General features: G+C 42.3%; 50 protein-coding genes, 1 rRNA gene and 2 pseudogenes (1 of these 53 running past the window's edge). 13 read left to right on the top strand and 40 right to left on the bottom strand.

Annotated elements, in window-relative coordinates:
- Nucleotides 1-23: 23 nt before the first annotated feature.
- From OGM16_09380 to OGM16_09370, 3 genes are read left to right on the top strand one after another with little or no spacing between them, the layout of a single operon-like run.
- The gene (locus tag OGM16_09380) at nt 24-872 is read left to right on the top strand and encodes a DUF3100 domain-containing protein (protein ID UYJ45056.1); all 849 of its coding nucleotides are present in this window, start codon (nt 24-26) and stop codon (nt 870-872) included.
- On the top strand, nt 862-1,326 hold the full coding sequence (locus OGM16_09375; protein UYJ45055.1) for a hypothetical protein: 465 nt from the start codon (nt 862-864) through the stop codon (nt 1,324-1,326). The genes OGM16_09380 and OGM16_09375 overlap by 11 nt, the downstream gene beginning before the upstream one ends.
- A 10-nt stretch (nt 1,327-1,336) precedes the next feature.
- On the top strand, nt 1,337-2,662 hold the full coding sequence (locus OGM16_09370; GenBank protein ID UYJ45054.1) for an amidohydrolase: 1,326 nt from the start codon (nt 1,337-1,339) through the stop codon (nt 2,660-2,662).
- Between the two features lie 116 nt (nt 2,663-2,778).
- Here OGM16_09370 and gltA read toward each other — a convergent pair whose 3' ends face one another.
- From gltA to OGM16_09345, 5 genes are all read right to left on the bottom strand, one after another.
- Complete coding sequence (gene gltA, locus OGM16_09365) at nt 2,779-4,167, bottom strand: NADPH-dependent glutamate synthase (GenBank protein ID UYJ45053.1); 1,389 nt, start codon at nt 4,165-4,167, stop codon at nt 2,779-2,781.
- Entirely contained in the window at nt 4,167-5,057 is an 891-nt protein-coding gene (locus OGM16_09360; GenBank protein UYJ45052.1) for a sulfide/dihydroorotate dehydrogenase-like FAD/NAD-binding protein, read from the bottom strand. The genes gltA and OGM16_09360 overlap by 1 nt, the downstream gene beginning before the upstream one ends.
- Before the next feature lie 70 nt (nt 5,058-5,127).
- Nucleotides 5,128-6,039 carry an aldose 1-epimerase family protein gene (locus OGM16_09355; protein ID UYJ45051.1) on the bottom strand — a complete coding sequence of 304 codons (912 nt, stop codon included), beginning with the start codon at nt 6,037-6,039 and terminating at the stop codon, nt 5,128-5,130.
- Between the two features lie 63 nt (nt 6,040-6,102).
- Nucleotides 6,103-6,603, bottom strand: a complete 501-nt coding sequence (locus OGM16_09350) for a dihydrofolate reductase (GenBank protein UYJ45050.1) — start codon at nt 6,601-6,603, stop codon at nt 6,103-6,105.
- Nucleotides 6,600-7,112, bottom strand: coding sequence for a dihydrofolate reductase (locus OGM16_09345; GenBank protein ID UYJ45049.1), 513 nt, complete (start codon nt 7,110-7,112; stop codon nt 6,600-6,602). The genes OGM16_09350 and OGM16_09345 overlap by 4 nt, the downstream gene beginning before the upstream one ends.
- 236 nt (nt 7,113-7,348) lie before the next feature.
- Between OGM16_09345 and thyA the strand changes: the two genes are divergently transcribed.
- Nucleotides 7,349-8,179, top strand: a complete 831-nt coding sequence (gene thyA / locus OGM16_09340) for a thymidylate synthase (GenBank protein UYJ45048.1) — start codon at nt 7,349-7,351, stop codon at nt 8,177-8,179.
- Nucleotides 8,180-8,347: 168 nt separating this feature from the next.
- A complete protein-coding gene (locus OGM16_09335; protein ID UYJ45047.1) occupies nt 8,348-9,682 on the top strand; it encodes a transposase in 1,335 nt (444 codons plus the stop codon).
- Nucleotides 9,683-9,757: 75 nt separating this feature from the next.
- On the opposite strand, the pseudogene OGM16_09330 reads toward OGM16_09335, so the two are convergent.
- The 11 genes and pseudogenes from OGM16_09330 to OGM16_09280 all read right to left on the bottom strand — a co-directional run bounded on the left by OGM16_09330 (nt 9,758) and on the right by OGM16_09280 (nt 16,382).
- A pseudogene (locus tag OGM16_09330) lies at nt 9,758-10,099 on the bottom strand (hypothetical protein).
- Between the two features lie 279 nt (nt 10,100-10,378).
- Complete coding sequence (locus OGM16_09325) at nt 10,379-11,611, bottom strand: HD domain-containing protein (GenBank protein ID UYJ45046.1); 1,233 nt, start codon at nt 11,609-11,611, stop codon at nt 10,379-10,381.
- A gap of 24 nt (nt 11,612-11,635) precedes the next feature.
- Nucleotides 11,636-11,791, bottom strand: coding sequence for a rubredoxin (locus tag OGM16_09320; protein UYJ45045.1), 156 nt, complete (start codon nt 11,789-11,791; stop codon nt 11,636-11,638).
- Between the two features lie 90 nt (nt 11,792-11,881).
- Nucleotides 11,882-12,256: a desulfoferrodoxin family protein gene (locus tag OGM16_09315; protein UYJ45044.1), complete on the bottom strand. Its 375-nt coding sequence runs from the start codon at nt 12,254-12,256 to the stop codon at nt 11,882-11,884.
- Nucleotides 12,257-12,283: 27 nt separating this feature from the next.
- Complete coding sequence (locus OGM16_09310; GenBank protein ID UYJ48427.1) at nt 12,284-13,204, bottom strand: L-lactate dehydrogenase; 921 nt, start codon at nt 13,202-13,204, stop codon at nt 12,284-12,286.
- Nucleotides 13,205-13,255: 51 nt separating this feature from the next.
- Nucleotides 13,256-13,798, bottom strand: coding sequence for a rubrerythrin family protein (locus OGM16_09305; protein ID UYJ48426.1), 543 nt, complete (start codon nt 13,796-13,798; stop codon nt 13,256-13,258).
- A gap of 264 nt (nt 13,799-14,062) precedes the next feature.
- Nucleotides 14,063-14,422: pseudogene (locus OGM16_09300) on the bottom strand (flavin reductase family protein).
- Between the two features lie 7 nt (nt 14,423-14,429).
- On the bottom strand, nt 14,430-14,837 hold the full coding sequence (locus tag OGM16_09295; protein ID UYJ45043.1) for a transcriptional repressor: 408 nt from the start codon (nt 14,835-14,837) through the stop codon (nt 14,430-14,432).
- Nucleotides 14,838-14,964: 127 nt separating this feature from the next.
- Nucleotides 14,965-15,714 (bottom strand): peroxide stress protein YaaA, encoded by a 750-nt coding sequence (yaaA, locus tag OGM16_09290; protein ID UYJ45042.1) that lies wholly within the window; start codon nt 15,712-15,714, stop codon nt 14,965-14,967.
- On the bottom strand, nt 15,714-16,169 hold the full coding sequence (gene bcp / locus OGM16_09285; protein ID UYJ45041.1) for a thioredoxin-dependent thiol peroxidase: 456 nt from the start codon (nt 16,167-16,169) through the stop codon (nt 15,714-15,716). The genes yaaA and bcp overlap by 1 nt, the downstream gene beginning before the upstream one ends.
- Nucleotides 16,170-16,172: 3 nt before the next feature.
- The gene (locus OGM16_09280; GenBank protein ID UYJ45040.1) at nt 16,173-16,382 is read right to left on the bottom strand and encodes a DUF6219 family protein; all 210 of its coding nucleotides are present in this window, start codon (nt 16,380-16,382) and stop codon (nt 16,173-16,175) included.
- 435 nt (nt 16,383-16,817) lie between these two features.
- On the opposite strand from OGM16_09280, the gene OGM16_09275 reads away from it, so the two are divergent.
- Entirely contained in the window at nt 16,818-17,921 is a 1,104-nt protein-coding gene (locus OGM16_09275; GenBank protein ID UYJ45039.1) for a transposase, read from the top strand.
- 167 nt (nt 17,922-18,088) lie between these two features.
- Here OGM16_09275 and addA read toward each other — a convergent pair whose 3' ends face one another.
- Nucleotides 18,089-21,997 (bottom strand): helicase-exonuclease AddAB subunit AddA, encoded by a 3,909-nt coding sequence (addA, locus tag OGM16_09270; GenBank protein ID UYJ45038.1) that lies wholly within the window; start codon nt 21,995-21,997, stop codon nt 18,089-18,091.
- A gap of 3 nt (nt 21,998-22,000) precedes the next feature.
- Nucleotides 22,001-25,477 carry a helicase-exonuclease AddAB subunit AddB gene (gene addB, locus OGM16_09265; GenBank protein UYJ45037.1) on the bottom strand — a complete coding sequence of 1,159 codons (3,477 nt, stop codon included), beginning with the start codon at nt 25,475-25,477 and terminating at the stop codon, nt 22,001-22,003.
- A gap of 53 nt (nt 25,478-25,530) precedes the next feature.
- Between addB and OGM16_09260 the strand changes: the two genes are divergently transcribed.
- Nucleotides 25,531-25,959 (top strand): hypothetical protein, encoded by a 429-nt coding sequence (locus OGM16_09260; GenBank protein ID UYJ45036.1) that lies wholly within the window; start codon nt 25,531-25,533, stop codon nt 25,957-25,959.
- Between the two features lie 102 nt (nt 25,960-26,061).
- On the opposite strand, the gene hflX is transcribed toward OGM16_09260, so the two are convergent.
- From hflX to mscL, 5 genes are all read right to left on the bottom strand, one after another.
- Nucleotides 26,062-27,324: a GTPase HflX gene (gene hflX, locus OGM16_09255; GenBank protein UYJ45035.1), complete on the bottom strand. Its 1,263-nt coding sequence runs from the start codon at nt 27,322-27,324 to the stop codon at nt 26,062-26,064.
- 4 nt (nt 27,325-27,328) lie between these two features.
- Nucleotides 27,329-28,336 carry a tetratricopeptide repeat protein gene (locus OGM16_09250; GenBank protein ID UYJ45034.1) on the bottom strand — a complete coding sequence of 336 codons (1,008 nt, stop codon included), beginning with the start codon at nt 28,334-28,336 and terminating at the stop codon, nt 27,329-27,331.
- Nucleotides 28,337-28,383: 47 nt separating this feature from the next.
- Entirely contained in the window at nt 28,384-28,905 is a 522-nt protein-coding gene (locus tag OGM16_09245; GenBank protein UYJ45033.1) for a dUTP diphosphatase, read from the bottom strand.
- Nucleotides 28,906-28,980: 75 nt separating this feature from the next.
- Nucleotides 28,981-29,475 carry an anaerobic ribonucleoside-triphosphate reductase activating protein gene (gene nrdG / locus OGM16_09240; protein ID UYJ45032.1) on the bottom strand — a complete coding sequence of 165 codons (495 nt, stop codon included), beginning with the start codon at nt 29,473-29,475 and terminating at the stop codon, nt 28,981-28,983.
- 3 nt (nt 29,476-29,478) lie between these two features.
- Nucleotides 29,479-29,931, bottom strand: a complete 453-nt coding sequence (gene mscL / locus OGM16_09235) for a large conductance mechanosensitive channel protein MscL (protein ID UYJ45031.1) — start codon at nt 29,929-29,931, stop codon at nt 29,479-29,481.
- A gap of 271 nt (nt 29,932-30,202) precedes the next feature.
- Between mscL and OGM16_09230 the strand changes: the two genes are divergently transcribed.
- Nucleotides 30,203-30,586 carry a helix-turn-helix domain-containing protein gene (locus tag OGM16_09230; GenBank protein UYJ45030.1) on the top strand — a complete coding sequence of 128 codons (384 nt, stop codon included), beginning with the start codon at nt 30,203-30,205 and terminating at the stop codon, nt 30,584-30,586.
- A 200-nt stretch (nt 30,587-30,786) separates the two neighbouring features.
- Here the strand turns inward: OGM16_09230 and nrdD are convergent, their stop codons facing one another.
- A complete protein-coding gene (gene nrdD, locus OGM16_09225) occupies nt 30,787-32,919 on the bottom strand; it encodes an anaerobic ribonucleoside-triphosphate reductase (protein UYJ45029.1) in 2,133 nt (710 codons plus the stop codon).
- 276 nt (nt 32,920-33,195) lie between these two features.
- On the opposite strand from nrdD, the gene OGM16_09220 reads away from it, so the two are divergent.
- The 4 genes from OGM16_09220 to OGM16_09205 all read left to right on the top strand — a co-directional run bounded on the left by OGM16_09220 (nt 33,196) and on the right by OGM16_09205 (nt 36,241).
- Nucleotides 33,196-34,116: a metallophosphoesterase gene (locus tag OGM16_09220; protein UYJ45028.1), complete on the top strand. Its 921-nt coding sequence runs from the start codon at nt 33,196-33,198 to the stop codon at nt 34,114-34,116.
- Nucleotides 34,117-34,126: 10 nt separating this feature from the next.
- Nucleotides 34,127-34,933, top strand: coding sequence for a segregation/condensation protein A (locus OGM16_09215; protein UYJ45027.1), 807 nt, complete (start codon nt 34,127-34,129; stop codon nt 34,931-34,933).
- A gap of 91 nt (nt 34,934-35,024) precedes the next feature.
- Nucleotides 35,025-35,714: an SMC-Scp complex subunit ScpB gene (scpB, locus tag OGM16_09210; GenBank protein ID UYJ45026.1), complete on the top strand. Its 690-nt coding sequence runs from the start codon at nt 35,025-35,027 to the stop codon at nt 35,712-35,714.
- Between the two features lie 74 nt (nt 35,715-35,788).
- Nucleotides 35,789-36,241, top strand: coding sequence for a helix-turn-helix transcriptional regulator (locus OGM16_09205; GenBank protein ID UYJ45025.1), 453 nt, complete (start codon nt 35,789-35,791; stop codon nt 36,239-36,241).
- 8 nt (nt 36,242-36,249) lie between these two features.
- Here the strand turns inward: OGM16_09205 and OGM16_09200 are convergent, their stop codons facing one another.
- The 12 genes from OGM16_09200 to argC form a co-directional block, all read right to left on the bottom strand.
- On the bottom strand, nt 36,250-37,026 hold the full coding sequence (locus OGM16_09200) for a response regulator (protein UYJ45024.1): 777 nt from the start codon (nt 37,024-37,026) through the stop codon (nt 36,250-36,252).
- A complete protein-coding gene (locus OGM16_09195; GenBank protein UYJ48361.1) occupies nt 36,998-38,734 on the bottom strand; it encodes a sensor histidine kinase in 1,737 nt (578 codons plus the stop codon). The genes OGM16_09200 and OGM16_09195 overlap by 29 nt, the downstream gene beginning before the upstream one ends.
- Nucleotides 38,731-39,777, bottom strand: a complete 1,047-nt coding sequence (locus tag OGM16_09190) for an extracellular solute-binding protein (GenBank protein ID UYJ48425.1) — start codon at nt 39,775-39,777, stop codon at nt 38,731-38,733. The genes OGM16_09195 and OGM16_09190 overlap by 4 nt, the downstream gene beginning before the upstream one ends.
- A gap of 189 nt (nt 39,778-39,966) precedes the next feature.
- The gene (locus OGM16_09185; protein ID UYJ48360.1) at nt 39,967-40,977 is read right to left on the bottom strand and encodes an aldo/keto reductase; all 1,011 of its coding nucleotides are present in this window, start codon (nt 40,975-40,977) and stop codon (nt 39,967-39,969) included.
- A gap of 291 nt (nt 40,978-41,268) precedes the next feature.
- On the bottom strand, nt 41,269-42,345 hold the full coding sequence (locus OGM16_09180) for an ABC transporter ATP-binding protein (protein UYJ48359.1): 1,077 nt from the start codon (nt 42,343-42,345) through the stop codon (nt 41,269-41,271).
- Nucleotides 42,346-42,348: 3 nt separating this feature from the next.
- Entirely contained in the window at nt 42,349-44,058 is a 1,710-nt protein-coding gene (locus tag OGM16_09175) for an iron ABC transporter permease (protein UYJ48358.1), read from the bottom strand.
- 152 nt (nt 44,059-44,210) lie between these two features.
- Nucleotides 44,211-45,395 carry an ABC transporter substrate-binding protein gene (locus OGM16_09170; protein ID UYJ48357.1) on the bottom strand — a complete coding sequence of 395 codons (1,185 nt, stop codon included), beginning with the start codon at nt 45,393-45,395 and terminating at the stop codon, nt 44,211-44,213.
- A gap of 200 nt (nt 45,396-45,595) precedes the next feature.
- Nucleotides 45,596-46,831, bottom strand: coding sequence for an aspartate aminotransferase family protein (locus OGM16_09165; protein UYJ48356.1), 1,236 nt, complete (start codon nt 46,829-46,831; stop codon nt 45,596-45,598).
- Nucleotides 46,824-47,714: an acetylglutamate kinase gene (gene argB / locus OGM16_09160; GenBank protein ID UYJ48355.1), complete on the bottom strand. Its 891-nt coding sequence runs from the start codon at nt 47,712-47,714 to the stop codon at nt 46,824-46,826. Before argB ends, OGM16_09165 begins: the two co-directional genes overlap by 8 nt.
- Before the next feature lie 149 nt (nt 47,715-47,863).
- Complete coding sequence (argJ, locus tag OGM16_09155) at nt 47,864-49,099, bottom strand: bifunctional glutamate N-acetyltransferase/amino-acid acetyltransferase ArgJ (GenBank protein UYJ48354.1); 1,236 nt, start codon at nt 49,097-49,099, stop codon at nt 47,864-47,866.
- A 137-nt stretch (nt 49,100-49,236) separates the two neighbouring features.
- A complete protein-coding gene (locus OGM16_09150) occupies nt 49,237-49,701 on the bottom strand; it encodes a GNAT family N-acetyltransferase (protein ID UYJ48353.1) in 465 nt (154 codons plus the stop codon).
- Nucleotides 49,702-49,750: 49 nt separating this feature from the next.
- Nucleotides 49,751-50,791 carry an N-acetyl-gamma-glutamyl-phosphate reductase gene (argC, locus tag OGM16_09145; GenBank protein ID UYJ48352.1) on the bottom strand — a complete coding sequence of 347 codons (1,041 nt, stop codon included), beginning with the start codon at nt 50,789-50,791 and terminating at the stop codon, nt 49,751-49,753.
- Nucleotides 50,792-51,118: 327 nt separating this feature from the next.
- Here argC and OGM16_09140 point away from each other — a divergent pair, with 327 nt between their 5' ends.
- Nucleotides 51,119-52,351, top strand: coding sequence for an argininosuccinate synthase (locus OGM16_09140; GenBank protein UYJ48351.1), 1,233 nt, complete (start codon nt 51,119-51,121; stop codon nt 52,349-52,351).
- Nucleotides 52,352-52,463: 112 nt separating this feature from the next.
- Here the strand turns inward: OGM16_09140 and OGM16_09135 are convergent, their stop codons facing one another.
- From OGM16_09135 to OGM16_09120, 4 genes are all read right to left on the bottom strand, one after another.
- Nucleotides 52,464-53,129, bottom strand: coding sequence for a Crp/Fnr family transcriptional regulator (locus OGM16_09135; protein UYJ48350.1), 666 nt, complete (start codon nt 53,127-53,129; stop codon nt 52,464-52,466).
- 266 nt (nt 53,130-53,395) lie between these two features.
- Complete coding sequence (locus tag OGM16_09130) at nt 53,396-53,716, bottom strand: cyclic-di-AMP receptor (protein ID UYJ48349.1); 321 nt, start codon at nt 53,714-53,716, stop codon at nt 53,396-53,398.
- Nucleotides 53,717-53,842: 126 nt separating this feature from the next.
- Nucleotides 53,843-55,354, bottom strand: a complete 1,512-nt coding sequence (gene yfcC, locus OGM16_09125) for a putative basic amino acid antiporter YfcC (protein UYJ48348.1) — start codon at nt 55,352-55,354, stop codon at nt 53,843-53,845.
- Between the two features lie 555 nt (nt 55,355-55,909).
- Nucleotides 55,910-57,671, bottom strand: a 23S ribosomal RNA gene (locus tag OGM16_09120); it runs 1,126 nt beyond the window's last position.

Raw genomic sequence — 57,671 nt, 5'->3', positions numbered from 1 at the left:
GTTATATACGAGGAGGCGAAAGTATGATTTCTAAATTGACAAGTGATTTAAAGAAAAACTGGAAGGTATTTTTAATTGCGGTTGGGTTGATGTTAATTGCGGACTCTATTGGACCGTTTTCAATTACGTTGCCCTTTGGAAAAGTTTCTATGTTTCCCCTTATTTTTGCAATTATTTTAGGGTGCTTATTCGGCCCTGATATTTTTAAAGTGGTCACAGAGGAACAGTGTAAATTTGCAGGAAGCATGGTTATGGTAGTAATGGCTCCCTATATGGTAAAGATGGGGGTGGGAGCAGGACATAATCTTAGTAAACTGATTGAATTGGGACCGGCGTTAATTTTACAGGAATTTGGAAATCTAGGGACAATTTTTCTTACACTTCCTGTTGCACTGCTTTTGGGATTGAAAAAAGAAGCCATTGGAGCCTGCTATTCAATCAACAGAGATGTGAATTTGGGATTGACTACGGATGTATTTGGTGCGGAAGCTTCAGAAACAAGAGGAACCTTTGCTGTTTATATAACGGGGGCGGTTGTGGGAACTATATTTGCAAGCCTTATGGTGAGTATTATTGCATCTCTTGATATTTTTCATCCGCTGGCTCTTGGAATGGCAGCCGGTGTAGGAAGTTCTAGCATGATGGCAGCAATGACAGGAACTCTTTCAACTTTTTATCCGGAATATGCGGAACAGATGGGAGTGCTGGCGGGAGCGAGTGATATGTTGACAGGAGCAGATGGTATTTTTATGGGAGTATTCATAGGAATCCCATTAACACGGTTTTTATATAAAAAGTGGGAGCCTTTTTTTGCAAAACTGAGACATGAAAAAAGTGAAGTACTGGCAGAGGAGGAGAAAAATGAAATATAAGGTTGACTTTTTGAGAGAAGCAGTTTTGCTGATAATAGCAATGTTTTTGATGTGTATAACAAATTCATATGGATATAAGATTCCTATTATTGATTCTATAAAAGGTATCGGCTTATTATGCGTAATCGCGTGGCTAGGTGTTTGTCTGGGAAAATTTATGAACAACTTTGTTAAACTCCCAATTTTCCTTTATCTTTCTGTGTTGGCAATGTTTTTGGCATCGCCGGTATCTCCGATTGCAGAAGACGTATACAGTATTGCATCTAAGGTTGAATTCTTAACTCCGACTACAGCGTTGGGGGCATTTGCCGGAATCTCTTTAGGGAAAGATATTAAGACCTTTTCGAAGACAGGGTGGAAATTGATTATTGTCGGATTGATCGTTATTGTGGGGACATATTTGGGCTCTGCGTTGATTGCGCAGGTGGTAATGTCATTAACTGGAAATATATAGGAGAAAAGCGATGTATGATTTAATTATAAAGAACTGTTCTGTGATGATGCCGGATTTTTCAATAAAGAAAGAGCAGGATATTTTAATTCAGGATTCTTTTATAGTGAAGATTACAGATACAGATGATGGATATGAATCAAAAGAAGTACTTAATGGAAAAAATAAATTAGTAATGCCAGGGCTCGTTGATGGGCATACGCATACATGTCAGCAGCTTTTGCGCGGAAGGACAGCTAATGAGTATCCTATGGTCTGGACAAGGATTCTTGTTCCTTATGAGAGCAGCCTGACACCGGAGGATTGTTACTGGAGTGCAAAGCTGGCGTGTCTTGAAATGATTAAATCAGGAACAACAGCGTTCGCTGAGTCCGGTTCAACTCATATGGGAGATGTGGCTAATGCAGTAATCGAGTCGGGGATGCGGGCAGCTCTTGCACGGTCAACAATGGATATAGGAGATGCAATCCCCGATTGCATGAAGGAAAGTTCAGAATTGAATATTCTTCATACAGAAGCGCTGTATGATAAATACCAGGGAACCGGTGATGGAAGAGTTGATATTTGGTTTGCAATCCGGCAGGTCATGACATGTTCGCCGGAATTGATTCGTGAAATAGGGAAAGAAGCCAGACGGTTAAAAACAGGTATTCATGCGCATCTGTGCGAACACAAGGATGAGGTGAGTTTTTGTCTTCAGCATTATCAAAAACGTCCGGCAGAATTCTTAGATGATATGGGAGTATTGGGGCCTAACCTGCTTACTGCCCATAATGTGGTGCTTTCTGAGCGGGATATTGATTTGCTTGGAGAAAGAAATGTAAAACTGATCCATTGCCCGAGAGCTAATTACGCAAATCATGGTTTTCCAAAGACACCGAGAATTTTGCAGAATAATATGTCTCTGGGATTGGGGTGTGATGGCGCGTCCAGACCGAATCTTAGTCTGTTTGCGGAAATGAAGCATTTGCTTTATGGTACAATGGCATTTTGGGGGATTCCTATTTTTGACCCGGATATTATTTGTGCAAAGGATTTGTTGAAAATGGTCACGGTCGGAGGCGCTAGGGCACTTCAGCACGAAGCTGAACTGGGAACAATTGAAGAGGGAAAGAAGGCAGACCTTATCACAATCAATTTGATGCAACCACATCTGACACCTACCCATAATCTGTTAAATACCCTTGTAGATTGTGCGGCAGAACATGATGTAACGGATTCTGTCATTAATGGTAAAATTGTTATGAGGGATCGGAATGTTCTCACGATGAATGAGGAAGAAATCATAAAAGAATGTTCAAAACGCATGAAGCAGATTGCGGAACGTTCGGGTATATAACGTAATAAACACATACAGAAAATTTCTTCAGTGCAGAGAAATATATTTAAGGGATATCTGCTCGAAAATTAGGCGCGCCAATTAGGCGCGCCCTTTGATTTCAAATCTCTCAAGATTTATTTATTACCTTTCAGGTATTCATCAATACCTCTTGCACCAGCTTTGCCAGCTTCCATTGCAAGGATAACAGTTGCTGCGCCTGTCACAGCGTCACCGCCTGCGTATACGCCTTCCTTGGTGGTCTTGCCGTTTGTTTCGTCAGCAATGATACATTTCCACTTGTTGGTCTCCAGACCTTCAGTTGTAGATGAGATCAGTGGGTTTGGAGAAGTACCAAGGGACATGATAACAGTATCTACATCGATGGTATAATCAGAACCTTCTACTTCTACAGGTCTGCGGCGTCCGGAAGCATCTGGCTCACCCAGTTCCATCTTACGTACTACCATACCGGTTACCCAGTCATTTTCATCTGTTAAAATTTCTACTGGATTGGTCAGAAGATCAAAGATAACCCCTTCTTCTTTTGCATGGTGAACTTCCTCAGCACGGGCCGGAAGTTCTGCTTCACTTCTTCTATATACAACATGTACTTCTGCACCCAGACGAAGAGCCGTTCTTGCAGCATCCATTGCTACGTTTCCACCACCTACGATAGCAACCTTCTTGCCTAAGTAAATAGGAGTGTCATAGTCATCACGGAATGCCTTCATCAGGTTGCTTCTGGTCAGATACTCGTTTGCGGATAATACGCCGTTTGCGTTCTCCCCTGGGATACCCATGAACTTAGGAAGTCCGGCACCAGAACCGATAAATACAGCCTTGAAACCTTCCTCTTCCATCAGTTCGTCAATAGTAACGGACTTGCCGATGATAACGTCTGTTTCAATCTTAACGCCTAATTTTTTAACATTCTCAACTTCCGGACGTACGACTCTGGTCTTTGGAAGACGGAACTCAGGAATACCATAAGTAAGAACGCCGCCTGGCTCATGAAGTGCCTCGAAAATGGTTACTTCGTAGCCCAACTTCGCAAGATCGCCTGCACAGGTCAGACCGGAAGGGCCTGAACCGATAACAGCTACCTTGATGCCGTTAGTAGTCTCTGGCTTAGCTGGTACAACACCATTCTCTCTGGACCAGTCTGCTACAAAACGCTCCAGCTTACCGATAGAAATAGGATCACCCTTAAAACCACGGATACATTTTCCTTCACACTGACTTTCCTGTGGGCAGACACGTCCGCAGACTGCGGGCAGTGCACTGGATTCAGCAATAGTTGCTGCTGCGTCTTTAAACTTACCTTCTTTTACTTCTGAAATAAATTTAGGAATGTTGATAGATACAGGACAACCCTTTACACACTGCGCGTTCTTGCAGTTTAAGCAGCGGGCTGCTTCTTCCTGTGCTTCTTCCTGGTTATATCCAAGACATACTTCCTCAAAATTAGTAGCTCTTACCTTTGGATCCTGTTCTCTTACAGGTACTCTCTTTAATACATCCATTATTCTTCACCTCCGCAGTTTCCGCATCCGCCGTGATGTGTCTTGCCTTCCTGGAATTTCAGGATAGCCCGGCCTTCTTCTGTCTTATACATCTGCTGACGTTTCATAGCCTGGTCGAAATCTACCAGATGTCCGTCAAACTCAGGTCCGTCTACACATGCAAACTTCACTTCACCGCCTACAGAAACACGGCATGCTCCGCACATACCAGTTCCATCTACCATGATCGGGTTCAGGCTGACGATCGTTGGGATTCCCAGTTCTTTGGTCAGCTTACATACGAATTTCATCATGATCATCGGTCCGATGGCAACACATACATCGTACTTTTTGCCCTGATTTTCAACCAGGTCTTTGATAACCTCTGTTACCATGCCTTTGCGCTCATAGGAACCATCATCTGTGGTTACATACAGATTTCCTGCAGCTGCCCTTAACTTATCTTCCAGGATCAGAAGGCTCTTGGTCTTGGATCCTTCAATTACATCTACATCAATGCCATGCTCACGCATCCACTTAACCTGTGGATAAACAGGAGCAGAACCAACGCCACCTGCTACGAACAGGTATTTTCTCTTCTTAACTTCTTCTAAATCTTCTTTAACAAACTCAGATGGCTGTCCTAAAGGACCTACGAAATCCTGGAAATAATCTCCTGCTTTCAGTTCTGCCATACGCATGGTAGAAGCGCCTACGATCTGGAATACGATTGTTACCAGGCCTTTCTCACGGTCAAAATCGCAGATAGTAAGCGGGATCCTCTCACCAACTTCATCCATCTTAACGATAACAAATTCTCCTGGCTGACAGGCTCTTGCTACACGGGGTGCTTCCACATCCATCAGATAGATCTTGTCTGCCAGACATTCTGCATTTACAATCTTGTACATGTTTTCCCTCCTAAAATGTTTTATGTCCAATGGACATTTTTCATAAAACTTCTATTATAGATCAGGCAGATCACTCTATCCTGATTCTGTAACCTTTTTCCCAGCTCTCCCAGGCTTTCAGCTTCTGGATTCCCTGTCTGTCTTTTAACTCTCCGTTGAAATCCTTTGAGTCACAAACACCATACCATGGCTCCAGACATACAAATGGATGTGTCTTTTCCATGGTCCAGACTCCTACAAACGGAAAACCATCACACAATACTGTAACATATGGTTTGCCATCTGTCAAAAGGCCTATGCTGCTGATCTGTTTGTTGTCAAACATATAGGTAAGTGCTGTATCAAAAAATCCCGGTGTTACAGGAACTTTTCCTTCTGTCAGCTTTAAATCGCCCTGAAGAGCATTGTCTTCATATCCTTCTGCATCCGGTGCCTGATAATGAAGGCTGTCCTGGTATTGACCTGCATTTACACCTTCTTTGTTAAATACAAGTGTGTAATCATAAATGGTCTTTCCTTCCGGAACCTGAAATGCCGGATGACCACCGATCATAAACAGCATTTCCTTTCCATTCAAATTGGTCACTTTCCAGGAAGTTTCAATGGCACGTCCTTTTAACCGGTGGGTGATCTCAAGTTCAAAATGAAATGGATATTTCTCCATTGTCCCAGGTGTATCTTTTAATACGTATGTACACTCATCCATATCACAGAGTACAGGTTCAAAATCCATATCTCGTGCAAATCCGTGGGAAGAAATATTGTATTCCTTTCCCTCATAACGGTATTTTCCATCTACTGATTTTCCAATAAATGGAAAAAGGATCGGTGAATGACGGTTCCAGACTGCCGGATCAGCACTCCAGAGTATCTCTCTGTCCGCTTTTTTATCATAGATCCTGGACAACTGGGCACCATGACGTTCTACTGTGATCAAAAGTTCTTCATTTTCCAATGTAAAAATGGATCCGTCACTTTTCATGTTCTATTCCCCCCAAAAAAATCTTCAGATTCTGCTATGTCCTGTTGTCATAATTTATCCTGATCATTTAATCTGTTTTCTTACGTAAACTTCCGGCGTGTAACACAGACTGAAATAGGTCTGTTCTTCGCCTTCTTCTGTCATTTCCCATTCCGTGGATCTGCAAAGATCTACCGGAAACTTTACATCTGCATCATATTCATAATCAATATGTGTCAGATAAACAGTGGTGCAATAAGGCAGGAGCTGACGGAAAATACTCTCTCCGCCGATCACATAAATATCATCTTCAGAAAACTGCTTTAAATATTCCATGGTTTCTGCAATGCTGTGACAAACAACGGCTCCTTTTATCTTATAGGACGGATTTTCAGAAAGTACCACATTGATGCGTTTTCCTAATGGCTGCCCCCCTGGAAGCCCTTCTAATGTTTTCCGCCCCATGACCACTACTTTTCCCTGGGTCTCTTTTAAAAAGCCCTGCTGTACTGCAGGAATAGTCACTAACGGCTGTTCGCCTCTGCCAATGGCCCCATTATTATCTGCTGTTACAAGAAATTTCATTGATACTGCCTTTCATAGATCCTGAATTCATAGTCCAGAGCCGGCTGATCACCTTCCGGTCCATTGGTAAAGCGTTCACCGGCAGATGCCATTTTCCAGTTCTCCTGTGCCTCCAGATCCGGCAGATAGGTATCTGCCTCAAATGTATGATAAACATGGGTAATATAAGCTTTTTCACACCATGGCAGAAATGCCTTGTAGATCATCCCTCCACCGATAATGAAAACATCCTCTTTGGGATACTGTTTAAGGGTTTCCAGGGTTTCTTCTATGCTATGGCAGACCGTTACTCCTTCCGGCGCAAAGTCCTGATTTTGTGTAAGGACAATATTAACACGGTTCTTCAATGGCTTTCCCCCTGGAAAGCTTTCCAGTGTTTTTCGCCCCATAACTACTACTTTTCCTTTCGTAGTCTCACGAAAATATTTCATATCACCGGAAATGTGTGCCAGTAATCCGCCATTTTTTCCGATTCCCCAGTTTTCGTCTGCTGCTGCGATCAGATTCATTTATAAAGCCCCTTGTCTGTTTGTTTATAATTTAACTACCAGAAGAATTATAACACGTAGTCTGTAAAATTGGAAGATATCTATAGATGTTTTAAACGAGATAACCGGCAGACCACACATTTAACCTGGTACAGTTATTTATGAAACGATGTACTGGCTTAAATTTTGCTGTACTGCATGGCTGAGATTTGATATACTTGAAGATATAAAGAAAAACTAAGGAGACACTAATCTACATGAGTTACGCAGATCAGCTTTTTATAAAAAATTGCAAAGACATTCTTGAAAATGGAGTATGGGATACAGACCATGAAGTCCGCCCTGTGTGGGAAGACGGCACTCCTGCTCATACCATCAAAAAATTTGGTATTGTAAACCGTTATGATCTGACAAAGGAATTTCCGGTGATCACATTGCGCCGTACTTATTTTAAATCTGCAGTAGATGAACTGCTGTGGATCTGGCAGAAAAAGTCCAACAACGTACACGACTTAAAAAGCCATATCTGGGATTCCTGGGCTGACGAAACTGGCAGTATCGGAAAAGCCTATGGTTATCAGCTGGGGGTAAAGCACCATTATAAAGAGGGCGATTTCGACCAGGTAGACCGTATCCTTTATGACTTAAAGCACAATCCTTTAAGCCGCCGCATCATGTCCAATATTTACAATCATCATGATTTAAGTGAAATGCACCTGTATCCATGTGCTTACAGCATGACTTTTAATGTATCCGGAGACACTTTAAACGGTATCTTAAACCAGCGCTCACAGGATATGCTCACTGCCAACAGCTGGAACGTATGCCAGTATGCAGTGCTGATGCACATGTTTGCCCAGGCAAGCGGCCTGAAAGTGGGCGAACTGGTCCATGTGATCGCAGATGCACATATTTATGACCGTCACATTCCTATGGTAGAAGAACTTTTAAAGAAAGAGCCTCTGCCAGGGCCAACTTTATGGGTTGATCCAGAAATAAAAGATTTCTACCAGTTTACAACTGACAGCTTCAAACTGGAAAATTATCAGTATCATCCATTTGATCACAAGGTTCCCGTAGCGATCTGATGATACCAGGATCACAAAGTTTAAAGGGGCTGTGAAAAAAGAATAGTCCCCCAAAAAAGAAAGACCAAGAGTTTATAATGAACTCAAGGTCTTTCTTTCTGTTATAATTAACTTGCAATGAAAATTAATAACATAATCTATTCTAACCCCAAATAGGCAGTTTTGCCAATGCTAATTCAAGATTATTTGGACATCTGTAATCCAGTGCTGACTTTTGACAGATTTATGGGAGAAATCGAACTGGAGAAATATCTGAAAAATATTCCTCAACATTATACAGGAAGACTCAGGTATGACCCGGTCAGCATGCTGAAAACAGTTTTGTTTGGATTTATGGCGAATGGCTATATATCATTGCGTGAACTGGAGGATCAGTGTAAAATCAATCTCCGCTTCATGTATCTTATGGATCATCAAGCACCTTCTTACCGTACTTTCGGCTACTTCATCAACGAAGTACTTGCTGATTCCATTGAAGAAATATTTCAAGATATAAACAAAAAAATCTTCGAGACAGAGCATGTGGATCTTCAACATCTATACATTGATGGATCCAAGTTTGAAGCAAATGCGAATAAATACTCCTGGGTATGGAAAAAAGCAACCGAAAAATCCAGATACCGTCTCTTTGGTAAGACCACCACACTCTTTGAGGAAATCAATGAGGAACTTTCATGTACAGGTATGAAACTTTGTATCAATAGTGAGTACGCACCAGAGTATCTGAAGGAAGCTGCTGAACAGTATGAAGAAGTCTGGCAGATTAATGAAGCAATGTTTGTTCATGGCAGGGGACATCGCAAAACTACACAACAACGTCATTATGAGAAACTCAAAGAGTATGCTGCTAAGTTGGAAGAATACGTGGAAAAAATCAAAATCTGTGGAGAAGATCGCAACAGCTACCCGAAAACAGATCATTCAGCCACTTTTATGCGAATCAAGACAGACTACATGGGAAATGACCAGTTGCTTCCAGCTTATAATGTACAGGTCGGTGTTGCAGATGAATACATTGCTGTTGTTGATGTAAATCAGTATCGCTCAGATATGGATTGTTTTATTCCATTAATAAACAAGTTTTATACTACATATGGCTTCTATCCGAAGTACCCAGTAGCAGATGCCGGATATGGTTCTTACAACAATTACATCTTCTGTGAGCAGCAAGGAATGGAAAAATATATGAAGTTTCCCATGTTCAAGAAAGAGACTACTGACAAGAAATACCATGAAGATCCATTTCGTGCAGTAAATTTTCCAATCGGGGAAGACGGAATCATGCGTTGCCCAAACGGGAAAGACTTTTATCTTCAGTATCGAAAAAACGTAAAAGGGAACAAGTATGGGCGTCAGGAAGAAGTGTACCAGTGTGAAGACTGCTCCGGCTGTCCATACGCAGAACAATGTAAAAAGACAGACAAAAACCGTACTGTTCAGATCAACCGCGAACTTACAGTGATGCATCAGGAAGTGATAGAAAATCTCGAAAGTATCCAGTGAGCGCTTCTAAGGATGAACAGATCCATTCAGGCAGAAGGTACCTTTGGTATCATGAAAAACGACCGGTGGTACAAAAGGTACGCAGAGCATGACACTCACAAAGCAGTGTCCATTCAGATAGTTGGAACCGTTGTGTGCGGCATGGTCAAACAGTTTTGAAACATTTTCAAATTTTGTGCCAAATTTAGATACCATCGTATCATCCACACACAGAAACACAGGCTGCGTCTGCAATGAATCCGGTATCAGCTTCAAAGCAATCCTGACAGTGGTATTCATAAATCTGGAATAATCAACCTTTGCATAGGAACATGCATAATAAAATACATTCAGTGATTTCTCCGTTATTCCGGATAAAAAATGCTGATACCGAAACCGGATGGAATGTGCGGATTCTGAGGTCAATATGGATAATATCAGCAGAAATAAGGTATCTGCTGTCGGAACAGAAAAAGTTTCAAAATAAATCAAAAAATATTGATGAAGTCTACCAATCAGTGTTTTTTCGTTATATAATGTTTTTGTCGTACAGGGTCACTTTCCTTTGTAATGTTTTGGGTCAAATTCATTATACATCAGAAAGTCCTGTACGATATTTTTTTATGAAAAAGTTGTAAAGTGGTGAACCTGTTCAACACTATTCATAATAGGCAAATGCATTTCTCATGAATTTCCTATATTTTCTCGTTTTTAATGTTAGATTCCACCAAAACATTCCCTAATTTTCTTGGAAATATCCGAATCAACAAAACCTTTCTGCGCCATGTCATCGAGCATCTCACACGTTTTTTCGTGCGATAAACCTTTCTTATATGGTCTGTCCTCGGTTAATGCCTGATAAATATCAATACATGCCATAATACGTTCCGGCTCATTTAATTCAGCTGCGGTTTTTCCAAAAGGATACCCTTTTCCATTTAATTTTTCATGATGGAAAGCTGCCCAATCTCGTATTTCTTCAAAATCATTAACCTCTGATAATATAAGGTATGTATAGCCAGCATGATTCTTCATTTTTGAAAATTCATCATCCGTAAGCTTATCCGGTTTTTCCAAAATTTCATTGCCTACTGCCATCTTCCCAATATCATGCAGTGCACCAGCCAAATAAATTTTTTGCACATTAATAGAATCATATCCGATATATTGAGCAAAAAAAGCTGCTTTTTCAGCCACTCCTATAGAATGTCTGCTTGTAAAAGAAGATTTATAATCTACAATCTTTGCAAAAAAATCTGCGACATTTTTACACGTTTTCCAATCAAAAACCTGTTTTTGTCTTGGGATAATCTCCCATAGCTTCATTTCAAAAGAATTATCACTTAAACATATAAATGATTCAGAATGTGGGAATGCATGAAAAAAGGCATTCACACATTCTGAATCGAATAATCCATCCCTATTTTTTAAAAGGTACTGACATATAAAATTCCAACTTTTATTTCCAGATCCCGTATTATTTCCTATAATATCAATGGTATCTGCAAGATGAATAATCCTTGCAAACAATGGAATTTCATTCCACTTTTTTTGAAAAGGACCAGTTCCATCGGCATGTTCATGATGATACAAAATCACATTTGACACATCTGTTTTAAATGGAATTTTAGTAATATTTTTTTCACCATAAATACAATGAAAATTTGTTTTTTTCTCGGATAAATCTTTTTTACAATTAATGACGGAATCCTTTTTCAGTTCTTCCGAAATATATTGTGTCAAAGCATTATCATGCAGTAAAGCACACATGGCTAAATCTTGTAATTCATCACCTTGAATTTTCCAATATTCAGCCATGCATATACTTATATAAGCCACTCTTTTTCCATGTTTGTTTTTGATATTTACCAACTCTGCTTCTATACAGTCCAAAGCATAAGAATAGGCTCCTGCAAGTCCGATGATATCTATACTTAGTTCTTCTTTCATTGGTATAATCCTATCATAATACATTTATTCTTCTGAGAACTGGTCTTTTCCTACAGAGCATAACGGACATTCAAAATCTTCTGGAATATCCTCCCACTTTGTACCAGGTGCAATACCACCTTCTGGATAGCCCTTCTCCTCATCGTATTCCCATCCGCAAACATCACATACGTATTTCATTCGTTGTTCCTCCTTGTAAATATATTAATACACAGCCTATATTACTGTTATATTTGTGTTGTTCTGTAACCTTAATATGTATAAATGCTTTTAGCATTTCCATAATCCATGCAGGTTACAATATCCATATACTTCTTCTACCTGTTCACCATCGCAAAGACAAAAATCTGCTACCGGCTCCTGCCCTGGATTTAACTGTTTTCTGTATATTCCCTGGTTTGTATTTAATGTAATCCACTCAATGAAATGCTCTTCAAGCATTGGATGTTTTGTCTCTCCGACCACGACATGAACATGACTGCCTTCTATCGTATATACAGGTACATGCTTCTCGACAGCAGCATCTGTCACTCCGGCTTTTAATTCCTGCATAGATTCTCCGCAACAAATTACAGGTACACCCTTATCTTTTACCTTTTCAACAATGTTTCCACAATGCTTACAAATATAATACCTTACTTCCATGCCTTTTTCTCCTTCCATGTGTAAAATTTATAATTCAATTGTCTCCATAATCTTTTTCAATGAATCTGCAGATTCCTTAAGCTTTAACGCTTCCTCGCCACTTAAATTAATAGGTATATCAGACTCAATACCATCTGCACCTACAATAGCTGGCATACTTAACGATACTCCGTCAATATCATATACTCCATGAATCATGTGTGATACAGGAAGTATTGATTTTTCATCTCTCATAATCACTTCGCAGATTCTTTTTACAGACATTGCAATTCCATAATATGTAGCGTGCTTTTTGTTTATAATCTCATAAGCACTGTTCTTGACTGCTGTAGCTATTTCTGCCGTGTTTTCCTTGTGCTTGTAATGTCCACGCATTTCACACATTTCACTTAATGGAACACCAGATACATTGGCTGATGACCATGCTACAACTTCGCTGTCTCCATGCTCACCTACTATAAATGCATGAACACTCCTGCTGTCCACAGATAAATGCTCACCAAGCTTATATCTTAATCTGGCACTATCTAACACAGTACCCGATCCAATAACCCTGTTTTCTGGAAGTCCTGATAACTTTATGGCTACCTGAGTCAGGATATCTACCGGATTCGCAACTACAAGCATGATACCTACAAAATTTCTCTTTGCTATTTCAGGAATGATTGACTTAAATATTGCTACATTTTTATTTACGAGATCAAGCCTTGTCTCTCCCGGTTTCTGTCCCGCTCCGGCAGATATGACAACAATTGCAGCATCAGCCACATCATCATAATCTCCGGCATATATTTTCATCGGACTCGCAAATGGAATACCATGACTGATATCCATCGCTTCTCCTTCTGCCTTGTTCTTATCTGCATCGATAAGGACAATCTCTGTAAACAAGCCACTCTGCATCAGAGCAAATACCGATGCAGAACCAACAAAGCCACAGCCTATCATTACTGCTTTTTTTGAATTAATCACTTTCTTCTTCGTAATAATCTCATCTCCTTAATAGTTTTCTTCATGTACTTCAAAATAGCTCTTTGGGTGGTTACATACCGGACATACCTCAGGCGCCTTAGTTCCTACCACAATATGTCCGCAGTTACGGCATTCCCATACCTTAACTTCGCTCTTTTCAAATACCTGTGCAGTTTCAATATTCTTAAGAAGTGCACGATATCTTTCCTCATGGTGCTTCTCAATCTCACCTACTGCCCTGAATTTTGCTGCAAGCTCAGGGAATCCTTCTTCCTCAGCTGTTTTAGCAAAGCCATCATACATATCTGTCCACTCATAATTTTCGCCTTCTGCCGCTGCCGCCAGGTTTTCCTTTGTATCACCAATTCCTGCTAATTCCTTGAACCACATCTTTGCATGTTCTTTCTCATTATCTGCAGTCTTTAAAAACAATGCTGACATCTGCTCGTAACCTTCCTTTTTCGCTACAGAAGCAAAATAGGTATACTTATTTCTTGCCTGTGATTCCCCTGCAAATGCCTCCTGTAAATTCTTCTCTGTCTGTGTTCCTGCATATTTGTTTTCTGCCATCTCTTTTACCTCCGTTTTCTTTACTACTTTTTCAAAATCTGATGCCGGGTGCTTGCACAAAGGACATATAAAGTCATCCGGTAATTCCTCGCCTACATATTCATATCCGCAAATTCTGCAACGCCATATTGTCTGACTGACCTCTGTTTTTCCAACCTCCTGTGGCTTAGGCTTAATATTATTCTGATAATAATCATATGTTACTGAAGGAACATTGCTTAAAACTTCCATATCGGTTATCTCACCGATAAACATCGTATGTGAACCCAAGTCCTCTGTTTTAGTAACTGTCACAGAAATGTATGCATTTGTACCTTCTGTAATATAATAAATACCATTCGTGCCCCTGGCACACTGCTCAAATGCTTCAAACTTATTGGTATCTCTTCCTGATTGGAAGCCAAAATGTTTGAACAATTCAAATTGTGCCTTCTGACTTAAGACTGATACAGTAAATTTTCCGGTTCTTTGAATCATATCATGCGTATAATTTGCCTTATTTACACAGATACTTAACTGGTTTGGTTCCGAAGCTGCCTGAATGGCTGTATTAATGATGCATCCGTTATCTTTTTCTGCTTCTTTAGCGGTCAATATAAACAGTCCATAACTCAACTTATACATTGCTTTCCTATCCATGCTGTTCCTCCTTTACCTTCTCCCTGCATTTCGGGCAAATGCCTTTAAATGAAATATCATAATCCACAAATTCAATTCCATGAGTGTTATGAATTCTTTCCAGCAAATCCGGTATTTGATCCATATCCACATCAAAAATTTCACCGCACTTTATACATCTTACATGGTAATGATTTTTCAATGTAAAATCAAATCGGTTCGGTCCATCCGGAACTTCAACCTTTCTTAATGCACCTTCCTCTACCAATATATCAAGATTTCTATATACAGTTCCTTTTCCAATTGTTGGATATGCTTCTTTTATAAATTCATACACTTCATTAGCCGTAACATGTCTTCTCATTTCGTATACGGTATTTCTTACAAGATCTTTTTGAATGGTATTTCTCCTACTTGTCATTCGTCCTCCTTATTAGGATTAGTTCTTAATAAGGATTATATACCACTATCATACTATTGTCAATAAAAATAGTAATAATTCTCATTATTATAAAAGCTGCCAAACTGAACATCTTTTTCCTGAATAACTATTTTATTTTGCGTTCAAATACATATTCTGAATCTGAAGATAAATCAGACCTAAACGAATATCCGAGTCTGTCAAATTTCTGAATCTCCACCGGATTTTCAATATTATTTTCCGCTATGAATCTGACTATTTCACCACGAGCCATCTTGGCATAGGTACCTTTTGTTACCAATTTATCTCCGGATAACTCACAAAATACAATCGTAATATATCTGTCCTGTGGTGTCAGATACTTTTCTATACATTTTGAGTATTCTTTTGATGCAAGATTAATGATAATCCTACTGTCATCGATTACTGAGCGGTATAACAATTCTCCCCAGTACTCATACAGATTTTTTGCATCTCCAATTCCAACCTTTGCCTGCATTTCAAGACGATAAGGAGTCACACCATCCATTGGTTTTAAAATGCCATAAAACGCAGACAAGATTCTTAAATGATTTTGCAAATACTCAAACTGCTGGATTTCAAACACAGATGGTGCCATATATTGAAATGCAATCCCTTCATATGCTAAAACAGCCGGAGTAAGCCTGTTATAAAGATCCATATTTTCCAATCTGTTAAAGTTCTGCTCTGCAATCTTGTCATTACATTTCCAGATAGCTTTCAGATCTTCTTTTGATTTGCTTTTCATCCAGTTTAATACTTCTGCTGTCTTATCAATATAGACAGGTAGTTCAACCGGTGCTAAGTTATCGGTATCTACAATCATCTTTTTTGCAGGTGATAAAATAATCTTCATTATGCCAATTCCTTAAGCATATTTTCAGGATCATCTGCCGCCTTGACTTTATCATTTGCCTTTATAATGATTCCCTGCTCATCAATAAGATATGTAGTTCTTACTACACCCATAGATACTTTTCCATAATTTTTCTTTTCTTTCCAGACATCATATGCTTCAATAACTTTACGCTCCGGATCTGCTAATAGCGTAAATGCCAGTCCGTATTTTTCTTCAAATCTCTTGTGAGACGCTACAGAGTCCTTGCTTACTCCAAGGATCACCGCACCTTTTTCGGTAAATTGAGGATAACGCTCTGAAAAACCACATGCCTGTTTTGTACAGCCTGGTGTATTATCCTTTGGGTAAAAATATAAAATTACTTTTTTACCTAAATAATTACTTAATTTATGCATTTCTCCATTCTGATCCGGCAATTCAAAGTCCGGTGCTTTTTTTCCTACTTCTAACATATTTTATTCCTCCACTTCTTTCAATTCCACCTGTTTTCTTGTCCTCTTATTGCCAGAAATCATTTTATGACCAGAATAGACTGCCATAATCATGCATATCAGAGAGCCAAATGCAAAGTATTTGTGTGCTGCTTTTAACCCTTTATATCCTGTATAAAAAGTTCCAACCATTGTAACTATTGCTCCGATTGACCAATATTTATGTGCTTTCATGATACACCTCCATATTTTATTATCAACATCATAATACAACAATTTATTATTTTTCAACACCAGCATTTTTCATAGTTTTCTTTTATTTAACACCACTTTACAACTTTTTCATAAAAAAATATCGTACAGGACTTTCTGATGTATAATGAATTTGACCCAAAACATTACAAAGGAAAGTGACCCTGTACGACAAAAACATTATACAACGAAAAAACACTGATTGGTAGACTTCATCAATATTTTTTGATTTATTTTGAAACTTTTTCTGTTCCGACAGCAGATACCTTATTTCTGCTGATATTATCCATATTGACCTTAGAAGCTGCACATTCCATCTGGTTTCTGTATCAGCATTTTTTATCCGGAATAACGGAGAAATCACTGAATGTATTTTATTATGCATGTTCCTATGCAAAGGTTGATTATTCCAGATTTATGAATACCACTGTCAGGATTGCTTTGAAGCTGATACCGGATTCATTGCAGACGCAGCCTGTATTTCTGTGTGTGGATGATACGATGGTATCTAAATTTGGCACAAAATTTGAAAATGTTTCAAAACTGTTTGACCACGCCGCACACAACGGTTCCAACTATCTGAATGGACACTGCTTTGTGAGTGTCATGCTCTGCGTACCTGTCTGGAATGGGGATAAAGTATTTTATCTTTCCGTTCCTCTTGGTTATCGTATGTGGCAGAAAAAAGAGTCTAAACTGGAACTGGCAGCCTCCATGATCCGGCAGGTTATGCCTGAATTTCACAGCAAAGATCATGTCGTCATCCTTTGTGACAGTTGGTATACAAAACAGAACCTGGTATCCATCATTGATGAATATCCGGATCTGGATCTGATTAGCAATGCAAGGATTGATTCTGTCATGTATGATCTTGCACCTGCACAGACCGGTCATCGGGGACGTCCTGCCAAACATGGAAAACGTCTTTCTGTTGAAACAGATTTTACGTTTTCCAATGAAAAGATCGGTGATTATTATACCGGTGTCCGCCGGGTTCTCGCTAAGATCTTCGGCAACAGGGAAATCCTTGCCTATGTCACTGCCACAGAAAAAGAACATGGTACAAAACGACTGTTTTTCAGTACCATTTTCCCGGAAGATCTACAGATTTTCTGTGCATGGCAGGAAAAAGCACCATTGAACCAGACCGGAAGTGACCGTATGAAATACATTCCACTGTTGCTATATTCGTTTCGCTGGAATATTGAAACAAGCTATTGTGAACAGAAAACGTTCTGGTCTTTTTGCAACTATATGGTGCGAAGCTGCAAAGGGATTGAAATGCTGGTTAATCTGATCAACATCAGTTACTGTGCCATGAAGATTCTGCCCTATCAGAACGAACATTTTTCTGAGTACCGTACAAAAAGCGTACAGGAGTTTCGTTTTGAATTAAGTCAGGGCATTCGCAGTCAGATATTTTTTTCCACTTTCGTGAAAAATATCGAAACACATATAAAATCAAATGCTATGACAAAGACCTTAAAACAGCTGATTCATCAACAAGTCTATCATTTATAAAGTTGTAAAGTGGTGTAATATAACTATTATTATAACCATAAGCAAAAGGACGCATGAAAAAACTCTCGTTTTTTCATGCGTCCTTTTGAATCTGGGCTACTCTGAGGCATTTAGACCTGTGCAATCAAATTCGCAGACAAGTGAGTGGTATAGTATCCAAGTAGGCATCATTTTAACTGGACTGCTTTCCTCAATCCAAAGGAGTAGATCCACTTTTCTTTTACCCTTTTGCCTGTAAGCTGGGTCAGTGCCCTTCCATAATAATCTAACTGTACCTGATATCTTTCTTTTAACAGCTTTTCCCCAGCTTCTTCCTCTTTAGGAACACGATCTGTTTTATAGTCGATCAGGATAAATCCGTCCTCTTCTTCAATATAGGCATCAATTACTCCCTGTATCAGCACCAGTTCCTCAGATTTTGGGCCATTTTGCATTTCACTGGCCGGAATACCGATCATAAACTGACGTTCTCTGTGAAGCTTTCCTTCTTTTTGGGCTAATGCCATCCGGCGTCCTAAAGAGCTTTCCAGAAATTTCCAGATATCCCATATAAAAATAGACTCATAGGCTTCTTCTGTAAGGAATCCCCGCTGGTACAGGTCTAATAAGCTAGATTCCAGCTTTTTCTGATCACTGACAGCTGTCAGATCCAGACATTCCAATACACGATGATAGGCAGTTCCCCTGAATGCACCCTTCCTGCCATTTTTTTCTGTTTTGTCGTCTGTACTGCTATTTTCAGATTCCTCACTTTGTGTTCCATGTTCCAGCCTTCCATCATGACCGTTTTCCATTTTCCACATGCTTTCCCGCCAGGTTCCCATGTCTTCCTCTTCTCGTCCGATCTGGCTCTGCTTTTTCAGTTCTGATACAGACATCTGGGTATACAGCTTCGTATCATCTGCATATGGATAAGCATAATTTAACGCTGCTTCCAGCTGTTTATTCATTTTCTTATCATAAACCTGACTGGTATCCAGGTTCAGCAGCTCTTCTTTTGCATTTTGCCTTTCCATCTGACGTTTCAGTTCCTGTCCTACTAACTGGTCAAGCTGTATCTCCCTTACTTTCATATGTCCCGCGGGTACAGCTGGTCTGGCCATAAGTACCCAGTCTAAAAATGAGCCTGCCGATGAAAGGATGGTATATGGGATCTGGCCATCTGTTAATGACAGCTGTGACCATTTTTCCAGCTTATTTTCCAGGGAACGGTCTGTTCCTGTCATTACAAGAACCTCTTTTGCACGGGTCATGGCAACATAGAGTACCCTTAGTTCCTCTCCCATGGATTCCAGCTCCATACGCCGCTTAATAGCCAGTTTTTTCAGGGTCGGGGCTTTGGTCCGCAGATTTAAGTCCATTTCATCTGCAGCTGCCCCCAGATCTGCATCCAGAAGCAATTGCCCATAAGCATCCTGCTTATTAAATTTCTTTCCCATTCCGGCTAAAAATACAACTGGAAATTCCAGACCTTTGCTTTTATGGATGCTCATAATACGCACTGAATTTCCTTCATCTCCCGGTGATGCTTCCCCGAAATCTGTATCATATTTTTTCAGCTTTTCAATGTATCTTACAAAATGGAACAGACCTCTGTAGCTGGTGGAAGCATAGGCTGCCGCCTTCTCTGCCAGCATGTCCAGATTCGCCCTGCGGGTCTCACCAGCCGGCATAGAGGAAACATAATCATAATAGCCTGTTTTCCGGTAGATCTGATACAGCAGTTCATAAACAGGCAGATATCTGGCATCCTGACGCAGTTCATCTGTGAGCTCTGCAAATATTCCCAGTTTTTTCCAGATAGCATAGGCTATTGTTTCAGGAACTTCTACACGGCCAACCTGGATTTCATTTTTATGATCGGATTCCACGCCGGATATTTCCTGGGTCTTATTTTTTGAACTATTTTCAGCTGTATTTTCATCCATCTTCCTGCATCTGCATTCTTCCCACAGCTTCCAGGCTGCATATACACCTCTGTCCTGGTTCTTTTCTGTATAGCGCTTATAAGCTGCCATCATCCATGCCATTTCATTATCATTCATCCCAATCATCGGGGAACGCAAAACTGCTGCCATAGGAATGTCCTGCATAGGATTATCGATCACGGACAGCAGACTCAGCACAGTTTCCACCTCCGTGGTGGCAAAATAACCTGTCCTCGTCTGGGCAACAGCCGGAATCCCTTCATTCATAAGTATATTTACAAACACCTCTGACCAGCCGCTCATACTCCGCAGCAATATGACCATATCTTTATAGCAGGCTTTCCTGTAAGCCTGCTGATCTTTATCCCACACATACAGCCCGTTTTTCTCATCTGTAAAACTTTTGATCTGCTCTGCGATCATTTTTGCTTCCAGCTCTCTGGCTGTATAATCTGCTGCGTCTTCGTCCAGCTGTTTAAAAGCTTCTGAACCTGTGTCCGCCACTAAAAGCTGTACCGGGATTCCTGATCTTTTATCTGTTTTTTCAAATTCTGCTCCAGGATACAGGGCTGTTTCCCTGGTATAGCGGATACCGCCCAGATTTTTGGTCATGATCTGGTAGAAAATGTCATTAATACAGGTAAGTACACTGGCCCGGCTTCGGAAGTTCTGCTGCAGTTCGATCATCTGGTAACTGCTTTCTTCCCGGCTATACGTATCATATTTTTCCATAAACAGCTCTGGTCTTGCCAGACGGAAACGGTAAATGCTCTGTTTTACATCACCTACCATAAATACATTAGGCTGCCCCAGCCGTTCTCTGGAAATGCTGCGGATCAATGTTTCCTGTACAAGGTTACTGTCCTGGTATTCATCTACCAGTATCTCTTCATACTGTCCACTTAACTCTTTAGCGGCTGCAGACGGACGTAAAATGTCTTTTTCCTGATTTTTGACACTATCATCCTTTTCCCCCATATTGCCACACTCTGTACCTGCCGTATCTTCCGTATCTTCCGCTTTCTCTACCAGTACCTTTAATGCCAGATGCTCCAGATCATTAAAATCCAGCACATTCCTCTCTCTTTTGGCCTCTGTATAAGCAGTATCAAACTGCTTTACCATATCTAACAAAACACTTATTACTGTTTTCGTATTGCGTATTCCCTGTGCCGCCTCTGCCTGCGACTGACTTCCATAAGTATCCCTGCATTTTTCCGCTGCTTTTTTCACTCTGGTACGGGTCTCGCTTACAAATGCCTTCTTATCCGGGTCAATGTCCTTGCTTCTGGCTGCTGCCAGACGGTCAAAGGTCAGGTCGTTTACAGCCTGGTAAAAAGCTTCAAAAGAACCTGTATCAGCTGCCTCTTTTACCTTCTTTAACCGGCTTACATCATTCATCAGCATAGGTTCATACACCAGAGGCCCGTTTTCCTCTCTTGTCATTTCTAACGCTTCCTCTGCCTGTGCTGCCAGTTCTTCCATCTGAATACTCACATCTTTTAATAAAAACTGCATCCACACGCTGGAATCCAGATTTCCTGCTGCTTCTTCCTCCATCTGCTGCCTGCACTTAAAAAGCCATTCATCCGGCCATGGGTGGCTCTGTGAAAACTGCCATGCCTGTAAGATCACATCTTCCATTGCCTTATCAGACTTTCCGCTGCCAAACTGCTCAGAAAACTGAATAAAACTATCATCTGCTTCCTCATAGCAGCTTTCTAATACCTGTTCCATTACATCCCCTTTTAAAAGGGTCAGCTCTCCTTCGTCCCCAATGCGGAATGCCGGATCAATATCCAGTGTATTATAATGATTCCGGATCAGATCCAGACAGAAGCTGTCAATAGTCATGATCTGGGCCTGTGGGATCAGCGCCGCCTGCAGCCAAAGATGTTCATTTCCCGGATCTTCCTTTAACTTTTTTTCCACTGCCGCCCCAATACGCTCCCGCATTTCAGAAGCTGCCGCATTGGTAAATGTCATTACCAGAAGCTGATCAATATTTAAGGGAGAAGGACCTTCACTGATCATAGAGATAATGCGTTCTACCAGTACAGCTGTTTTTCCACTTCCTGCTGCTGCAGATACTAACAGGTTCCTGTTGCGGCTGTCTATAACCTGCTGCTGTTTCTCTGTCCATTTCATCTCTTATTCATCCCCTTTCTTATTTTTATCCGTTTTCATACAGCAATTATCTTCAATCTCCTGCCATACTTCTTCCGGTTTCATAGAGCGCAGCCGCTTAAAGCCGTATCCCGCTGTTTTTGTATCGAAACCGCAGACTGCATGATAGGGGCAGTAATCGCAGGCGGTCCTGTCCCCATCTTTGTAAGGGAGAAGTCCGTTTTCCCCATTTAAAATAGATTGACCGGAACGTTTTAACCGCCCGCCTACATAATGGCGCAGAACGTCAAAGCGCTTTTGTCCTGCTACACTGGATTTTGCCTCCTGAACGTAGCCATCTTTTATTGCAACAGGTATTACGTCTGACTCCTTCTGTATTTCACGGTCCAGGTGATGGATGACCTCTAAGTCACTGTTTACCAGACCGTTCATGCGCAGCTGTTTTAAGATCTGCTTTTCAATCTCCTCCGTGGTCATTTCCCCTTCTTTTTTTACCATTGGATCTTTAATATTATAGTAGAAGATCCCCGCTGGGACTGCTGTTTTACCTGGATGCTTCCGCTCTTCCATTTCCAGGGCTGCATCCATATATACCACCAGCTGCAGCTGCAGGCCATAGTACAATGCCGCCAGGTCAAATGACGTATTTCCTGACTTATAATCAATGATCTTTACATATACATGCTTCTCATCTTCACACAGGTCCAAACGGTCGATCCGGCCTTTTAGCAGCAGTTCCTCGTCCTCTGACAGACGTATCTTCATTGCCTTTAAATTATCAACAGCAGAAAAAGACACCTCAAAACCGGACGGAACAAAATCTCCTTTTTTTACCTGTTCTGCCAGCGCCCATATAGTACGGTCAGTAATACGCTCCACACGCTTTGCCAGATAAGTATTTCTGGCTGAACTGGACATAATGGTATTTCCATACTGAGCCGTTACCTGATCTACACATTTTTTTACCAGTTTCTTCCGCTCTTCCTCTGTAATATTGCTCCAGTCCATACCATTTTCATGTATCACCTCAAAGCACTGGTCCAAAGACTGATGAAAGAGATTTCCCATATCTACTGCCTCTAACTGGTATTCCTGACGTTCCATTAATTCAAGACCGTATTTTAAGAAATGGGCATAAGCGCAGGCTGCAAACTGCTCCAGCCTTGTAACGCTTCCCTGAAGGTTCTGACCATAGAGTGCCCTGGCTGCCGCACGTCCGATCCCCTTATCTTCATAGACAAAAAAAGCGGCATCTGTCAGCTTTTCTACCAGCTTTTTATACTCTTCTTTTCCATAAAAATGACGGAATAATTCCAGAAATCCTCCCTGGACTTCCCTTAACTGATCCAGATTTTTATCCCCTGCTTCCTGAAAGCCTGCGATCAGCTGCTGCAAGCCGTCTCTGCACGTCCAAACCTGATGTTCTATGGATGTTTCTTCCTTCTGCACCAGTTTTGGGAACAGTTTCCGTATCTCACCTACAAGACTGGACGGATGGCTGCTTTTTCCCTGACCGTTCATAGCTGCATAAGTGATCACCAATTGATCTGAGGGCTTGGAAAGCATAAGATAAAGGTAAAATTTCTGGATACAGCCCTCTTCTCTTGCAGTAGGAGCCAGTTCCATGTGCAGGCTCTTAAATACCTCACGGTCCCCGTCATTTAACAGGCTTCCCCCTGCTTTCCTCTGTGGTACAATGCCTTCATTGACACCTGTAAAAAACAATACCTTTACAGATTCCAGACGGCTTCGGGTAATATCACCGATCATCACCTGATCCGCAGTTGCAGGAAGCACACCGATCTTTATTTCTTCAAAACCAGCATCCAGGATCTGGATATAGTTTTTCATATCTGCCTTTTCTTCCCCTAAAAGACCCTCTAACCGTTCTAACAGTTCCATGACCCGTTCATAGACCTGACTGTATTCTCTTGCCCTGTTCTCGTCTCCCGGTTCTTTCCGTTCCAGGAAATAAGCACTGAAGCTTTCCAGCTTTTCCTCCAGTTTCATAGTCTCAAGGGTCTGGCGCAAAACCGCAGTAACAGAAGAAATCGTGGCGTTTTCTTCTTTAAATGCCCGGCGCAGTGTTTTTAAAGGCTCTAACACCCATATACGATACTGGTTCAGTTCTTCTAAATTCAGCCTCTCGCCGCCTCTGCATGGCTTCTCCCAGGTCATATCCCAGTTTTTCCAGCCTCTTATCCCCAAAGCCCTTGCATAATTTTCCATGCGGTCTGTCAGCACCTGCGCCTCATCTGGGCTATACTGCTCATCATATACAAAGCCTGTTTTTAAATACCGGAAAATGCTTTCATAGGAGCATTCCTTTACTGCATCCAAAGCTGCTCTTATAAGCTCAATAAAAGGATTTTCCAGAATGCTTTTCTTATCATCTAAAAAATAAGGAATACCCGCCTCATCAAACCGGTGGGCGATCTCTTTTCCATAGGAAGCCAGATCTCCTGTAACTACCGCCATATCCCGGTAACGCAGTCCCTCTTTCTGTACCTTCTCATTAATACAGCTGCATACAAAGGCAGTTTCTTCTGCCGGATTTTTTCCTCTGTAGATCAGGATATTTCCCGGCTGTTTTTCCCAGATCTTCCCACTATACCGGTACAGATTCTGTTCCAGAAAATCCAGCTCCGGACTGTCTTTAAAACGCCAGGCCGGCCGGTGATCACACCACACCTCTTTTTCTACCGGGATGTGGTGCTCCTCTGCCATTTTCTTCAATCTGCACACTGTATGACGGCCCATGTAGAATAAGTGCTGCATACTGCATTCTTTATACAGCATTTCCCTTTGGTCTGCGCTAATACAGCATAAAACCTCTCTTGCATGGATCATGAACAACTGGACCAGACGGTACTGCACAGGTGTAAAGCCAGTATAACCATCCAACAGGATGACGCTGCTTTTTAATGGCTCCCACTGAGGCAGTTTCCTGCACAAAATATCCAGGATTTCCTCTGCGGTAATGTAATGGGACTCTATATAATCTTTAAAGCCTTTATAAATATTCTTTAAATCTCCCAGTTTTTCTTTTAAAAGGGTTCTGTCCGTCTCTTCTTCCACCATTTCCAGATCTTCCACACTGACACCATACTGGCTCAGTTCTGATATCTGGGATTTTAACTGGCTGATAAAGCCAGGCTGTTCTAAATGTCCGCCGTAGAGATTTAAATCCTTTTTAAGCTTTCCAGCTACTTTTCGGATGACCATGGATTTACCCATATCGTCAAGGACCGCCGGAAGCTGCACTCCCAGATCCTCAAATACCCGGTAAGCCAGACGTTTAAAGCTTAAAACATCAATATTTAAAAGGCCGTGTCTGGGATGCAGGCGCACCAGCTCCTTCTGGGTCTGCATGGTATATTGTTCCGGTACAATAAAAAGATACTGTATTTCCGGATGCTCCTGTGACTCTTTTATCACCTTTTCATAAAGATATCTTGTTTTTCCGGAGCCGCTGCCTCCTGCAATAAACTGCAATGACATATTTTTACCTTTCCTTTCATATGATGTAACAAATTCCCCCAGAGGTCTTCCCTATGAGTTCAAAGACAAAGATCGTTGTGCTGCGGATGAAAGAGGTTATCTACACGGGCATTTTTATTGGTCTTGCCCTCCTTTTGCTCATCCTGTGCTTTATCATGTTCCGGCCTGCAAAAAAAGAAGCATCTACATCCTCCGGTCTCTACATACCCGGTCTCTACAGTGCCAGCCTTACCCTTGGAAATGAGCAGGTAAATGTGGAAGTGACTGTTGACAGTGACCAGATCTTAGATGTAAGCCTGGTACATTTAAATGAAGCTGTTTCCACCATGTACCCATTAATGCAGCCATCTATGGAAGAACTGGCACCTCAGATCCTAAGCACCCAATCCACGGAAAATCTCACCTTTCCGGAATCTTCCCGCTATACCTGCTCTGCCCTTTTGAAAGCAGTGGATACAGCGCTTTTAAAAGCCCGCAGATGATGTACTGATTTTATCCTATACTCTCCTTTGTAAATGCACGAAAGTGCATAAAGGCCGCCGCATTTTTCTTTGCGGCAGCCTTTTATCTCATTCTTCCAAGCCTTATTTTTCCGGTATATCAGTATACAGCCCGGCAAACAGCTCTGCCGGTACATAGGCTGTTACTTTTATGCCTTCTTCTGTATATTCTTCTGAAAGCAGCTGGCCATATTTGCGTATGCTCTGCAGCTTTCCTGCCTGTGTATAAGGATACACCTTTTCCAGATAAACTCTCCTACTGCGAATGATATTTCCAAGGATCTCTTCCAGTTCATGTAAGCCATCCCCGCATTTAGCTGAAATACGAACCTGGTAATCTGCAGAAAAATCCCTTGGAATGGGCAGACCACTTTCTTCCAGTTTATCTGTTTTATTAAATACTGTAACAACAGTCTTATCTGTAATTCCCAGTTCCCGTAGCGTCTCTTTGACCACATGCATATGCATGTCCATCTGGGGATCAGAACAGTCCACTACATTAAGGACGATATCGCAGTAACGCGCCTCTTCCAGAGTACTTTTAAATGCCTCTACCAGATGATGAGGCAGTTTGTTAATAAATCCAACTGTATCTGTCAGTAAAATCTGCTGTCCGTCTGCCAGTGTAAAGCTTCTGGTAGTTGGATCCAGTGTGGCAAACAGCTTATCTTCTGCTAAAATCCCGGCACCTGTCAGACGATTTAATAACGTGGATTTTCCTGCATTTGTATAGCCTACAATGGCAGCAGTCAATGCATAGTCTTTTCCACGCTGCTGTCTTGTAACCTCACGGTGGCGTTTCACATCTTCCAGTTCTTTCTTTAACTGTCCAATGCGCTGGTGGATCAGGCGGCGGTCTGTCTCCAGCTTTTTCTCACCTGGTCCTCTTGTACCGATACCACCACCCAGTCTTGAAAGCGAGGAACGCATTCCTACCAGACGAATGGCCCGGTATTTCAGCTGAGCCAGTTCTACCTGGATTTTTCCCTCTCTTGTATTGGCTCTGGATGCAAAAATGTCTAAAATAACCATGGTACGGTCCATGACCTTTGTATCCAGGACATCTTCCAGATTTTTAAGCTGGGCCGGTGAAAGCTCATCGTCACAGATCACGCCGGTAGCTCCTGTTTCATAAAGCATTTCCCGCAGTTCCTGAAGCTTTCCCTTTCCCAGATAGGTTCCTGGATGAATGCTTTCCCGGTTCTGGATCACCCGGCCTACAGTCTTTGCCCCGGCAGTATCTGCCAGTTCTTTTAACTCATCCAGAGAGCTTTCTGCCTGATCTGTCTCACTGGTGCTTACCGCTGCCAGTATGACCCGTTCTTCCAGTTTACTTAAATCAATCACCGGTTTATGATTCCTCCTGTCTGGTCTTTAAAAAGTCGATCTCATGCTGGGCATTTTCATCTGCACCAAATACAGAAATGTAATGTTCAAACTCTGCCTGGGCTGCGCGGTACTGTCCACTGTATTCCAGACATACTGCCTTGTTATAAGCCAGCTCTTTTAAAAGTGTCATTCCCTGGATATCCTCCTGTGGAACAGCAGCTGCTGCCTGGTCTAACTCTGCCCCTGTTCCAGCCTTATATCCGGTGATCAGTGCATTATATCCCTTATCAAACGAATCAGCAGCTGTGTTATAGTCCTCTTCAGCCATCTGGCATAACCCCAGCTGGTTATAGATCCTGCTGTCCAGTTTTTCTCCCGTTTTCCCACTGTTTAATGCCTCTTCATAAAGACTTTTTGCTGTGTCAAAATCCTGCCCATTTACACAGGCAGAACCTGCTGCTATAAGAGCTTCCTCAAAACCGGCAGAGCGACTTCCTTCTTTTTCCTGTCCTAATGCTTCTCTATAATAAGAAACAGCAGAATCTTTATCTCCCAGCTTTTCTACACATACTGCCTTCATATACAGACAGGAGATCTTATCCCCTCCCTGCTCTGCAATCAGGTCATAGGTGTGGGAAGCAGCTTCATAATCTTTTAATAAAAGCTCTGCCTCTGCACGGTACCAAAGCACATCTGCATTAAATCCCGAGGGCTTATTTGATTTATTTCCAGCTTTTTCCAAAGCAGCATCCAGATCTGCTATTGCCCCTTCCGGATCCCCTGCATTTAACTTTTCAATACCATCTTTTCTTAACTTGTCTTTTCCGGAACCGGCAAATTTTCCCACCAGCTTTACAGCTCCAAAAATAACTAAGCCGGTAAGAACAATACAGACCAGCCAGAGAAAAACTGCCTTAAGCCGTCTGTTTCTCCTTTTACGCCGTCTTAAGGTGTCTGACCTGCTGCTTCCTCTGTAATGACCGGTACGTCCGGTATTTCTCCTTCTTCTGTTTACAGGTCTGTTTCCCATAATTTCTCCTGCTTCTTTCTATTCCTCACAGTTCTGCCATGATATCTTCAGTTTTTCCTGCTGTCTGTACTGCCGAAACCGCCATTTCTTGCTTCTGTGCAATCATCATCTTCTGTAATGCCAAATGGCAGGAAGATCCCCTGTGCAAAACCGGCACCTTCTGCCAGTTCTACAGTCTTGTCTTCCTTTGTATCATTGGTCAGCTTTACGAAAATGTGACCTTCATTGTCAGAGAAGAAATAGTCACTGTCAATGATGCCAACTGTATTATTTAACTGTAAACGGTACTTAAATCCCAGGCTGCTTCTTGGAAATACAGCCAGTACCCAGCCGTCGTTCATTTCCACACGGATACCTGTAGGAATCTTTATGGTCTCACCTGGGCGGATGGTCATTGCCACTGGTGTGTAAAGATCGTAGCCGGCAGAACCGGCAGTTGCTCTGGCCGGCAGACGGATTCCTTCGTAGATTCTTCTGATTTCTTCTGTTTCAATAGGGCCAAAGGTATCTTTCCAATCTCCTTCAAACTGTTCATAACTTACTTTGTAAAATTTTGCAATTCTTTCCATGATTAATTCTGTATTACTCCTGTTATCTTGTTTTTATAGTCTTTGTTTTAGTGTTCTTTGTTTTGATGTACTAGTTTAGTATTTCCTGTAAAGCTGTACCTTTCCTGTTTTAAGGGATTCTTTCACATCGATCACACGCTGGTTTGCGCTGCCTTTCCAGTGAAGGCTGTTGTCTTTTTCTTCTATTTTAAATTCTCCGTCAACGATCACATCAATATTGGAAAGAAATGGAATACCACAGATCTCCTCCCATTCATAACCGGTATACAGCCAAATAGTTTTATCTGGAAATTTTTCCCGTATGTCTTCTGCCAGTTTTCCGATCTCTTCCCTGTTTTTTTCATGGAGCGGATCACCACCGCTGAAGGTCACACCGGAAATATAGTCCTTTTTCAATTCTTCAAACAGTTCTTCTTTGGCAGCTTCATCAAAAGCCAGACCGCCGTTTATATCCCAGGTCACAGGGTTATGGCACTGAGGACAGTTGTGGCTGCAGCCTGCCACCCAAAGCACAGTCCGCAGCCCCTCTCCGTTAAGCATATCGTCTTTCGTTATGTTGTGGTAACGCATATTTTATTTCTCCAGTTCAGATGTACAGTGTGGACAACGAACTGCTTTAATTGGGATCATGCTCTTGCAATAAGGACACTCTTTCTCTGTAGGTGCCTTTGGTGCTTCCGGAGCTTTTCCAATTTTTTCCAGTTTGTTGATCCCTTTGATAACCATAAATACAACAAAAGCCATCAGTATAAAGTTGATCGTCTGCGTGATAAATGCACCGTAATTAATAGTTGCTGTCACTTCATTGGCTGCTGCCAGTGTAGGATATTTGTTTCCATCAAGAGCAATGAACATGTTTGAAAAATCAATTTTTCCAGTAAAAATACTCAGTACCGGCATAAAAATATCATTGACCAGTGAACTGACTATAGATGTAAATGCACTGCCAATGATCATACCTACAGCCAGGTCGATCATGTTTCCCTTTAAGGCAAACTTTTTAAAATCTTCTAAAAACTTTTTCATCTGTCCCGCCTCCATTTTTCATTTGCAGGCTTTACTGCTGCTTTGCACGCTTTTCAATGTATACTGCTTGTATCAGTTTATCATAATCTATGGGAATTTTCCACTTGATTTTCCTTGCCAATACCAGAAATCATATTTTTCCATTCTCTTTTTTCTAGTCTCTTATGAACTATATAATTCATATTTTATACACGTATTTTCAAGCTAATGTTTTTAACTTAACTGGGATAAAATAGGAATATATTTATACACGACAGAAGGAGAAGCTTTTTTGAAAGCCAAGGCTGCAAAAAGCATATGGATTATGAGTTTTGAACTGGATCGCATAGAGGAGCTGTGTAATGATCGTGGATGGAGCCACTACCGCCTTGCAAAGGAAATGGAAATTTCCCCAAACAGCATAGGAAATCTTTTCCGCCGAACCACTGTGCCCAGTATTCCTACTATCCGTCATATATGCCAGGTTTTTGGTATCTCCATGAGCGAATTTTACAGCACAGAGGGCAGTCAGGCTGTTTTAAGCAAACAACAGGAATATGTGCTGAATCTGTACAATCAGCTTGGCCCTTCTAACCGGCTGAGGGCAGAAGCTTATCTGGAAGGTCTGGTGGATGGGTCTTACAGAAAGAAGCGGAAGAAGAAAGAAAAAGAATAAAAATTGAATGTCTTTTTTGTATACAGGATCTGATGTATAAAGACACTGATGGAAACTGTCCAGCAAAGGAATAAATTCCGTCCACTCACGATTCCCACGCTGACGCGCTCCACTGTCTGCTATCGCAGACGGATCGTTCGTTAAAAGCAAAGGAAAAACAAATGCCGCTTTAAAGCGGCGCTTGTTTTTCCTCTTTGCTTTTACATGCTTACTCGTTCAGCTATCTCGGCCATCTTGGCTTCATTTAATCTTGTATCGCCTTTTACCCTTGAATAGCTTAAATATCCATTCATCCGGTCGATCTTAGTCAGGTTTTTGCTGCCGCAGACCGGGCATACGTCCATTTCCAGCTCTTCGTGACCGCAGTCATCGCAATACGCCAGTGACAGGTTTACGCCTTCGTAAAATCCCATTCTCATGGCTCTGCGGACTAATGTGCGGATTGCCTCTTTGTTGTAGCTTACCGGGTATTTTACATACTGGATCTTACCGCCGTTGCTTAATTCCCAGAAACGGTATTCCAGATCCTGCTTCTGGATCGGGGTAATATCTTCGGTTACGTGGCAGTGGAAGCCGTTACTTACATATTCTCTGTCAGACACGTTTTCGATGATGCCGTATTTCTTACGGAACTGCTTTACCTGAAGACCGCAAAGGTTCTCTGCCGGTGTAGCGTAAATGGCATAAAGATTGCCGTCCTCTTCCTTGAAATCATCGATTTTTTTATTAATATGCTCCAGAACCTCCAGTGCAAACTGTCCATCCTCTACCAGGGATTTCTTATTATATAATTGCTGCAGCTCATTAAAAGCAGTGATCCCAAAAGAAGCAGTGGCCGTTTTCAATAATGGTTTGATCTTATCATGAAGTCCTAAATGACCGCCGTAAAATCCCCCTTCACAGTATGCCAGAGGATTGGTAGATGCCTTCATTTCACCCAGATATGCATACGTACGGATGTGGATCTTGCGGATCAGTTCCAGATAGTAATCTAAGACTTCATAAAAATCCCGGCCTTCCTGTCTTGATTTAGCTAATATCATAGGAAGGTGAAGACTGACTACACCAATATTAAAACGCCCTTCAAATACAGGCACATCTTTTTCATCAGCCGGATGCATGCCCCCTCTTTCATACCATGGAGACAGGAACGCACGGCAGCCCATTGGTGAAATGATCTTTCCGTATTTTTTATACATGCTGGCAATATAACCTTTTCCTGTAAGGGAAAGCCAGTCCGGATACATAGTCTTGCTGGAACAGTCAATGCCTGCTTCAAATACATCTTCTAACTCACCGCCTGGTCCATGCAGTTTCTCATCATAGAGAAATACCACTTTAGGGAACAGTACCGGCTTTTTATGGCCTGCTTTTCCCTGACCGCCTTTTCGTACCTTCAGCATAGTCATGGTAGCCATTTTCGCAAAACGGCTGGTTCCTGTACCTGCAGTCATGGTGATAAAGGGATAATCGCCGCGGCTGGAGGAAACAGAATTAAACTTATATTCCCAACCCTGGAAGCCCTGTTCCATGTCTCTTTGCACATCAGCCAGGGCAACCTCTTCTACTTTTTCTTCAGGCAGCTCCAGCATTCTGTATTTTTCCAGATATTTTGCATAAGATTTCTCTGCATAAGGCGCCAGGATATTTTCTACACTTGGCACTGTAAAACCGCCGTACTGCTGACTGGCTGCGCTTAAAACAATATCTCCGATAACGTCAAAGGCAACATCCAGTGTTTTGGGCTCATTGTACCATAGATTTCCCATTTCAAAGCCACCGGTAAGGACAGCTTTCACATCAAAGAGACAGCAGTTCATAGTATCTCTTCTTGCAGACATATCATGAATGTAAATATAACCTTCTCTGCATGCCTGCAACTCTTCTACTGTCATAAAAAACTTCTGGTAAAGAGATTTATTCAGCTCATTAAAGATCAGGCTGCGCTTGGTAGAAACCAGGGCACTGTCTGTATTGCTGTTTTCCTTATCCCCGATATACATAATGGACTGACTTTTCTTGTATACATCATCCAGCATCCGCACAAAATCCTGTTTATAATTCCGGTAATCCCGGTAACTTTTGGCAACCAGAGGATTGACCTTATCCAGAGCGCCTTCCACAATGTTGTGCATCTGGGCAATAGGAATCAGCTCCTGATCCATCTCCTCTGCCTTCTCTTCCACAAATTCGCAGATAAAGTTCTTCTCTGCCCTTGAAAATGTGATCATGGCTCTTTCTGCTGATTTACTAATGGCAGCAAGTACCTTTTTCACATTAAACTCTTCTTTTGTACCATCTTTTTTTACGACTTTTATCTTACTGCAGTCCATTCCGTCACCTTTCCTTTATGTTTTTATGTTTATATACCATATATTGTGTTTTATTTGCGATCTATATACTATATATCTTTTTATGCGTATGTTATCGTACCATGTCTGTGTCTGTTCGTCAAGACGTTTACTATTTTCTTGAAAATGCCGTTAATGCAAGATATAATGTAATGAGCGAAGCAAAAAAAAGCGGCTGTGCAGCAGACATTTTTTTGCATGGCATTAACGAAAAAACCGCCTGCGTAAGGGAAAAAACATTTTTTTAAGGAGATTTTAATGCTGATCACTCATCTGACTGCTGCCACCTGCGCAGCTGCTGCCATCTGTCTTGGCAGATCAGAATATGAAAAAAAAGCTTTATCCGCCGAAGAAACCACTATTTACAGCAGTAAAGTATCAAAAAAACGCACCTTTATCTTTCTGTCCGACCTGCATGAAAATACCTTTGGACAGGAAAATGAAAAGCTGATACAGGTCATTGACCAGATACATCCTGATGCTGTCCTAAACGGCGGTGATCTTATCGTCACCAAAGGCACACATGCAAAAACAGACCGGTCGCTCTCTCTTATAAAAGAACTGGTTTCCCGCTATCCTGTTTACTGTGGAGAAGGAAACCATGAAAACCGCATTGACTGGGAACCGGGAAAATATGGATCAGAAGGTAACATTTACCGGAATGCCTTAAAACAGGTCGGAGCCATTTGCCTGAAAAATAACTCTGCCATTTTTGATACAGAAATACGGATCACCTGCCTGGACCTGGACAAAGATTTTTATAAAAAAGCTCTGGTACACCCCGTACCATCTATGCCATCCCATTATATAGAAGAAAAAGTGGGGAACCCGGCTTCTGGTCATTTCCAGATCCTGTTAGCCCACTCCCCTCTCTTTTTTGCCAATTATGCAGACTGGGGGGCAGATCTGACCTTATGCGGTCATTTTCACGGCGGGACCATCCGCCTTCCAGGACTTGGTGGTGTAATGACTCCCCAGTATCAGTTTTTTCTCCCCTGGTGTGCCGGAATTTTTGAAGACCAGGGACATTATATGGCTGTAAGCCGCGGTCTGGGGACCCATTCTATCAACATCCGTTTAAACAACCGTCCCCAGCTTTTAATCCTGCATATCTGCCCGCAAACAGACGGATCTGCAGCAACACCCATCTTGAAAAAATCTTACGTAAATTATAAATAGGATATATAAAATGGAAACCATTACCTACAAATTGGAGCATTTTGAAGGTCCTTTGGACCTGCTCCTTCATCTGATCGAGAAAAATAAAGTAGATATTTACGATATCCCCATTGTGGAGATCACAGCCCAGTATCTGGAATATGTGCGAAACATGGAACGGGAAGACTTAAACATTGTCAGCGAATTTCTCGTTATGGCTGCTACCCTTTTAGATATTAAGGCAAAAATGCTTCTTCCAAAGGAAGTAAATGAAGAAGGAGAAGAAGTAGACCCAAGAGCCGAGCTGGTATCCCGCCTGTTAGAATATAAGCGTTACAAGATCCTGGCTGAAGAACTGGCAGACCGGGAAGAAGGTGCAGCCAGACATTTTTACAAAAATTCCTCGCTTCCTCCGGAAGTAACAAAATACCAGCCCCCAGCTGACCTTGACGAACTTTTAGACGGTCTCACACTTGCAAAGCTGCAGCGTATCTTTGAGCAGGTAATGAAGCGCAAGGAATACAAAACCGATCCCATACGAAGCAAATTCGGCACCATCCGCCGGGAACCGGTCAGTCTGGAACAGAAGATCACTTCTGTTATGGATTATGCCAGAAAAAACCGCCGTTTCAGTTTCCGCCAGCTTCTTGAAAAACAGACAGATAAATTAGAAGTGGTAGTCACATTTCTGGCCGTTCTCGAATTAATGAAGATTGGAAAGATCCATCTAAACCAGGAAGAAACATTTGGTGAAATGGATATTGAAACCTTAGAACCGGAAGGTCAGGAAGATGACCTGGATTTAGAACAGATAAGCGACCTTGATGTACTCCCGTAATCTTTTTATACTTGATTTTGCGAAAAACCGGCCACAAAAGCAGGTGCAGGAAAGACTCTGAGAGAACATCTTAGATAATGGAGGATATAAATTGGAAGAATTAACCATAGACAATACACCTGTTAAAAATGAAAAAGACCAGGAAGCTGTCATTGAAGCCGTCCTGTTCACCATGGGTGGCGCTGTAGAATTAAAGCAGCTGGCTGTTTCCATTGGCCAGGACAAAGAAACTGCCAAAGCCGCAGTAGACCGTCTGATGAAGCGGTACAAAACCGGCAAACACGGTATGGAGATCCTGCAGTTAGAAGACAGCTACCAGATGTGTACCCAGTCAAAATATTACTCTAATCTGATCCGCATTGCCTCCGCTCCTAAAAAGCAGGTGCTTTCTGATGTGGTCCTGGAAACCCTTTCTATTATCGCCTACCGCCAGCCGGTAACAAAACTGGAGATTGAAAAAATCCGCGGTGTTAAATCTGATCACGCAGTCAATCGTCTGGTAGAATATAATCTGGTCTACGAAGCAGGCCGTTTAGATGCCCCCGGCCGGCCGGCCCTTTTTGCCACCACAGAAGAATTTATGCGCCGCTTCGGCATTGGCGCCTTAAGCGATCTTCCTGATATGAACCCGGCAAAAGAAGACGAGATCCGTGCCGAAGTAGAGGAAGAGCTGAAATATAAATTAGAGGAAATGGGAAGCAACGATGCTTCTGAAGAAGCCCTGGAACTGCTGGAAGCGGCAGTCACCAGAGAACAGAACAATAAAGAAAACAACCAATAATACAGACCGTTTCAGAAGACAACCAATAGCACTGACAGCTTTCAAAATTCCTGAGTCCAGAAAGGAGACCCGCCATGATCACCTATGACCGTTTATGGGAAACAATGAAAAAACGCGGAATTACCCAGTATCACCTGATCAAACGTGAGAAATTCAGTGCCGGACAGATCGGACGGCTAAAAAATAATATGACTGTTTCTACACAGACACTGGATACTCTGTGCCGCCTGCTTTCCTGCCGCATTGAAGATATTGTAACCTATATCCCGGATAATGGAGAAACACTGCCAGAACAGAACCCGGCTGTTGAAAGCATATCCTCATGCAGCACTGATACTGATGCCAATACAGATACCGGTACTGACATCAGCAAAGAAAAGAAAGTTCCAAGCCTCTATGCCAAAGCCAAAAAAGGCACCAAAATCTCAAAAAAATCCGCCAAAAAAGCTTCTAAAAATGAAAAAGGAGATAAAAAGGCAAAAAAGAAAAACAAAGATAAAGATAAGGATAAAAAACTGGGAGACTGACGCTTATGTCAGCCTCCCTTTACAAATTTTGTAGGTGATTTTAAAGTATATTTCTTAAATACAGAACAAAAATGCTTATAATCAGAAAAACCTACTGCCTCTGATATCTCACTGATCCGGTATTCTCTGGTATTTAACAGAGTGATTGCCTGCTGTACCCGGTATTTATTTAGGAAATCCAGAAAGGTCTGCCCTGTGATCTCCTTAAATTTGCGGCTTAAATAGCTGGCACTGACTCCCATTTCCTCGGAAATAGACTCAATGCTCAGCTTCTCCCCATACCGGGTCTTAATAGCTTCTATCAGCTTTGAAACATACCCATTTTCCGAGCGGTCCAGCTTCATATAGTATTCCAGATTCAGATTTCCCCCTTCCAGTTCCGCCTGTTCCATAGCATATTCCACCTGGCGCACGCTGGTGATCTCTTCTCCCAGTTTTTTCATGATCTTGGCTAGCTTCTCCTCATCTACCGGTTTTAGCAGATACTCACAGACTCTGGCCTCAATAGCTCTTCTGGCATAGTCAAACTCTGCATAGCTGGTAAGAAGAATGCTTTTAAATTTTACCTTTTCCGATGCCTTCTGTATCATTTCAATGCCATCCATAAAAGGCATACAGATATCAGTAAACACCACATCCGGCTTGTATTCCAGGATACGTTCATAGCCTTCCTGTCCATTGGAAGCTTCTGCTACTACCACGCAGTCCATAGAAAGCCAGTCTATGGTAAATACCAGACCCTTGCGTATCATGTCCTCATCTTCCACTATCATTACACGAAGCATCGTTATTTTCCCCCTGTCCTGTGTCATGTACCGCCGGAAGCGTAACTACCAGAGTAGTTCCGTGACCTTCCAGACTGCGTATTTCCACACCATATGGATGTCCATATAAAAGCTGGATCCTGCGGTGTATATTGTAAAGTCCGGAATGTTTGCCTGGTGCTTCTTTCCTGTCCATAAGAGCACGTAAATTTTCAACCATTGTGGCACTCATTCCCACACCGTCATCCCGGCAGATCATCATCATTTTTTCCTCATGGATATATGCCTTTAACTCTACATGAAGATTTAACTGATTTCCAAAACCATATTTTACAGAATTTTCGATCATCGGCTGTAAGACCAGCCTGGGGATCAGGCACTGCATACACTCCTGCTCAACATTGATCTTATATTCAAACCGGCTTCCAAACCGTTTTTCCAGGATTGAAAGGTAATTGTTTAAATGTCCCAGATCCTCTTTAAGAGTTACCTGTTCTCTGCTGCCGTCCAGACTGTATCGCAGCAGTTTTGACAGTGAAAATACCATTCTCTCAGCAGTTTCCGGCTCCAGCCTGCACATATACCTGATATTTTCCAGTGTATTATAAAGAAAATGTGGGTTAAACTGGGACTCCAGCTGCTTGGTCTGGGCCAGAGCCAGAAGCTCCGTCATTTTCCGGTTATTTTCCATCTGCTCTTTCAGACTGGTAATGGTTTCGTTATAAGCATCTGCAATCATCTTAAACTCATTGTCACGGTCAATGGTTCCCGTATGCTCCAGATTTCCCTGTCTGGCAAGCTCCATTCCATCTAACAGCTTATATAGATCTTCTGTTTTTCGCTCTGTCACCTGCCTGGACTGGAACAATACCCAGGCAGTCATAATAAGCAGAGCCACTGCTACCAGTATACCGGCAAATATCAGGGATGTAAGCACATTTTGCACATCAGACATAACATATATAGAGAAATAGCCATTTTCCAAGCTGTTTTTCGATGTAAAATAAATCTTCTGATCCAGACGCATATAAGCTCCTGACTCTTTTAATGCAGGGCGCACCTGGTTGCTGTCTGTAAGAAAGAGCGTGTTATTGCAAAAATAAGTCCAGCCATAGCAGTCTGTTACTGCCACCTGCTCCCCAGATCTTGCAAGCGTCCTTAAAAGCCCGCTGCCGGGTACTGCAAGGATAATATATCGCCCATTTCCATCCTCTGAACTCACCCACCGGCCAAACACCGCCGTACTTGCCCCGTTGTCCCAGCCATTCATCAGCCGGAAGGCCGTTTGTCCCGGTCTGGCATCCATAGCCGCATAAATCCCCCACTCTACCTCCTGTCTCTTGTTGAGATAGGATGGCAGCTTTTCTTTATTAGATAGAAGCAGCCTTCCTCCCTGGTCTACCAGATACATTTCCGGTTCATATCCCACCTGCCCGGAAATCCCATAAAAAATCTGAAAAATACGGTTTCGTTCCAACACATAGCCAGGACCTGATACTGCTTGTGGAAGTTCTGCCAGAGTTTCAATTCCCTGTTCACAGCTTTCCACCATTTGATTTACCCGTCCGTTCACATAAGAAAGGTATTCCCTGTTTGCCCTTTCTCTTCCATGGAGCAGGACTGTCATAAAAAGAATACCACAGATAAAGGTAAACAAAGTTGCCGGAAGAATGGCATATGTAACAAACATCCGCCATAACTCATCCTGAAAATAACGTTCCCGTTTCATTTCCCGGACACCTCCTTAAAGATGGAGTCCCTATGTGATCCTGCTGCACTTTCGTTTTCACAAGTTTCTGCCTGTGTACAGTATGTAAAAATTTCTGTAAACCTCTGCTTCCACTGTTCCCTCTTTTCATTGACCATATTTTCATCTGCTGTGATCATATGGATTTCTTCTTTATCTGGCAGATAAGCCGCTGCTTCCACATCCTTCCGCACAGACCGGCGGTCTAAACTGTCAGCGATCACAGTCTGGGCTGCTTTTCCTGTCACAAAATCCACATATTCCTCTGCTGCTTTTTTATGTCTGCTTCCCTTCACAATACATACCACGTCAGGAGTGGATATAACCCCCTCCTTCATATAGATCAGTTTTACAGGTGCTCCTTTGGATACATAACCAGCACCGCCTTCCTCAAAGGTAAGCCCTACTGTATAACGTCCTTCTGCCACTCCCTGGTATACCTCCGATGAGCTTTTTAAAAGCATTCCATCCAGGTTTTTACAAAATTTTTCCACATAATCCCAGCCTTTTTCCGGATTGCCTTCTCCCATAGCATAAAGCATGTTGATCAGATGTTCACTGGCAGAAGAAGATGTGGACGGATCGCACATAGCGATTTTTCCTTTTAACCGTTCATCCAGCAGATCTTCATATCCCTGGATCTTCATACCACCAAGAAGATTGGTATTGACCATAAGTACACTAGGAATATCTGTAAACCGGGTCATATTTCCTTCTTTATTTTTAAATTCTTCCCGGACATACTCTTCATTTTCACTGATATAAGGCTCAAACAGGTCTTTTCCTGCCCCTGCTGCATACAAAGAACCGCCCCAGAATACATCGCATACCGGCTCGTCCCCTTCTCTGGCCCATTTTAAAAGTTCTCCGGTCCCCCCAGTACGCACCTGCACTGAAATCCCTGTCTGAGCCTCAAATTCAGACACAATGGGATTAATAAAATCCAAAGGATGGGGGCTGTATACAACCAGACTGTCTGCATCTGTTTCAGCACTTCCTTCCCGGTTTTTCATAGAATGTGTCATAGCGCAGCCGGAAAGACAGAGGGACAGAAAAGCTGTCATCACTGCCAGACGCAATAAATGTATTTTTTTATTCTTATGGCCTCCTCTAAACATCCTTGTATGTACCTCTTCTTTTTAAATATGGAATATTTCCTGCCATCACCCTTTTACTGCTCCCATCATTATAGCACCTGCCACATTATTGCTTAATTACTGTTCTTTGGAAATCTGATCGATCAAATCCAGTTCTTCTTTTGTAAATGTTGTATGTCCTATAATCCCAATGTTGCTTAATATCTGCTCTGGTTTGGAAGCACCGATCAATACGCTGGTAACATCGCTGTCTTTTAACAGCCAGGAAAGTGCCATCTGTGGAAGGCTCTGCCCTCTCTCTTTTGCAAGAGCATCCAGCTTTTTGATCTTTTCAATCTTTTCCGGAGTAATATCTTCTGCATGAAGGAATCGTCCATCTCTTGCAACACGGCTGTCAGCCGGGATGCCGTTAATATATTTTTCAGATAACATTCCCTGCGCCAGAGGGCTAAAACAGATCAGACCCATTCCAGATTCACGGGCATAAGCCTTTAAATCATTATTTTCCACTGTTCTATCAAAGATATTATAACGGTTCTGGTTGATGATCAGAGGTAAGTGGATTTCTTTTGCGATCTCCAGTGCCTTCTTTGCATGAACTCCGTCATAGTTGGAAATTCCTGCATACAGTGCCTTCCCAGAACGGACAATCTGATCTAAAGCCAGAATTGTTTCCTCTAATGGTGTTTCCGGATCCATTCTGTGATGGTAGAAAATATCCACATAGTCTAACTGCATTCTCTTTAAGGACTCATCCAGACTGGCAATAAGATATTTTCTGGAACCCCAGTTTCCATAAGGGCCATCCCACATGTCATATCCGGCTTTAGTACTAATGATCAGTTCATTTCTGTACGGACGTAAAAAATCACGCATTATCCGTCCAAAGTTTTCCTCTGCTGATCCATAGATCGGACCATAGTTATTGGCCAGATCAAAATGGGTAATACCATTGTCAAAAGCTGTGAAACAAAGCGTCTTCATCATATCATAATTATCTTTAGAACCGAAATTGTGCCACAATCCCAAAGACACTACAGGAAGTTTCAGGCCGCTTTTTCCGCAGCGATTGTACTGCATAGTCTCATATCGGTTTCTGTCTGCCTTATATTCATCAACGTAATACATACTTTTCTCCTTTTCAGATTTATGTCCTCTCGAGTCTTTCTCGCTGTTTCTTTATAAAAATTTAACTGTGCCTTTATATTTCTTTGATATTTCTTATTATACAGGAAAAGCATCTGTTTTAATATATATCAGATTTATCATTTTTTACTATAAAAGCATTGTCAGGCGGCTATAGGGTCTTCGTGCCTGCACGCAAATGCGTATAACCGTAAAAAAGCGTATCCAAAGCTTTTTTCTTTTCTGGATACGCTTTTACAAGTCACTTGTATACTCTTTACAAAACAACTGCTCTTACAGGATATAAACCCCATGAGGATCAAAGTCCAGATATGCCTTTTCGCCTACTTCATAAATCCGGCGGTTTACAGGATTGTAGTCTGTGATCTGGATCTCCATATCACCTACCATTACCTGATAATACTGATAGGAACCCATGAAGGTTGACAGGATAACCGTTCCTTCCAGAAGTCCTTTTTCAGAAAGAACAACTGCTTCCGGACGAAGAACCAGACTGGCATCATCACCGGCTGCCTTCTCACCATAATTATTGACCTCTATCTCTTCACCAATAACATCGATCACAGCCTTTTCACCCTGAGCAGATTTAACCTTCGCCTTTAAGAAGTTTGCTTCACCAATAAAGTCAGCTACGAAACGGCTCTTTGGATGATAGTAGATTTCTCTTGGAGTACCGATCTGCTCTACTTTACCTTTGCTCATGATAATGATCTTATCAGAAATGCTCATCGCCTCTGACTGGTCATGAGTTACATAGATCGCAGTAATTCCTACCTTCTGCTGGATCTTACGTATCTCAGTACGCATTGTCACACGCAGCTTTGCATCCAGGTTACTTAATGGCTCATCAAAAAGCAGGACACTTGGTTCAATGACCAGAGCCCGGGCTAAAGCAACTCGCTGCTGCTGTCCACCGGAAAGCTGGTTGGTCATACGGGATTCCATTCCATCCATTTCTACCAGCTTCAGGATGTTTAAAACTCTCTCTTTTATCTCTTCCTTAGGCAGCTTACGGATCTTTAAGCCATAAGCTACGTTGTCAAATACATTATAATGTGGCAGCAGGGCATAGCTCTGGAATACCATTGCTGTGTCACGTTTATTTGGCGTCAGGCTGTTAATAGCCTCATCACCTAAGTAGATCTCACCTTCATCCGGGCTTTCAAAACCTGCGATCATACGCAGTGTGGTAGTCTTTCCACAGCCGGAAGGTCCCAGTAAAGTAACGAACGTACCCGGTTCAATATCCAGTGTGGTATCCTGTACCGCATAAAATTCTTTTCCTGTTTTCGGATCATTATATATTTTGGAAATATGTTCCAGACGAACACCTTTTTTCTGCTTTTCCATAACCTATTCCTCCGTTTTGATTTTTCTGCTGACTCCGAAGAATTTCATCAGCGTATTCATGATCAGCACTGCACCGTAGGTAATGATGATCAATACGGTTGCATAAGCACAGGCAACACCGTAGTTTCCTTTTTCCGCCTGCTCATTGATCTGACAGGTGATCAGCAGGAAGTCAGGAGTTACTAACAGGATAATTGCTGAAATAGCGGTAATACTGCGGACAAATGCAGTTACCAGGCCGCTGAAGAAGGAATCCTTAATAAGCGGTAACGTAACGGTCATAAATACTCTTGCTGAATTTGCACCCATGTCGTAGGCGGACTCTTCAATGGATTTATCGATCTGGCGCAGAGCGGAGATACCGCTTCGTGTACCGGTAGGAAGGCTTCGAACGATAAATACGATGATCAGGATAGCACCAGTTCCATAAAGACTGCTCATAAAGCCGCTGCGGAACAGACCATTTGCATAACCACGGATATATCCAATACCAAGAACAGTACCAGGTACTGCCATTGCTAACATAGATACGAATTCAATAAAGTTTCTTCCTTTAAAGCGCTTTTTAACAACCAGATAGGAAATGACCATGGATAAAAGTGCTGTAAGAGGAGCTGCGATCAGGGACAGTATAAAGGAATCCTTAAATGCCTTTAGTCCACTGGTCTTAAACATGTACTGGAACCATTTAAGGCTTAAGCTGTAATCTCTTCCCCAAAGGGTGAACAGTGCGCCAAACGGAACCATGATATACATTAAAAGCACGAAAGCTGCTACCAGGCCGCAGAAAATAGTCAGCGGAACAGTTACGCTCTTATCTTCAATAAGCATTCTCATACGGGAAGCTTTGCCAGTAAGAGTAGCTGCTGTTTTCTTCTCCAGATAATATTTCTGGATCAGGAACAGGATAACAGTCAGTGAAAGCAGGACCACAGACATGGCTGCTGCACCTGTGGAGTCGTAAGCACCTGTTACCTGCAGATAAATGGTAGTTGCCAGAGTATCATAGGAACCACCGATCAGCATCGGGTTTGCAAAGTCTGCTACAGACTCAATAAATGTTACCAGGAATGCATTTCCAAGACCTGGAAGCAGAAGTGGGAAAGTTACGCTTGTAAACACTTTCCAGCGGGTAGCTCCCATATCTCTGGTCGCTTCTTCCAGTGACGGGTCAATGTTCTTTAACAGTCCCTTTAACATCAGATAACATACAGGGAAAAATGTAAGTGTCTGGACTACGGAGATGCCTAAAAGCCCGTAAATATTAGAATCATAAATTCCTAACAGGGAACGGGTGATGATACCGCTTCGCCCAAACAGCATGATCATGGACAAAGACAGCACAAATGGCGGGGATACTACAGGAAGCATGGATACCAGACCAAATAACTTTTCCAGTATTTTTGTTTTCAACTTCACATATACTTCTACATAAGCAAATAATAAACCAATGGCTGTAGAAGCAAAACCTACGATAAATCCAAGTGTAAGTGTGTTTTTAAATGCATTGCGGAAACGTTCCAGATTTAAAACACGTTTAAATACATCCAGTGTAATGGTTCCCTCTGCATAAAAGCTGTCCACTAACAGCATTAACAGCGGATACAGGATAAACAGCGCCAGAAAAACCAGAAGGACAACGATCATTGAGACCATGATCGGGTCAGCAAAAAATTTCTTCCGTTCCAGCTGTGCACTTTGTTTTCCGGCCATTGTAAGACCCCCTTTTCTAAACTTTAAATCCTTAGTATACCTTTGATTTGAAAATGCTGCGCAATGTTTATTCCATCACGCAGCATTTTCTGCTTAGCTTAACTTACATAAGCTTTACTTTCTTTTTAATAATGACTTTCGCAGCCTCTTTATTACTCAGTTAAGAAACGGCTGGAGTCTGCGCCATCAGATGTGCTTCCTAATGCTTCGAAGAAGTCTTCTACATACTTCGCACTGTTCTCTTTTGCATCTGCAAAATCATAGTCAATGGTATTGTTCATATCAAGACCAAATTTCTCAGCTTCTTCTGGCTGTGTTGCATTCTTTAATACCAGGAACTGATAAGAACCATTCTCTTTTGCATGGTCTACACAGTCAGGAGATAATGCATACTCGATCCATAATTTTGCTGCATTTGGATGAGTTGCTCCCTTAAAGATAGCGGTTGCGCCAACTTCAAAGGAAGTTCCATCTTCCGGAACAACTAACTGGATATTGTCATATCCCTGAAGGATCTGATAAATACCATCATGTAAGAAACCAATAGCGATCACACACTCACCAGGGCCAACCATCTTGGAAGGACCAGAACCGGACTTGGTATACTGTGCAATGTTTTTGTCCAGAGCCTTGAAGTATTCCATAGCTTCATCATGCCCCTTCATCTGGATCATTGTATTGATGACCAGTTTAGCAGTACCAGCTGTATTTGGGTTGGACATCATGATCAGTCCCTTGTACTCTTCCTTTGTCAGATCATCCCATGTCTTAGGTGCTTCCAGACCTAAACGCTCCAGCTCTTCTGTATTAACCATGAATCCCAGAATGCCTTTGTAGATACCATACCAGCAATTAGTAGGATCCTTATAATCATCACTGATCAGGTTTACTGCATTCATGGCATCATACGGCTCTAACAGATCTGCTGCAACTGCCTCATTATAAGGATCAGTTGTTCCGCCGAACCATACATCTGCTGAAGGCTTTCCTGCTTCTTCAGAAACCTTGGTATAAACTTCTGAAGTAGAAAGTCTCTGGTATTTTGTCTTAATTCCATAGAGTTTTTCAAAGTTCTGGCAGGCAGCTGATAAGTATTCCTCTTCGCAGGAACCATATACAGTTAATTCGCCTTCAGCCTTAGCTGCTTCGATCAGAGCATCCATATCCCCGCCGGCTGCTTCTGTTTTCTCATCAGCTTTGCTCTCTGCGCTGCTTTCTGCAGCTGCTGCTGTGGTTGTTTCCGGAGCTGCTGTTGTTGCAGCCGGTTTTGAACCGCCACATGCTGTCAGACTTAACGCCATGGTACAAGCCAGTAACAATGCAAGTTTTTTCTTCATAATAAAAACCCTCCTGTCTTTTCTGTTGACTTAAGTCTACCAGAAATCAGGAGGGGAAAAAACTGTATTTTTTGTTATTTTGTCGTGTTTTCTGAACTATGAAGTTCATTATTCATGCACTTTTGCCATATTTTGTTGCGATTTTCATATATATGGAAACAAGAATGTGTCATGGCTGGACCAATGTCATTTAGTTGTAACTATTTCTCAATAACTGCTTCCAGTCTCTTAACCATTTCATCTACATCGCTCTTTTCAATGATCAGCGGAGGAACAAAACGGATAATGTTGGCGCCGGCACTGATAAGTACCAGTTTCTGCTCTAACAATGCCTTAGATACGATGGGGCCTACCGGAACTGTAAATTCCAGCCCCTGGATCAGACCTGTGCCGCGATGGTCCTTTACCACCTCATACTTATCTTTTAAGCCTTCCAGCTTTTCGTACAAATATGCTCCGATTTCTTTTACATGATCTACAATGTGACGTTTTTCAAAAATATCCAGAACTGCGTCTGCAGCGGCTGTTACCAGTGGATTTCCGCCATAGGTAGTTCCGTGATCACCAGGCACCATAGCAGCTGCTGCTTTTCCGCAGGCTAAGAATGCACCGATAGGTACACCATTTCCCAAAGCTTTTGCAACCGTCATCACGTCTGGTTTTACACCATATTTCTGCCATGCAAACATTTCTCCGGAACGTCCCATACCGCACTGGATCTCATCTAAGATAAGCAGCAGATCGTGCTCATCGCAAAGTGCACGGACACCCTTTAAAAATTCCTCTGTTGCAGGATAAATGCCGCCTTCTCCCTGGATAGTCTCCATGATAATGGCACATGTCTTGTCTGTGATCTGTGCCTTTATGCTTTCCAGATCATTGAAATCAGCAAAACGCACGCCTGGGATCAGTGGATTAAAGGGAGTTCTGTAATGTGCATTTCCAGTTACAGACAAAGCGCCTAAGCTTCTTCCGTGGAAAGAATGGTTCATGGCAATAATCTCGCCGGTCATATCCACTTCTTTTTCCTCACAGCCATCACAGCCGTCTCCCATGGTCTCATGAAGCTTATTGTAATGATATCTCTTTGCGATCTTTAATGCACCTTCAATAGCCTCAGTACCGCTGTTAGTGAAAAATACTTTATCCATTCCAGATACCTTCAACAGCTTTTCACCAGCATCAATAGACGGCTGATTGTAAAACAGATTGGAAATATGGGTCAGCTTGTCCATCTGGGCCTTCACTGCATTTGTATACTCTTCGTCACAGTATCCAAGTCCCATAACAGCAATGCCTGCGCCAAAATCCAGATATTCATTTCCTTCTGTATCCCATAAGGTTACACCTTTTCCATAATCAAATACTACAGGAAAACGGTTATATGTTTTATACAGGACATGTTCTGCCCGATCGATCATTTTCTCATCAGCCATGATAATACCTCTCATCTTCCTTGGAATTATAAATAGCAGTACCAATACCTTTATCTGTAAAGATCTCCAGAAGCAGGCAATGTGGAATACGCCCGTCCAGGATATGTACTCTGGAAACACCATTTTCAATAGCATCAATACAGTTCTGCAGCTTCGGAAGCATACCGCCGCCTAAGCTTCCGCTGTCTACAAAGGCCTGGGCTTCTTCTACGGTCATTTCAGAAATAAGGGAACTCTTATCCTCAAAATCCTTGTATACGCCTTCTACATCTGTTAAAAAAGCCAGCTTTTCTGCCTTTACAGCTCTTGCAATGGCACAGGCTGCATCATCTGCGTTGATGTTATAGCTTAAGAAATTCTCATCATATCCAATAGGACAGATGATCGGTAAAAAGTCTTTCTCTAAAAGGTCATAAATGACCTGTGGATCTACCTTGTCAACTTCGCCTACAAAGCCGATATCTTCGCCTTTGGAAAGCTTTTTATGGCATTTTAACATCATGCCGTCCTTGCCGCTGATGCCTACTGCCTTGATGCCCAGTTCATTTACCAGCTGTACCAGGCTCTTATTTACTTTATTTAATACCATCTCTGCTATTTCCATGGTCGGCTCGTCAGTTACACGCAAGCCATTGATAAAATGTGGCTCCATGCCTACTTTTCCAACCCAGCGGCTGATCTCCTTGCCGCCTCCGTGTACGATAATTGGCTTAAATCCTACTAATTTAAGCAATACCACGTCCTGGATGACTTTTTTCTTTAATTCTTCGTCTACCATGGCGCTGCCGCCGTATTTAATAACAACGATCTTACGGTTAAAACGCTGAATATATGGCAGTGCCTCAATAAGCACTGCTGCTTTTTGCATTGGTTCAAGGTTCATGTCTGGTTCCTCCTGATATATTTAATATTCTCCCGGAATCTTTCTGCGCCTGATTTTGTGAGAACACTTTTTTGTCAGTTGCGCCCGATTTTGTGAGAATGCTTTGGGGGTGCTTTTTATATTTTTATAGTGTCTTTATGGGATAATGATCATGAGCGGTAATCTGCGTTGATCTTTACATAATCAAAGGTCAGGTCACAGCCCCACGCAGTTGCCTGGGCATCACCCATTTTTATATCTGCAATGGCAGTAACCTCCGGCTCAGAAAGGATCCTGGTTGCCTCTTCTTCGCTGTAATCTACTGCAACGCCGTCTTTGATGATCTGCATATGGCCTGCTGCACTTTCAAAGAACAGATCTACCTTTTCCGGATCAAACTGAGCCCCTGAATAGCCCATTGCACAAAGAATACGGCCCCAGTTTGCGTCATGTCCGAAAATAGCTGCCTTAGTCAGGCTGGAAGTGATAACAGACTTTGCTAAAACTTTTGCCTGATCCTTTGTCTGTGCACCTATGATCTTTACTTCAAATAATGCTGTGCAGCCTTCTCCGTCACCTGCCATTTTCTTAGCCAGAGTTTCGTTGATGTAGTTTAATGCTTCACAGAATAATGCGTAATCTTCATTCTTCTCTGTAATTTCCCTGTTGCCTGCAAGACCATTTGCCAAAAGGAGAACGGTATCGTTGGTAGAAGTATCGCCATCTACAGAGATCATGTTATAAGTATCTTTAATATCCTCACTTAATGCTTCCTGAAGCAGTTCCTTGCTGATGGCTGCATCAGTTGTAACAAAGCTTAACATTGTACACATATTTGGGTGGATCATTCCAGAGCCTTTGCACATACCACCAATAGTAACCATCGTTCCATTCATGTCGATCTGTACGGCTACCTGCTTGTTTTTTGTATCTGTAGTCATAATGGCCTTAGATGCTTCTGTACCTTTCTCCAGGCTGTCACCGAGAAGGGGGGCCATAGTCTTTACCCCTGCTGCGATCTTGTCAATAGGAAGCTGCATACCAATAACACCGGTAGAAGCAACTAAAACACCATTCTCTGCAACTCCTAAGACTTCTGCAGCAGCCTTTGCAGTCTGTGCACAGTAGCCCATTCCTTCTTCACCTGTACATGCATTTGCAATACCTGCATTGATGATCACTGCCTGGGCATCAGCGCCGCTTGTTACCTGGTTCTTGTCCCATTTTACAGGAGCTGCTTTTACCAGGTTTGTGGTAAAGGTTCCTGCACTTTTACAAGGCTGCTTACTGTAGATCATCGCCATATCCTGACGATTTTTGTATTTAATACCTGCTGCTGTAGATGCTGCCATAAAGCCCTTGGCTGCGGTAACACCGCCTTCAATCACTTTTATCTTTTCGTTCATGATTTAATTCCTTTCTTTTCAAACTCGCAAACCCGCGCTGTCGCGCTCTACTGTCTGCTATCGCAAACTGTTTGCTCGTTAAAGGCTTGTGAAAAACAAATGTCTGCTTCGCAGCCGCTTGTTTTTCCCTGCGCTCTTTACTTTACAAATCTGATAATATTTTCTTCATTTAAAATGAACTCATAGCTGTTAAAATCTTCACGTTCTGTCCAGCCAATCCCCTGCCAGAACGCATTTCCAATGTGGTTATCTTTAAATGCCACCAGTGAAATCTTGCTCACGCCCTCTTTCTGCATGGCTTTAATGGCTGCACGTACCATTTTATAACCGACCCCATGATGACGATAGCTGTCTTCTACACATACATGATAAAAACACCCGGTACGTCCGTCATGTCCGCAAAGGATATTTCCAATGATATGCCCGTTCTGGACTGCCACTACGCTGGTGGTTGGATTCCGCTTTAAAAAGCGTTCCACCCCTTCTCTTGAATCATCAATGCTCCTGATACGGAAGCCTGATATCTTCGTCCATAATTTATATACCTGATCATAATCTTCCATGGTCATTTCCCGAACCAGAATATCCATTGTCCCTGCCATTTTTATTCCTTTCCGGCTGCTTATCTATTATGTACTCCCGAAAGCACATTTATGGGAACATCGGGATCTGCTTTAATCCTGTATTCTCCGGAAGGCCAAACATTAAGTTCATGTTCTGGATGGCCTGTCCTGCAGCACCTTTTACCATATTGTCAATTGCACCCATCATAACAATGCGGTTAGTTCTTGGGTCGATCTTGAAGTTTACATCTGCAAAGTTACTTCCTTCTACCCAGCGTGTCTGGGGAACTACATCCTTATCCAGAACACGTACAAAATATTCATCTTTATAATATTTATCGTAAGCAGCTCTTACCTCTTCCCAGGTCACTTCTTTTGTAAGGGAAGCATAAGCAGTTACCAGGATACCTCTGTTCATTGGAACCAGATGAGGTGTAAAGCTGATGACCACCGGCTTTCCTGCTGCATAGGACAGCTGCTCCTCGATCTCCGGTGTGTGTCTGTGGGAAGCCACGCCGTATGCCTTGATATTTTCATTGACCTCGCAGAAAAGACTGTCAACTTTAGCGCTTCTGCCTGCACCGGAAGTACCTGATTTAGCGTCAATGATAATAGTGTTCGGATCGATCAGTCCCTCTTTCACTAACGGGTATGTAGATAAGAAGGAACAGGTGGGGAAACATCCCGGATTTGCAATGATCCTTGCATTCTTAATTTTATCTCTGTTTACTTCCGGAAGTCCATATACAGCTTCCTTAATATATTCCGGTGATCCGTGAGTCAGTTTGTACCATTTTTCATAAACTGCTACATCTTTAATACGAAAATCAGCGCTTAAGTCGATGATCTTTACTTTAGAAAGGATTTCTTCGTTTACCAGTGTGGAGCAAAGGCCCTGGGGAGTTGCCGTAAATATTACATCTACCTGATCAGCCAGTTCCTTCATATTATCATCCATACATTTGTCATCTACAATCTTGAACATGTTCTGGTAAATGGAAGCATATTTCTGATCGATATAACTTCTGGAACCATACCATTTGATCTCTACGTCATCTCTTTGCAGCAGCAGTCTTGCCAGTTCTCCGCCTGCATAACCTGTAGATCCGATAATACCTGCTTTTATCATATCTTTACTCTCCTCTGTATATATTTCCATTATTTAATTATTTTTATAAACTGCAGCAGACTACAGTATGAAAGCCTGCGACCTTATTATAGTTACTTTTTCTTTAATTGAAAAGTGTGTTTTTATAAGGTTTTATATTTTTCATCTGTATAAGATTTCATAATTATACATCTGCAATGCATAATATGCAATACCTTTTTAAATTTTCTATTTTTATGCTTGCATTTTTCTGCATTGTGTTGTATATTTATGAAAGCTTATCAAGCAAAACATAATCAGGACAAATATCAAAGCAAACATCAAAATAATTTTCAGGAGGATGTACTTATGAAAGAGAAAGTAGTTTTAGCATATTCAGGCGGTCTGGATACCACCGCTATTATTCCATGGTTAAAGGAGCACTTCAATTATGATGTTGTCTGCTGCTGTATCGACTGTGGACAGGGAAAAGAGTTAGAGGGACTGGAAGAGAGAGCAAAGCTGTCAGGAGCTTCTAAATTATATATTGAAGATTTAGTAGATGATTTCTGCGACAACTACATTATGCCATGTGTAAAGGCAAATGCAGTTTATGAAAATGAATACTTATTAGGTACTTCCATGGCTCGTCCGGCTATTGCCAAAAGACTGGTTGACATCGCACGTAAAGAAGGCGCTGTTGCCATCTGCCACGGTGCTACCGGTAAGGGAAATGACCAGATCCGTTTTGAGCTGTCTATTAAAGCTCTTGCCCCAGACATCAAGATCATCGCTCCATGGCGTATGACTGACGTATGGACCATGCAGTCCCGTGAGGATGAGATCGAATACTGCAAGCAGCATGGTATTGATCTTCCATTTGACCACAGCCACAGCTACAGCCGTGACAGCAACATCTGGCATGTAAGCCACGAAGGTCTGGAACTGGAAGATCCTTCCTTAGAGCCAAACTTCTCCAACATGCTGGTTATGGGTGTTACCCCAGAGCAGGCACCAGATGAAGATGAATATGTTACTATGACCTTTGAAAAGGGTGTTCCTACCAGCGTAAACGGCGTTAAGATGAAAGTTTCTGATATTATCCGCAAGTTAAATGAGCTGGGTGGAAAGCATGGTATCGGTATTGTAGATATCGTTGAGAACCGTGTAGTAGGTATGAAGTCCCGTGGCGTTTATGAAACTCCAGGCGGAACCATTTTAATGGCTGCCCACAAACAGCTGGAAGAACTGGTTCTTGACCGTGCTACCATGGAAGTTAAGAAGGATATGGGCAACAAGCTGGCTCAGATCGTTTACGAAGGAAAATGGTTCACCCCACTTTGCGACGCTGTAAAAGCATTCGTAGAGTCCACTCAGGAATATGTAACCGGTGAAGTTAAGTTTAAACTTTACAAGGGCAACATCATCAAAGCCGGAACCACTTCTCCATACTCCTTATACAGCGAGTCCTTAGCATCCTTTACAACCGGTGACCTTTACGACCACCATGATGCAGACGGTTTCATCACTCTGTTCGGACTTCCATTAAAGGTTCGTGCTATGAAGTTAGCTGAAATGAAGAAAGAGAATAACCAGAAGTAATCCTGCAAAGTGCAAATTAAAACCTGATAAAACCCGATATTGAAATAAAAACCCCCGGAGCATTGGATCATCAAGATCGTGCTCCGGGGTTTTTATTTTAATGCTACCAGGGTCAATATCTTTTTAATGTAAAATGGTTTTTCTTAAATTCCAGGATCCCATCTGCTTTCATCTTTCCAAGCTCACTGGACATGGCGCTGCGGTCTACACCCAGGTAGTCAGCCAGCTCCTGGCGGTTATATGGAATATCGAAACTGCCGCTGCCTTCCTGTAAAGCTCTACAGGATAAATAGGATCGTAGTTTATCTCTGGTTGTTTTCTGGGATATATGTTCTAATTTTTCCTCTGCGCGGCCTTTGTTTGTACTCATGATACTGATCAGGTTATGGACCATCATGCTGTGAAATGGACATGCCATGGTACAGAAGGTAAGAGAACGCTTGTAATCTAAAAACAGTACCTCACTTTTTTCTGCTGCTTTGATGCTTACAGGCAGTGTTTTATTACCTGCACTGGCATAATTTTCACCAAATATCTCTCCCGGCATAATATAGATCACCTCTTTTTGCTGATGCCAGAAATCTTCCTGAACAACTGCCAGTCGTCCCTTTAAAACTACCATGATATACCCCAGCTCTTCTCCTGCCTGAAAAATCCACTGATCGTTTTCAAACATCGCCATCTGTCCATCGCAGCATTTGATCAATGTATATAATTCCTCTTCCTCAATCCCATTAAAAATAGGCATCCGTCCAATACAGCTTAATGCTTCTTCCATGTGTTTTTTCCTCATCACTTGTGATTTTGTTGTTTTTACAACCTTTTAACTGTATCTATTATATAATAAGTAAAAAATAAAAACAAGCAGCACCAAAGGCGACATTTGTTTTTCTTGCAGCATTAACGAACAGCCTGTCTGGGGCAACAGATAATAGAGCAAAGAAACTTTGGGCTGCGAATGAAGCAAACGGCAGCAAACATCGCAAAAAAAATCCACCCTGCAACATTCTTGCAAAATGGATTTCTTTATATCTATTTATAAATTTAAAACTTCATCATCCGGTCAACATCCAGAAAAAATACAATGGCACCGCCTACTTTTACACCTTTGGTAATGTCTACCATAGTCATTCCATTATATTCACAGACCTGACGTTCTTCCATTCGTTCTGTACAGCTTTGACGGATATAATTTAGGATTTCCTCTTCTCTCTCTTTTTCAATGCATACCATTAATGTAATATTTTTCTTATTCAGATACAATCCCTCTGTACTGAACTTCGTTGCCATTACACGATTATGGATAAAAGTACCTGAAAGCTTTGGATAATCCGGTTCCTGAACGATAATGATCATTAATTCCATTTTGCTGCACTCCTTTCACACCCTGTTATCTCACAGACGTTTGAGGAACATTATAATCCTGACAAAATGGATAAGCAAGTTAAGCTTTTGTTATGGCAATTATGACGTCACAGTTGAACTGTAACATTATGACAGTCCGATGACAACGCCAAGGACCACTGCCAGGGAAGCAAATACAACCAGGACTGCCTGGAACTTGATCTGGAACTTTGCCCAACTCCCCCACTCCAGTTTTGCTGCAGCCAGTGCGCCTAACAGACAGCCGGAAGTAGGTACGATAAAGTTTGTAAATGCATCACCCAGCTGGAACGCAAGAACTGCTATCTGACGTTCTACACCTACCAGATCAGCTAAAGGTGCCATGATCGGCATAGTAAGAGCTGCCTGTCCGGAACCAGATACAACAAAGAAGTTAAATACAGACTGGAATACATACATAAACCATGCTGAAACAACTGGAGGGAGATCCTGCATTGCACCACTGATACTGTGGAGAATGGTGTTTAATACAGTTCCGGAAGAAGCATCTGTTCCACCTAAGATAATAATGATACCCTGTGCCATACCTATGCACATTGCTGCACCTAACAGGTCAGCTGCACCCTGATTAAAGGAAGCTGGAATATCATTTAAGTGCATATCATTTAAACGGAAGATCAGTCCAATAATACCTGCAACCAACCCCATTACAAAGAACTGTGAAGCAATCTCAGGAATATAATAACCGTTTTTTACAACGCCCCAAACCGTCCAGATAACACATACAAGGATATCTATAAGAACCAGTTTATGGCCTAAAGTAAATGGTTTATCTTCATTTTTATTATTTTTAAAATCTTCTCTGTATTCACGATCAGATTCATATGCAACAGACATGGTTGGATTCTTTTTAATCTTTACTGCATAGCGCATGGTAAATACAATGGTTAAAACAGTAAAGAAGATCCATAATGGAATACGAAACCATGCACCTGACATAACAGGGATACCTGCAATGCCCTGGGCAACTGCCAGTCCAAAAGGATTCTGCCAGGAACTGCCAAAACCAACCTGTGTTGCTACATAACTACACATGATGCCTACAACTGCGTCATATCCCATAGCAATAAACATAGGAACCAGGATCATAACAAACGGAATTGCCTCTTCACCCATTCCAAATACAGCACCACCCAGTGAAAACAGTGTGATCAGAATCGGGATCAGGATGATCTCTTTACCGTTTGTCAGGCTGATAACACGCATAATACCACTTTCAACTGCTCCGGTTCTGAGAACAATACCAAAAGCTCCGCCAACTACCAGAGTGAACGCGATAATAGCAACTGCTCCGCCTCCTCTGCTTCCCGCAGTCATACCTTCAAATACATAATTGACTATACCACCGCGGCCGCCAAAATCTTCTGTACCAAAAAGCGGTGCCGCCTGTGTCACTTTGTTGCCGTCCTCATCCAGAATATACTGGAAACTGTCCGGATCTACAACAGTTCTTGTTTTTTCTGACCCATTAACTGTATAGGTGATCTCTTTTGTATCATACTTTCCTAACGGAATGAAACAGGTCAGCAATGCGGCTACCAGGATAACCCCAAAAATGATGATATAAGTATGAGGCATCTGAAACTTTTTCTTCTCCATTATTTCCTCCAATCCTACCTAAGCACAGGAGAGTGTACTCCAGGTATTTTTCTCTTTGAAACTCCCCTTCCCTGTAACATAACAGGGAATAGTATTTCCAGTATACAACCAATTAGTGATCTATATACCTTTTAGTACATCGTTTCGTAAATAACTGTATACTAACTGCGGAGAATGCGGATTTGAGTGTGCGGTTCTAAAAACGCAGGCATAGCGGGCTACGCTGAGGCTTTTAGGACTGTGCAATCAGGTTCGCAGACAAGCGAATGGTATAGTCATTTCGAAAACGATATACTAGTATGTTTATAGACAAAAAAGGAACCATCAGATACTAACCGACGGTTCCCTTAAATCTATACATACCTTCAAAACCACATATTGAACTACCGAATACCTGCAACTTTTTTTCCACAACTTAGCGACTCATTCATAAAACCTGACGGTTTTATACATGTCATTGGCTTCGCCAATGACTGAAGCTTTTCGGATCCAGCCTTATGAAAGCAAGCTTTCAACGGCTTCCTCCGCAAATCTTGCGTCGCTCTCTCAGACCTTTTGGTCAAGCCCTCGACCGATTAGTATCAGTCAGCTCCATGTGTCACCACACTTCCACCTCTGACCTATCTACCTTGTCGTCTTCAAGGGGTCTTACTACCTGCGTATGGGATATCTCATCTTGAGGGGGGCTTCACGCTTAGATGCCTTCAGCGTTTATCCCGTCCGGGCTTGGCTACCCTGCCATGGAGTTGGCACTCCAACAGGTACACCAGCGGCCCGTCCATCCCGGTCCTCTCGTACTAAGGACAGCTCCTCTCAAATATCCTACGCCCACGCCGGATAGGGACCGAACTGTCTCACGACGTTCTGAACCCAGCTCGCGTACCGCTTTAATGGGCGAACAGCCCAACCCTTGGGACCTGCTACAGCCCCAGGATGCGATGAGCCGACATCGAGGTGCCAAACCACTCCGTCGATGTGAACTCTTGGGAGTGATAAGCCTGTTATCCCCAGGGTAGCTTTTATCCGTTGAGCGATGGCAATCCCACTTTCATACCACCGGATCACTAAGTCCTAGTTTCCTACCTGCTCCACCCGTCGGTGTCGCAGTCAAGCTCCCTTATGCCTTTGCACTCTTCTAATGGTTTCCAACCATTATGAGGGAACCTTTGAGCGCCTCCGATACCCTTTCGGAGGCGACCGCCCCAGTCAAACTCCCCGCCTGACATTGTCCCCCAGCCGGATCACGGCTGCAGGTTAGAAATCCAATACCGCAGGGGTGGTATCCCAACAGCGACTCATCTCAGACTGGCGTCCAAGTTTCTCAGTCTCCCACCTATCCTGTACATGCAGTACCGAATCCCAGTATCAAGCTGGAGTAAAGCTCCATGGGGTCTTTCCGTCCTGGCGCGGGTAACCAGCATCTTCACTGGTATTTCAATTTCACCGGGTGCATTGTCGAGACAGCGCTCAAATCATTACGCCTTTCGTGCGGGTCGGAACTTACCCGACAAGGAATTTCGCTACCTTAGGACCGTTATAGTTACGGCCGCCGTTTACTGGGGCTTCAATTCAGAGCTTCGCTTGCGCTAACCCCTCCTCTTAACCTTCCAGCACCGGGCAGGCGTCAGCCCATATACCTCACCTTACGGTTTTGCATAGACCTGTGTTTTTGCTAAACAGTTGCTTGAGCCTATTCTCTGCGGCCTGGTTTCCCAGGCACCCTTTCTCCCGAAGTTACAGGGTCATTTTGCCGAGTTCCTTAACAATGCTTCTCCCGCCGGCCTTAGGATTCTCTCCTCATCTACCTGTGTCGGTTTACGGTACGGGCACGTATCACACAATAGCGGCTTTTCTTGACAGCCGGAATCACACACTTCGCTACTTATATTCGCTCCGCATCACAGCTTCGGATCGTCAAGCGGATTTGCCAGCTTGACTCCTACCCTGCTTGCCCCGGTCTTTCCATTCCCGGGCTGTGCTGTCCTTCTGTGTCCCCACAGTTCTGATGATACGCGGTACAGGAATCTCAACCTGTTGTCCATCGGCTACGCTTCTCAGCCTTACCTTAGGCCCCGACTTACCCAGAGCAGATCAGCTTTACTCTGGAAACCTTGGATATTCGGCCTGGAGGATTCCCACCTCCATCTCGCTACTCATTCCGGCATTCTCTCTTCTTAAATGTCCACAGCTCCTTGTCGGTACTGCTTCTTCCCTTTAAGAATGCTCCTCTACCAATGTATCACTACATTCCTAAGCTTCGGTGTTGTGTTTCAGCCCCGGACATTTTCGGCGCAGGACCTCTCGACTAGTGAGCTAT

Source organism: Lachnospiraceae bacterium (assembly GCA_025758065.1).
Classification (GTDB): Bacteria; Bacillota; Clostridia; order Lachnospirales; family Lachnospiraceae; genus Enterocloster.
This window is presented reverse-complemented; position numbering and strand designations above follow the sequence as displayed.

What these genes read in the sequence shown, in the direction of transcription:
- OGM16_09380 (UYJ45056.1), top strand. Translation starts at nt 24, where the DNA reads ATGATTTCTAAATTGACAAGTGATTTAAAGAAAAACTGGAAGGTATTT.
- OGM16_09375 (UYJ45055.1), top strand. Translation starts at nt 862, where the DNA reads ATGAAATATAAGGTTGACTTTTTGAGAGAAGCAGTTTTGCTGATAATA.
- OGM16_09370 (UYJ45054.1), top strand. Translation starts at nt 1,337, where the DNA reads ATGTATGATTTAATTATAAAGAACTGTTCTGTGATGATGCCGGATTTT.
- gltA (UYJ45053.1), bottom strand. Translation starts at nt 4,167, where the DNA reads ATGGATGTATTAAAGAGAGTACCTGTAAGAGAACAGGATCCAAAGGTA.
- OGM16_09360 (UYJ45052.1), bottom strand. Translation starts at nt 5,057, where the DNA reads ATGTACAAGATTGTAAATGCAGAATGTCTGGCAGACAAGATCTATCTG.
- OGM16_09355 (UYJ45051.1), bottom strand. Translation starts at nt 6,039, where the DNA reads ATGAAAAGTGACGGATCCATTTTTACATTGGAAAATGAAGAACTTTTG.
- OGM16_09350 (UYJ45050.1), bottom strand. Translation starts at nt 6,603, where the DNA reads ATGAAATTTCTTGTAACAGCAGATAATAATGGGGCCATTGGCAGAGGC.
- OGM16_09345 (UYJ45049.1), bottom strand. Translation starts at nt 7,112, where the DNA reads ATGAATCTGATCGCAGCAGCAGACGAAAACTGGGGAATCGGAAAAAAT.
- thyA (UYJ45048.1), top strand. Translation starts at nt 7,349, where the DNA reads ATGAGTTACGCAGATCAGCTTTTTATAAAAAATTGCAAAGACATTCTT.
- OGM16_09335 (UYJ45047.1), top strand. Translation starts at nt 8,348, where the DNA reads ATGCTAATTCAAGATTATTTGGACATCTGTAATCCAGTGCTGACTTTT.
- OGM16_09325 (UYJ45046.1), bottom strand. Translation starts at nt 11,611, where the DNA reads ATGAAAGAAGAACTAAGTATAGATATCATCGGACTTGCAGGAGCCTAT.
- OGM16_09320 (UYJ45045.1), bottom strand. Translation starts at nt 11,791, where the DNA reads ATGAAATACGTATGTGATGTTTGCGGATGGGAATACGATGAGGAGAAG.
- OGM16_09315 (UYJ45044.1), bottom strand. Translation starts at nt 12,256, where the DNA reads ATGGAAGTAAGGTATTATATTTGTAAGCATTGTGGAAACATTGTTGAA.
- OGM16_09310 (UYJ48427.1), bottom strand. Translation starts at nt 13,204, where the DNA reads ATGATAGGCTGTGGCTTTGTTGGTTCTGCATCGGTATTTGCTCTGATG.
- OGM16_09305 (UYJ48426.1), bottom strand. Translation starts at nt 13,798, where the DNA reads ATGGCAGAAAACAAATATGCAGGAACACAGACAGAGAAGAATTTACAG.
- OGM16_09295 (UYJ45043.1), bottom strand. Translation starts at nt 14,837, where the DNA reads ATGACAAGTAGGAGAAATACCATTCAAAAAGATCTTGTAAGAAATACC.
- yaaA (UYJ45042.1), bottom strand. Translation starts at nt 15,714, where the DNA reads ATGAAGATTATTTTATCACCTGCAAAAAAGATGATTGTAGATACCGAT.
- bcp (UYJ45041.1), bottom strand. Translation starts at nt 16,169, where the DNA reads ATGTTAGAAGTAGGAAAAAAAGCACCGGACTTTGAATTGCCGGATCAG.
- OGM16_09280 (UYJ45040.1), bottom strand. Translation starts at nt 16,382, where the DNA reads ATGAAAGCACATAAATATTGGTCAATCGGAGCAATAGTTACAATGGTT.
- OGM16_09275 (UYJ45039.1), top strand. Translation starts at nt 16,818, where the DNA reads ATGAATACCACTGTCAGGATTGCTTTGAAGCTGATACCGGATTCATTG.
- addA (UYJ45038.1), bottom strand. Translation starts at nt 21,997, where the DNA reads ATGAAATGGACAGAGAAACAGCAGCAGGTTATAGACAGCCGCAACAGG.
- addB (UYJ45037.1), bottom strand. Translation starts at nt 25,477, where the DNA reads ATGTCATTGCAGTTTATTGCAGGAGGCAGCGGCTCCGGAAAAACAAGA.
- OGM16_09260 (UYJ45036.1), top strand. Translation starts at nt 25,531, where the DNA reads ATGAGTTCAAAGACAAAGATCGTTGTGCTGCGGATGAAAGAGGTTATC.
- OGM16_09250 (UYJ45034.1), bottom strand. Translation starts at nt 28,336, where the DNA reads ATGGGAAACAGACCTGTAAACAGAAGAAGGAGAAATACCGGACGTACC.
- OGM16_09245 (UYJ45033.1), bottom strand. Translation starts at nt 28,905, where the DNA reads ATGGAAAGAATTGCAAAATTTTACAAAGTAAGTTATGAACAGTTTGAA.
- nrdG (UYJ45032.1), bottom strand. Translation starts at nt 29,475, where the DNA reads ATGCGTTACCACAACATAACGAAAGACGATATGCTTAACGGAGAGGGG.
- mscL (UYJ45031.1), bottom strand. Translation starts at nt 29,931, where the DNA reads ATGAAAAAGTTTTTAGAAGATTTTAAAAAGTTTGCCTTAAAGGGAAAC.
- nrdD (UYJ45029.1), bottom strand. Translation starts at nt 32,919, where the DNA reads ATGGACTGCAGTAAGATAAAAGTCGTAAAAAAAGATGGTACAAAAGAA.
- OGM16_09220 (UYJ45028.1), top strand. Translation starts at nt 33,196, where the DNA reads ATGCTGATCACTCATCTGACTGCTGCCACCTGCGCAGCTGCTGCCATC.
- OGM16_09215 (UYJ45027.1), top strand. Translation starts at nt 34,127, where the DNA reads ATGGAAACCATTACCTACAAATTGGAGCATTTTGAAGGTCCTTTGGAC.
- OGM16_09205 (UYJ45025.1), top strand. Translation starts at nt 35,789, where the DNA reads ATGATCACCTATGACCGTTTATGGGAAACAATGAAAAAACGCGGAATT.
- OGM16_09200 (UYJ45024.1), bottom strand. Translation starts at nt 37,026, where the DNA reads ATGCTTCGTGTAATGATAGTGGAAGATGAGGACATGATACGCAAGGGT.
- OGM16_09195 (UYJ48361.1), bottom strand. Translation starts at nt 38,734, where the DNA reads ATGAAACGGGAACGTTATTTTCAGGATGAGTTATGGCGGATGTTTGTT.
- OGM16_09190 (UYJ48425.1), bottom strand. Translation starts at nt 39,777, where the DNA reads ATGACACATTCTATGAAAAACCGGGAAGGAAGTGCTGAAACAGATGCA.
- OGM16_09185 (UYJ48360.1), bottom strand. Translation starts at nt 40,977, where the DNA reads ATGTATTACGTTGATGAATATAAGGCAGACAGAAACCGATATGAGACT.
- OGM16_09180 (UYJ48359.1), bottom strand. Translation starts at nt 42,345, where the DNA reads ATGGAAAAGCAGAAAAAAGGTGTTCGTCTGGAACATATTTCCAAAATA.
- OGM16_09175 (UYJ48358.1), bottom strand. Translation starts at nt 44,058, where the DNA reads ATGGCCGGAAAACAAAGTGCACAGCTGGAACGGAAGAAATTTTTTGCT.
- OGM16_09170 (UYJ48357.1), bottom strand. Translation starts at nt 45,395, where the DNA reads ATGAAGAAAAAACTTGCATTGTTACTGGCTTGTACCATGGCGTTAAGT.
- OGM16_09165 (UYJ48356.1), bottom strand. Translation starts at nt 46,831, where the DNA reads ATGGCTGATGAGAAAATGATCGATCGGGCAGAACATGTCCTGTATAAA.
- argB (UYJ48355.1), bottom strand. Translation starts at nt 47,714, where the DNA reads ATGAACCTTGAACCAATGCAAAAAGCAGCAGTGCTTATTGAGGCACTG.
- argJ (UYJ48354.1), bottom strand. Translation starts at nt 49,099, where the DNA reads ATGAACGAAAAGATAAAAGTGATTGAAGGCGGTGTTACCGCAGCCAAG.
- OGM16_09150 (UYJ48353.1), bottom strand. Translation starts at nt 49,701, where the DNA reads ATGGCAGGGACAATGGATATTCTGGTTCGGGAAATGACCATGGAAGAT.
- argC (UYJ48352.1), bottom strand. Translation starts at nt 50,791, where the DNA reads ATGATAAAAGCAGGTATTATCGGATCTACAGGTTATGCAGGCGGAGAA.
- OGM16_09140 (UYJ48351.1), top strand. Translation starts at nt 51,119, where the DNA reads ATGAAAGAGAAAGTAGTTTTAGCATATTCAGGCGGTCTGGATACCACC.
- OGM16_09135 (UYJ48350.1), bottom strand. Translation starts at nt 53,129, where the DNA reads ATGGAAGAAGCATTAAGCTGTATTGGACGGATGCCTATTTTTAATGGG.
- OGM16_09130 (UYJ48349.1), bottom strand. Translation starts at nt 53,716, where the DNA reads ATGGAATTAATGATCATTATCGTTCAGGAACCGGATTATCCAAAGCTT.
- yfcC (UYJ48348.1), bottom strand. Translation starts at nt 55,354, where the DNA reads ATGGAGAAGAAAAAGTTTCAGATGCCTCATACTTATATCATCATTTTT.